The sequence below is a fragment of the Streptomyces sp. NPDC014764 genome (assembly GCF_043082785.1).
Lineage (GTDB): Bacteria > Actinomycetota > Actinomycetes > Streptomycetales > Streptomycetaceae > Streptomyces > Streptomyces althioticus.
Genome location: NZ_JBIBXY010000005.1, coordinates 110615 through 166664 on the forward strand (window position 1 = coordinate 110615; position 56050 = coordinate 166664).

Genomic DNA, 56050 nt, shown 5'->3' on the forward strand with positions numbered 1-56050 from the left:
GCGTACGACGCCGACGCGTCGACCCGGCGGGAGGCGTTCACGGCGTGGGAGGCGGAGGTGGAGAACTCGCGCCGGGTCGAGCGGGAGGCGCCCTCCCTCGACCGGGCCGGGCACCAGCCGAGGTGGGGCGAGGACGTGTCGCTGCGGATGGTGATGCTGCACGTCCTGCTGGAGTACGCCCGTCACAACGGCCACGCCGACTTCCTGCGCGAGGGCGTCGACGGGACCGTCGGCGCCTGAGGGCCGTGGTCCCGGTCAGCCGGGCCGGGACGCGTCCACGTCCGCGCGCTTCCCCTCGCCCTCGTTCGTCCTCCGCGAGCGCCGGGCCACGCTGACCGCCGCCAGCACCGCTCCGACCGCCACGACCGCCAGACCGCGCAGCCACACCGCGGCCTCGATCTGCGTGGCGAGCAGGACGCACGACGCGATGCCCAGCACCGGCAGGACGACCGGCGCACGGAAGTGGTCGGGCTCCCCCGGCTCGCGGCGCAGCACCAGGACCGCGGTGTTGACCAGGAGGAAGACGATGAGGAGCAGCAGGACCAGGGTGGACGCGAGGGTGGCGACGCTGCCGGTGAGGGCGAGAAGCATCGCCAGCCCGGTGGTGACCGCGATGGCGGCCCACGGGGTGCGGCGGCCGGGCAGCACCTTGGTCAGGGCGCCCGGCAGCAGTCCGTCCTTCGCCATGCCGTAGGCGAGGCGGGAGGACATGATGCCGGTGAGCAGGGCGCCGTTGGCGACGGCGACGAGCGCGATGGCGCTGAACAGCTTGGGCGGCACACCGCCCGCCTCCTTCACCACCTCCAGCAGCGGCCCGCTGGAGCCGGCCAGCTGAGATGTCGGCACGGCGGCGGACGCGGCCAGGCCGACCAGTACGTACACGGCGCCGGCGGTGGCGAGCGCGCCGAACAGGGCGCGCGGGTAGGAGCGGCGCGGGTTGCGGGTCTCCTCGGCGACGTTCACCGAGGTCTCGAACCCGACGAAGGAGTAGTACGCCAGGACGGAGCCGCTGAGCACGGCGGCCGCCGCGCCCTTCTCCGGCGTGCCGAGGTCGGTGAGGCGTCCGAGGTCGCCGTCGCCGCGTAGCAGCAGCCACGCGCCGAGCACGACGACGACGGCGAGGCCGCCCACCTCGACGACGGTGGCGACCACGTTGGCGCGGGTGGACTCCTTGATGCCGCGCGCGTTGACCAGGGCGAGCAGTGCGAGGAAGACGACGGCGACGAGCGCCACCGGCAGGGTCACGAAGGCCGACAGGTAGTCGCCGCCGAAGCCGCGGGCGAGGGCGGCCACGGAGACGATGCCGGCGGCCAGCATGCAGAAGCCCGCGACGAAGCCGGCGAACGGCCCGAAGGCGCGTGTCGCGTAGTGGGAGGCGCCGCCGGCCCGCGGATACTTCGTCGCCAGTTCGGCGTACGAGGCGGCGGTCAGCAGCGCCAGCAGCAGGGCGACGACGAGCGGCACCCACACCGCTCCCCCGGCGTCGGCGGCGACCTGGCCGACCAGGACGTACACACCGGCTCCGAGCACGTCGCCCAGGATGAAGAAGTACAGCAGCGGCGTCGTCAGCGCCCGCTTGAGGGCCGTCGGTTCCTGTGCCGTTCCCTGCGCCCGCGTCCCTGCCTCGTGACCCACTCGTCTTGCCATACCGCATCGTGTCCCCCGTCGCGGCGAAAACACGCTCGCCCGTGCGGCGGGGCGGGGATGGCCCCCGTCACATGAACCGCGGGACGCGGAAGGCGGTTCAGCGCCGCCGGGGAGCGGTGGCTCAGGCGGCGGCGAGTGAGGCGGGCGCCGTCCGTGCGGGGGCGGATGGCCGGGGCGTGCGGGGCTGGTCCAGGTCGGCCCAGACGACCTTTCCGCCCGGGGCGGGGCGGACGCCCCACCGATGGCAGAGTTTGGCGACGAGGTAGAGGCCCCGCCCGCCCTCGTCCGTGGTGTGCGCGCGGCGCGGGTGCGGGGTGAGGGCGCCTCCGCCGTCCCGGACCTCGACGGTGAGTGTCGTGTCGCGCAGGAGCCGCAGCCCGACGGGGCCGCCGCCATGGCGTACGGCGTTGGTGACGAGTTCACCGACGACCAGTTCCGCGGCGTCCACGAGGGCGTCGAGGCCCCACTTCTCCAGGGTGCGGGCCGTGAAGGCGCGGGCGGTGCGGACGGCCCTCGGGTCGCCGTCCAGGGACCGGGAGACTTCCCTGTCCGGCCCCAGCGCGCGGGTGCGGGCCAGGAGGAGGGTGGCGTCGTCGCTCGGCTCGCCGCTCACGAGGCTGCCGGTCGCCGCGTCGCACAGCTCCTCCAGGGAGCGGCCCGGGCCGGTGAGGGCGGTGGCGAGCCGGTGCATGCCCTCGTCGAGGTCGTGCGTGCGGGACTCGATCAGGCCGTCGGTGTAAAGGGCGAGGACGCCGTCCTCGGGCAGCTCCACCTCCACGGCCTCGAAGGGGTCGCCGAGGCCGACGCCCAGGGGCGCTCCCGTGGGGAGGTCCAGGTAGGCGACCTGGCCCTCGGGGTCGACGACGGCGGGCGGGGGGTGTCCGGCGGAGGCCATGGCGCAGCGGCGGGTGGCGGGATCGTAGACGGCGTAGAGGCAGGTGGCGCCGGCCACCGCGAGGACCTGTTCGGGTGTGTCGCAGTCCTCCTCGCCGAGGCGCTGGACGGTGTCGTCGAGGTGCGCGAGGAGTTCGTCGGGCGGGAGGTCCAGTCCGGCCAGCGTGCGGACGGCGGTACGGAGGCGGCCCATGGTCGCGGCTGCGTGCAGGCCGTGTCCGACCACGTCGCCGACGACGAGCGCCACCCGCGCGCCGGACAGCGGAATGACGTCGTACCAGTCGCCGCCGACGGAGTGGTCGACGTCGGCGGGCAGGTAGCGGAAGGCCACGTCGACGGCCGTGCCGCCGTCCGGGCAGCGGGGCAGCAGGGTGCGCTGGAGGGCGAGGGCGGCGTTGTGCTTCCGCGTGTACTGGCGGGCGTTGTCCAGGGACCGGGCGGCGCGGCCGACGAGTTGCTCGGCGAGGAGCAGGTCGGTGTCGCCGAAGGGCTCGGACTCGTGGGTGCGGACGAAGAGCGCCACGCCGAGCAGGGCGCGCCGGGCCCGGATGGGGACGGCCATGATCGAGTGCATGCCGTGGTCGCGTACCCTCCGGGCCAGCGCGGGCACCGCGCCGATCCACGGTGCGGGCGCGTCGTCGTGGAGCTGCTCGAGCCGCGCACGCCCGGCGCGGAGGACTCCGGCCAGGGGTGAGACGGGTGGCACCTGCACCAGCTCGCCGCGCATCCAGGGGGATTCGGGCACGCCCGGGTGGACGGAGGCCAGCCCCGCGCGGCGCAGGCCGGGCAGTGTCCTTCCGGTCGCGCCTACGCGGACCGGCGGTCCCTGGCCGAAGGACACCGACTGCTCCAGGTCGACGGCGACGTAGTCGGCGAGCAACGGCACGGCGGCGTCGGCCAGTTCCTGGCTGGCCTGCATCACGTCGAGGGTGCTTCCCAGCCGCGCGCCGGCCCGGTCGAGCACGGCGAGCCGCTCGCGGGCCCGGCGCTGCCGCACGACGTCCACACCGATCGCGCACACGCCGAGGGCGCGGCCGTCGGCGTCCTGAAGGCACTGGAACGCCACGGCGCAGGCGTGTTCGCCTTCCGTCCCGGCCGGCAGCCAGGTCCGGTACTCGTGGACCTCGGTGGTGGTGCTCTGCAGTGCCTGCCGCATCACGGCTTCGAGGACGTCCGCCTCGGGTCCCGGCCGGGTGTCGCTCACCAGGCGTCCGAGCCGGTCGCCGGCCGGGACGCCGTCGTGGCGTTCCGCCGTGTCGTTCACCCAGACGCAGCGCAGGTCCGGGTCGCGGACGACCACGCCGACGGGTTCACCGTCGGGCGGGGCGGCCGCGTCGACGAGGGACACCAGGCGGCGTGCGGCGCCGTGCGGGCCACGCAGTCGGGAGACGCGGAGGGTCACGTCGAGAACGCGCCCGTCGCGGTGGCGTATCCGGGCGGGGCCCGGCAGGCCGTCGCGGGCGGGGAGCCGGTCCGCGACGGCGGGCAGGAGGCGTGCGGCGGTACGTCCCACCGCCTCGCCGGGTTCACGTCCGGTGAGCCGGCGGGCCGCCAGGGTCCATCCGGTCACCGTCCCGTCGTCGTCGAGTACGGCGAGCGCCGTGTCGGAGAGGTCGGCGCTGCTCATCGGCTGGTCCAGAGTCACCATGATCGGTCCGGCTTCGGTCGTGGTCGGTGGGTTCCCGCCCCCTCAGCAGTACGTGACCGGACGGGACCCCGCCGCGTGACAGGCCCGCCGCGGCCCACGCGTCGGTACACGTGGCAGACCCGCCGCGGCGTTCGGCTCGGTGAGGTCGCGCGCAGGCCTGGCTGGGAGGGCGCCGTGCAGCTGAGGATGTCGTGCCGGACGACGTGGACGCGTACGTCGCTATGCGGTGCGAGCCGGTGATGATGGCCGATCTGGGCGGCCCCCTGCCGCGGGAGGGCATGGCGGACAAGGTGCGCCGGGACGTCCGGGACGCGGCGGCCGACGTCGCGTGGATCAAGATGATCGTGCCCGACCCGGCCGCCCCCGACGTGGTCGCCGGCACGGTGACCCTCTGGGCCCATGATTCGGAGGACGGGCCGGTCTCGGAGACCGGCTGGATGGTCCTCCCGGAGTTCCGGGGCCGCGGCCTGGCCGGGCGCGGGGCCCGCGCCCTGCTGGAACGGGCCCGTGACGAGGACCGCTGGGGCGTCGTGCACGCGTTCCCCGCCACGGGAAACGGCGCCTCCAACGGCATCTGCCGCTCCCTGGGCTTCCGCTTCGTCGCCGAGCGGGAGGTGCAGTTCGCGGGGCCGCGTCCCGCTCGGCAACCACTGGGTGGTCGACCCGCGCACGGCTTCACTCCGTCCTGACGACGGTTGCCGCCACTCCCAGTCCGGCGGCCGGGACGTCGGTGGTCGCGGCGGGCCCCTTCCGATCGTCACGCCGATGTCGAAGGGGGCGACCTCGTGGGCGCGGACCTCCATGGAGCCCGGAGGGGGAACCGTTGGAAATGGGGAGTACTCAGACCGGCGGAACGGGGCATTCGGTAGGCGCCGAGTCCGCTAAACGTAAGGAGTGCAGTCCCATGCCCGAGACTTCCGACGTCGTAGAGCTCATCCTCCAGGACCACCGCCGCATGGAGGAGCTGTTCCGCCGGATGCGCAGCGTCGAGGACGACCGGGGCGCCGCGCTGCGCGAGTTCTCGGATCTGCTGATCGCTCACGCGCTGGCCGAGGAGTCCAAGGTCTACCCCGCGCTGAAGCGGTACAAGAACATCGAGGACGACGAGGTCGAGCACGGCGAGGAGGAGCACGACGAGGGCAACGAGGCGTTGCTGGCGCTGCTCGAGGTCGATGAGATCGGCGGCGACGAGTGGGACGAGAAGCTGGAGGAGCTCGTCGAGGCCGTCACGCACCACGCCGACGAGGAGGAGCGCACGATCCTCAACGGCGCCCGGGAGAACGTCGCCATGGACCGGCGTGAGGAGCTGGGCAAGGCGTTCTGGGAGGAGCGGGAGCGGCAGCTGAAGTCCGGTTGCGGTTCGGTGGACAACGTCCGCAAGATCGTCGAGTCCTGACGCGCGTCCGTCACGCGTCCGGCCGCGGGCCACACGAAAGGCCGGCCCTCCCGCGTCCGCGGGGAGGGCCGGCCTTCGCGCGTCCCGGGTTACGTGTCAGTGGCCGGCGGCCGGGTCCTCCGGGCGGATACGGCCGTGCCAGCCGCCCCCGCTGCCGCCGTTCTCGATGTACTCCTTGAAGCGGTGCAGGTCCCCCTTGACCCGGCGGTCGATGACGCCCAGGGCGTCCGCGCCCTTCTCGGCCATGCCGGTCGGCTCGACGTCCATGGTGAGTTCCACGCGGGTGCGGGTGTCGTCGAGCGGTTCGAACCGCACCGATCCGCGCTGCTTCGTCTCACCCCCGACGGTCCGCCAGGTGACCCGGTCGTCGACGAGCTGGTCCACGATCTCGGTGTCGAACTCGCGCTTCACACCGGCGATCTTGGTGGTCCAGTGGTTGTGCCGGTCGTCGAGCTGCGTCACCTCCTCGACGCCCTCCATGAAGCGCGGGAACTCCTCGAACTGCGTCCACTGGTCGTAGGCCCGGCGGACGGGGACGTTCACGTCGACCGTTTCCTTGACCGTGCTCATGGATCCTCCTGGGTTCTGTGCGCGGAGAGCCGGCGTGCCGGGCACGTCGGCCTCCTGTACGGGTCGTCGGGGCGGCGGGTACCCGGCAGACCGCACCTGAAAGGTCCGAGTCGAAGTCGGCTCATTCCGCGGGGAGTACGTCGAGTACGTCGGCGGCCAGCCGGCCGGCGTCGTCGAGCGCGGCGGTGAGGCGGTCCGGGGCCGTGTCGAGCGTGCCGAACAGGGCGTGGGCGCGGGCCGTGAAGCCGGCGGGGGCGGCGGGGAGGGCGCCCGCCGAGCGGACCGCGTCCTTCTCGTTGAGCACCCAGGCGCCGGCGTCGGCGTGCAGGGCGTGCACGAGGAGCCCCACCGCACGGTGGACACAGCCGGCCACGTGGAAGGCGTCGCCGCGCGGAACGCCCTTACGGGCCACGGACAGCGTGAACGGCGCCTCCCAACGGGCTTGATCGACGAGGGTGTTGCGCAGCGGTCGGGGATAGCCCGAGCGGATCTCGTCCCGCAGGGCGGTCAGTTCGCCGGTGGGGTCGGCCAGGACGCGGGCGAGGGCGACCTCACCGGCGTACGTGTGGGAGGAGAAGCCGTAGGGGTGGCCGGGCTGGAGACCCGTCTCGACGTGTCCGGCCCGGCACTGCCGCCAGACGCGGCGGACGCGGTCCAGGTCGCGGTAGATCCAGTCGACGGGCGTTCCGCCGACGGTCAGCCAGGCGCCGCCGTTCACCCAGGGGCCCCAGCCTCCCGGTTCGGTCACCTCCGCCGTGGGTCCGGACAGCTCGGCGGCCAGGTGGCGCAGGGCGGCGGTGTCGAGCGGGTCTCGGTAGTACAGGCCCAGGTCGACGTCCGAGTCGGGGCGGTGCGTGCCGCGGGCGCGGCTGCCGCCGAGAGCGACCGCGACGACTCCGTCGACCTGGTGCAGGCGGTGTGCGATGCGGGTGATGGCCTCCATCGGGCCGAGTGTGCCGAACGGGGCGCCGCGCTGCGACCGCGTTTCCGTCCCGGCACGGCGGCGGGGGTCAGCGGCCCCAGGTGCCTGCCACCTCGGCGACGACCCGGAGGGCCTGCTCGTACCCCGCCCGTGCCGCGGCCGGTCCGCGTGCGGTGTCGGCCATGTTGCGGCCCATCGCGCGGCGGGCGTCCTCGTCCGGGCTCAGCAGGGTCACGCGAGTGCCGTCCTCGGTGAGCCGCGCCGCCTGGTCGGCGGCGCTCGGGTGCGGCCCGACCGCCCGTGGGATCGGCACGATGGCGAGCACCCGCCGACTGCCGTGCGCGAGCTGCAGGTTGGCGGTGGAGCGGCTGCCCCCGTCCATCCAGCGCCGGCCCGCGACGGTGACCGGGGGCCAGACGACGGGGACGGCGCAACTGGCCGCGACCGCTTCGAGCAGCTTCACCCCCGAGCGCGCGTCGAACGCCTCCACCGCCCCGGTCCGGGCGTCGACGGCCGTGACACGCAGCTCGCGGTCCGGCCAGTCGCCCGCCACGCCGAGGAGCCGGCCGACCGTGTCGAACACGTCCGACTCGGGTCCGCTGCGGGCACGCAGCGCCGTCCGGCCCAGCCGGGCGATCGAACGCTCGGGGTCACGGGAGCCGAGGGCCGCCCAGAGGAAGCGGGCCGTCTGGCGTGCGGTCACCGGCAGCCGGACGGCGTCGGCGCCGGACAGCTGGCGTTCGTACAGCTCCGCGGCCGGGGTGCCGCAGCGCAGGCGTGTGCCGAAGACGGCGCCGGCGGAGGTGCCGATCAGGACGTCGGCGGTGTCGGGATCGACACCCGCCTCGGTGAGACCGGCGAGCATTCCCGCCAGCCAGGCTCCGCCCACCGGCCCGCCGCCGCCCAGCACGAGCGTCTTGTCCGGCACGGCTCCTCCTCTCCCCTGCCCACGGCAGACACTCGATCGGGGACCACTCCCCGTTTCGCCGGGCAGGAGCTTAGCAGCGAACCGGGGAGCACTCCCCGTTAGTGCCGCACGAAGGTGCCTCACTCACAGAACGCCGTGTCGACGGCGTCCATCACCGCCAGCGCCGCCTTCTCCTCGTCGCCGCCGAACGTCCCCGGCAGCGCGGTCACGGCCAGGCCGACGGAGCGGCCGTCGTCCGTGGCTCCGCCCCGGGTCTCGTAACCGTCGATGTCGCCGCCGTGTCCCCAGTACACGCCGCCGCAGCTCAGCGGGACGCTGACGACGCCGAGTCCGTACCGCCACCCCGGCAGCACGGGGGCCGCGACCGTCCTGCGCATCTCCGCCAGTTGCTCGGGCGGCAGGAGCTCGCCGTCGAGCAGGGCTCGGGTGAAGCGGGCGAGGTCGCTCGGGGTGGAGATCAGCTGTCCGGCCGCGCCGCCCCAGGAGGGGTCCATCTCGGTCGCGTCGACCACGCGGTCGTCGTCGAGGCGCGCGAGGGCGTAGCCGTGCGGGTGCGGCCCGCGGATGTCCTGGTCGCCGGGCTGGGGCCAGTAGGTGTGCCGCAGGCGCGCCTTGACGATCACGCGTTCGGTGATCTCCTCCTGCACGGGGCGTCCCGTGGCCCGCTCGACGAGCAGTCCGGCGAGCAGGTAATTGGTGTTGCTGTACTCCCACTTGGCGCCGGGGGTGAACTTCGCCGGGTGGGCCAGGGCCGCCGCGAGCAGGTCGTGGGGGTGGAAGAAGCGGTGCTGGATCTTCTCGAAGTGCTCCAGCCCTATGTGCTCGGTGTAGTTGGGCAGCCCGCTGGTGTGCTGGAGCAGGTGCCGGACGGTGATCTTCCGGGCGTCGATGCCCTTGCCGCGCACCAGTCCGGGGAGGTAGCGCTCGACGGGCGCGTCCAGGTGGACCTTGCCCTCGGCGACCAGTTGCAGCACCACGACGGCGGTGAAGGTCTTGGTGTTGCTCCCCGCCCGGACCTGACCGTCACGCGGAACCGGCACCTTGCGACCGAGCCTCGAGGAACCCGCGACGAGCGAGGCGGTACGGCCGTCCTTGCTGGTCCAGGCGAGCGCGGCGGGGAACTTCTCCTCCGCGACGAGCCGGTCGAGGCTCCGCTGGAGGGGCGAGCGCGAGGGCGGATCCGCCTCCGCGGCACCCGTGACCGTGGTGCTCAGCAGGCCCGCAGCCGCGACGACGAGCAGGCTTCCGCGCAGGACGGACTTCTTGTTCTGTGCCACCGGCACTCCTTCTCCGTGGGTCGGCACCGGAAACGATGCCGGTGCCGACCCCGGGGAGTCAGTCACGCAAGCCCCCGGATCGCGGTACCCCCAGCGCTACCGACCCGCGTCCGGACGGTCACGACCACGGGAAGCGCAAGCGGGATCCAGCCGGCGGACGGACCCGTGAGGGTCCAGCCGGCCAGGAGGCCCAGGACTGGCTGTGACGGTGAACCCGCCTCGCAGGTGCAGCCGAAGAAGGTGGTGTCGGGGTCGCCTGGCAGGGTGCGGGTCTCGTACTCGACGGTCAGGTCGCCGACGCCCGGCACCTGGAGCTCCAGGGCAAGCAGTTCGGCGATCCGGTGAAGGGCGCCGCCGCCGTGATCGACCGTGACGTCACCGGCGAGGGCCCGCTGCGCCGGCTGCCGGCAGCGACTCGCACGCCTACGCCACCGCCACGGTGCGAACCCTGCGGGACGACCTGTTCGCCGTGGCCGCGACGGCGCCGGCGACGGACCACCCCGCCGCCGCGTGACCCCACGGGACGGGGCGGGTCCGCCGGCTGCGGCGGACCCGCCCCGTCCGTACGCCGTCGACCGGGTCTCGGCGGTCAGATCTGGTTGAGGCCGCCGTCGACGTACAGGCTTGAGCCGGTGACGAAGCCGCTCTGGTCGGAGGCGAGGAAGGCCACCGCGGCGGCGATCTCCTCCGGGCGGGCGATCCTGCCCAGCGGCACCTGGGCGGCGAGGTTCCGCCGGAACTCGGCGGCCGCCTCCTCGTCGGCGGCCAGCCCCGACAGCCCTGGCGTGTCGGTGGGGCCCGGCGTGACCGTGTTGACGCGGATGCCGCGGCCCTTCAGCTCGTTGGCCCAGGTGCGGGCGAAGGAGCGGACGGCCGCCTTGGAGGCCGCGTAGACGCCGAACGCCTCGGCGCCGACGTCGGCGTTGGTGGAGCCGTTGAGGATCACGGAGGCGCCGTCGTTGAGCAGGGGCAGCGCCTTCTGGACGGTGAACAGCGTGCCGCGCACGTTGATGCCGAAGAGCCGGTCGAAGTGTTCCTCGGTGATCTGGGCGAGCGACGCGAACTCGGCGACGGCGGCGTTGGCGAACAGGACGTCCAGGCCCCGCCCCCGGCCTGCGATCGCTTCGTACAGCCGGTCGAGGTCCGCCGGGTCGGCGACGTCCCCCACGACGCCGGTGGCGGCCGGGCCGATCGCCTCGACCGCCGCGTCGAGTTCGGGCTTGCGGCGGCCGGTGACGAAGACGTGTGCGCCCTCGGCCGCCAGGCGGGTGGCGGCGGCCAGTCCGATGCCGCCCGCGCCGCCGGTGACGAGCGCGGTCTTGTCCTGGAGCAGTCCCATGCGAAGGTTCCCTTCCCCATTTCCGCATCGATCGATGCGGAAGTCGAACCGTAGCGCTTCTGAAGTGATCGATGCGGAAGAGGTAGGCTGCGGGGGTGCGAACCGAACAGAGCAGGAATCCCACCGGCCGGCCACGGGCATTCGACGCCGAGGAGGCGCTGGAGAAGGCCATGCTCGTCTTCTGGGAGCACGGCTACGAGGGCGCGAGCCTCGCCACGCTGACGCAGGCGATGGGGATCTCCACCACCAGCATGTACGCGGCCTTCGGCAACAAGGAGGAGCTGTTCCGCAAGGCGCTGGAGCGCTACTCGGAGGGCCCCGGCGGCTACCTCACCCGCGCCCTGGAGAAGCCGACCGCCCATGAGGTCGCGACCGCGATCCTCGCCGGGACCGTGCGGACCACCACCCGTCCGACGCCTCCCCGGGGATGTCTGGGCGTGCAGGGCGCTTTGAGCACCAGCGACGCCGGGCAGGGTGTGCGCGACCTCCTCACCGCCTGGCGCAACGACGGCTGCGGCAGCGTGCGCGCGCGCTTCGAACGGGCCGTCGCCGAAGGGGATCTGCCGCCCGGCGCCGACCCGGCACTGCTCGCGCGCTACGTCACGACCCTGGCCTTCGGCATCGCCGTCCAGGCCGCGAGCGGGATCGGCCGCGAGGAGCTCCAGGCCATGGCGGACGCGGCGCTGCGCACCTGGCCGCTCACCTGACGGGCCCGCGACGCCAGGTCAGTCGGACGCGGGCTCCTGGGCTTCCGCGGTGCGGACCGCCCGCTCGCCGCGCCGGGCGGCCGTGACCGCGCCCGTCTCCAGGCGGTAGTGGACCGTGACGTCGTGGTAGTCGACGTCCGGTTCGACCGTGTCGGGGAGGTTCGTGCGGTCGCTCCGGCTGACCGACGTGCGCTCGCCCGTGCCCGGGAAGCGGACGGCGGTGCGGGGTGGGGCGGTGAAGCGGACGTGGTCGGCGCGGACCGTGGAGCGGAAGGTGATGTCCCGCGGTTCGCCGGCCCGGACGTCACGCATTCACGGCGGCTCTTCGGGTTCTTCCTCGGGCGCGCGCCGCCGGGCCGGCCTCGGCGGCAGTTTGCCGTCCTCGCCGCGCACCCGGCGTTTGCGTGGGGCGCCCTCGGCGGCCGTGCGCTTCTTCGCGGCCGACCGGGTCGCCTTGCGGGCGGGCGCCGCCGCCCGGCCCGCCGTGTCCGCGCCCTGTCCGGCCGCCCCGGTGGCGGTCTGCCCCGCCCCCTCGACGACCTGACCCGCCTCCCCGCCGGCCCCCTCGACGGCACGTCCCACTCCCCCGCCGGCCCCTTCCACCGCCGCCCCGGCACCGCGACCGACACCCTCCGCGACACCGCCGACGCCCTGCGCGGCCTCCCCGGCGCCCGCTCCGACGCCTCGTACCGCCTCCCCGGCGCCCTGCACGGCTTCACCCGCGCCCGCGCCGACGCCTTGAACGGCTTCACCTGCCCCCGCACCGACCTCCTGCACGGCGCCGCCGGCACCGGAGCCCACGTCCCGTACGGCGCCTCCGGCTCCCGCGCCCACGTCCCGCACCGCGCCTCCCGCGCCCCGGCCGACCTCCTCGACGGCTCCGCCCGCACCCCGGCCGACGTCGCGGACCGCACCGCCCGCGCCGGCTCCGACGTCCTGCACGGCCTGTCCGGCGCCCTGGCCCACCGCTCCGACGGCCTCGCGGGCTCCACCGCCGACGTCCTGCACGGCGGCGCTCACGCCCCGGGCCAGTTCGGTGAGGATCTCCGGATTGCGGTCCACGGTGGTGAGGACCCGGTTGACGATCACGGCCACGTTGTCGAGGCGCACCCTGAGCTGTGCCTGCGCCTCAACCCCTGAGATGCCCAGGTGCACCCGGCCGAGGGAGACATCCGCGCCGACGCTGAGTTTCAGCAGGTCGAGGACCTCGGCCTGGAGCGACACGTGGGCGCGGAGATCCTCGACGTCCAGGTCGATCTCGTCGACCTTGAGCAGGGGGACGTCGAGGAACACGTCCGTGTCCGTGGGGGTGGCCGGAGGCCGGGGGACGGTCTCCTCGTCACCCGCCTCGTAGGCCGTCTCGACCTCCGCCGAGCCGTGGTCGGCGCCGTCGTCCTGGACGTCGCCGTACTCGGAGGACTCGTACTCCGAGTCGTCGTACTCGGAGTCTTCGTAGCCGGTGTCGTCGCGCTCGGTGTCGTCGCGCTCGGTGTCGTCCGCGTTGTCGCCCATCACCGCACCTCCCGGGTCGCCGACCCCCTCGTTCCCATCCTGCGGCGGGCCGCGCGCCGCCGCACGGTCAGCCGGGGGCGGAAACCGGAGCCGGCCGGGGCGCGGGCTCGAGGCGGACGATCACGCTCTTGGACGCGGGCTGGTTGCTGCCGTCGGCGACGCTGTCCAGGGGCACCAGGACGTTGGTCTCCGGGTAGTAGGCGGCCGCCGTCCCGGTCTTCGTCGGGTACGCGACGATCGTGAAGCCGTCGGCGCGTCGCTCCGCGCCGTCCTTCCACACCCCGACCAGGTCCACGCGGTCCCCGTCGGCGAGGCCCAGCGCGGTGAGATCGTCGGGGTTGACGAGGACGACGCGCCTGCTGCCGTGGATGCCCCGGTAGCGGTCGTTGTCCGTGTAGGGCACGGTGTTCCACTGGTCGTGGGAACGCAGCGTCTGCAGCAGCAGATGGCCGTCGGGGACGCTGGGCGCCTCGTGCTCGTTGCGGGTGAACCGCGCCTTGCCGACCTCGGTGTGGAACACGCCCTCGTTGACGGCGTTCGGCAGCCGGATGCCACCTGGGCGCATCACGCGCCGGTTGAAGTCGTGCAGCCCCGGCACGACGTTGGCGATGCGGTCGCGGATCTCGCCGTAGTCCGACTCGAACACGGACCAGGGGATGTCGGGGCCGCGCCCGGCGAGGGTGCGGTGGGCGAGGCGGCAGATGATGGCCACCTCGCTGAGCAGCAGCGGGGAGGCCGGCTGGAGGCGTCCGCGCGAGGTGTGGACCTCGCTCATCGAGTTCTCCACGGTGACGAACTGCTCGCCGCCGGACTGCACGTCCCGTTCGGTGCGGCCGAGGGTCGGCAGGATCAGCGCGGTGCGGCCGCAGACGGTGTGCGTCCGGTTGAGTTTGGTGGAGATGTGTGCGGTGAGCCGGCACGCCCGCAGCGCCTCCTCCGTGACCATGCTGTCGGGTGCGGCGCGGACGAAGTTCCCGGCGAGGGAGAGGAAGAACTTGACGCGGCCCTCGAGCATCGCACGAATGGCCTTCACGGAGTCGAAGCCGTGATGGCGGGGCGGGTCGAAGCCGAACTCCTCCCGCAGGGAGTCCAGGAAGGAGTCCGGCATCTGCTCCCAGATGCCCATGGTCCGGTCGCCCTGCACGTTGCTGTGGCCGCGCACGGGGCACGCTCCGGCACCCGCCCGGCCCAGATTGCCGCGCAGCATGAGGAAGTTGACGAACTCGCGGATGGTGGGCACCGCGTGCTTGTGCTGGGTGATGCCCATCGCCCAGCAGACGATGACGCGTTCGGAGCGCAGCACCTCGTCGCGGACCTGCTCGATCTCCCGGCGGGTGAGGCCGGTCGCCGCGACGACGTCGTCCCAGTCGACGGAGCGGATGTGCCGGGCGAACGCCTCGAACCCCTCCGTGTTGTTGCGGATGTAGTCGTGGTCGAGCACGGTGCCGGGGCGGGCGTCCTCGGCCTCCAGGAGCAGCCGGTTGAGGCCCTGGAACAGGGCGAGGTCGCCGCCGACGCGGATCTGCAGGAAGCGGTCGGCGATGGGGGTGCCGCGGCCGATGATGCCGCGCGGCTTCTGGGGGTTCTTGAAGCGCAGCAGCCCGGCCTCGGGCAGCGGATTGACGGCGATGATGCGGGCGCCGTTGCGCTTGGCCTCCTCCAGGGCGGAGAGCTGACGGGGATGGTTGGAGCCGGGGTTCTGCCCCACGACGAAAATCAGGTCGGCGTGGTGCATGTCCTCAAGGCTGACCGTGCCCTTGCCGGTGCCGAGGGTCTCGTGCAGGGCGTAGCCGCTGGACTCGTGGCACAGGTTGCTGCAGTCGGGCAGGTTGTTGGTGCCGAAGGCGCGGGCGAACAGCTGGAGCACGAAGGCCGCTTCGTTGCTGGCGCGGCCGGAGGTGTAGAAGACGGCCTCGTCGGGCGAGTCCAGAGAGGTGAGTTCCTGCGCGAGCAGGCCGAACGCGTCGTGCCAGCTGATCGGTTCGTAGTGGTCCGAGTCGGGCCGCTTGACCATGGGTTCGGTGAGCCGGCCCTGGTCGTTGAGCCACTTGTCGGAGCGGCGGGCGAGCTCGGACACCGGGTGCTCGCGGAAGAAGTCACGGCTGATCCGGCGGGTGGTCGCCTCGTCGTTGATGTGCTTGGCGCCGTTCTCGCAGTACTCGTTGCGGTGCCGTTGCCCCGGGGCCGGGTCGGCCCAGGCACAGCCGGGGCAGTCGATGCCGTCGACCTGGTTCATGGTCAGCAGCGTCTGCCCGGTGCGGACGGGGGTGGTCTGCTCGAGGGAGTACTCCAGCGCGTGCATCACCGCGGGCGCTCCCGTGGCCCACTTCTTGGGCGGTGTCACGGTGAGCCGCTCCTGGGAACCGTCGTCGGGCCGCTCGGGCATGGACTCTCCTTCACCGGACACATGGACGCCCTCCAGTCTCACGCTCCCGCCGGAGGGCGGCCACATGATCTTCCGCCGATGGGGTGGCCCCGGCCGCCGGGGCGGCCAGGAGGAAGCGCGGGCCCCGGGTTCCCCCTCGGCGGCCGGGGGAACATCACGATCTACGCCCACGTTGTCGGGGGTATGACAACAACCGCGTCGCGGCCCGAAGTGCTGCGTTACACCGCCTTCTCCAGCGACCCCGCGGGCGGCAATCCCGCCGGGGTGGTGCTGGACGCCAGTGCGCTGGACGACGGGGAGATGCTGGCCGTCGCCGCCGAACTCGGGTACTCGGAGTCCGCCTTCCTCACCGGCCCGCCGGAAGGGCTGGACGGCCCGGAGGGACGGACGTACCGGATCCGCTACTTCAGTCCCAAGGCCGAGGTGCCCTTCTGCGGGCACGCGACCGTGGCGGCCGCCGTCGCGCTCGCCGAGCGACAGGGGCCGGGGCCGCTGCTGTTCGCGACGCAGGCCGGACCGGTGCCCGTCGAGGTGACGGCGGAGGAGGACGGCACGCTGCGCGCCACGCTCACCAGCGTCGAGCCGCACGTCGAGGAGGTCGCCGACGCCGACCTGGCGGAGGCGCTGGCCGCGCTGGACTGGCCCGCCGCCGACCTCGACCCGGCCTTCCCGCCGCGGGTCGCGTACGCCGGCGCCCGCCACCTGGTGCTGGCGGCGGCCACCCGCGCCCGTCTGGCCGACCTCGACTACGACTTCGCGCGTCTCGAAGCGCTGATGCACCGCCTGGACCTGACCACCGTGCAGCTGGTGTGGCGGGAGTCGCCGACGCTGTTCCACGTGCGGGACCCGTTCCCCGTGGGCGGAGTCGTCGAGGACCCGGCGACGGGGGCGGCGGCCGCCGCGTTCGGCGGATACGCCCGTGAGCTGGGCCTGGTGCCCGAGGACGCCGTCCTCACGCTGCGTCAGGGCGAGGACCTGGGGCGTCCCGGCGAACTCACGGTGACCCTCCGGGCCGGCGACCCCCGGACACGGGTGAGCGGGGCGGGCGTACGCATCGGCTGACGGCGGACGCATCGGCGGACGCGGCGGGCGGCCGCGTGGCCCACGCGTGGTAGGGGTGCGGCAGGCGGGGCACACTGAGGAAGAAACCCGAACGACAGGTGGGGCCATGCCTGCAGCAGCCGCGCAGTCCGTCGAAGAGGCGATCGAGGTCGCCGTTCCCGTGCACACCGCCTACAACCAGTGGACCCAGTTCAAGACCTTCCCCCGCTTCATGCGCTGGGTGAGGGGCGTCGAGCAGCTCCGCCCGAATCTCACCCGGTGGGAGATCGGCACCGGCTGGGTGACCCGGACGTACACGGCGGAGGTCGTCGAACAGCATCCCGACGAGCTGATCGCGTGGCAGGGCCTCGGCCGCTGGACCGGGCACCGGGGCGAGGTCGCCTTCCGCGCCCTCGCCCCGAACCGTACCGAGATCGTGGTGCGCCTGCGGTCCGTGTCCCGGCCGACGCGGCGGCATCTGCTGCACCGGACGCCGGTGACGCCGCGGCTGATCCGGTCCGAACTGGCCCGCTTCAAGCAGTTCATCGAAGGGGTGGGCCAGGAGTCCGGCGCCTGGCGCGGCGTCATCCGCAAGGGGCAGGTGTGGCCCCAGGAGGAGAAGCCTCCGAGGAGCCGGGTGGCGGGCTGGCCGGTCGGCTGAAGCGCGGGGCGTGCAGCCGCGAAGAAGTATGTCCCGGAGTGCGCGGTCCGGCCCGTCGGGGGAACCCGGCGCCCGGAGCCGACATGAGGAGCGACCATGAGCACCGCTGACGACAAGGACCTCACCCACCCGCTGGAGCAGGAGACGGGCGAGAGGGACGTCCCGCCGGAGGAGGACGAGAGCAGGGGCCGGGAGACGCCTGAAGGCGCCGACGGCCAGGAATCCGGGGGCACGAACAGGGGACGGCCGTGACCGCGCCCGCCGTGTCGATCGCCGGACAGGACGCCGACGCGCTCGGCGGGGACGACAGCATCCTGATGCGCCAGCGCCGGGACCACGCACGGCTCGACGCGATGATGAACCGCTGCCTCTCCGAGGACCTCCCGCCCGGCGAGCTCGACGCGCTGTGGCTGGACATCGTCCGGCTGGTGTTCAGCCACGCCTTCGCCGAGGAGACCGTGCTGTGGCCGCTGCTGCGGCGCGTCTCGCCCGACGGGGAGGAGCTGACCCGCCAGGTCGAGGAGGAGCACCAGGCGGTCAACGACCTCGTCGCGCGGATCGAGCGCTCCCCCGACGACCCCCGGCGCGCGGAGTGGATGCGGCAGGCGTTCACGCTGATCCGTCAGGACATCCGCGACGAGGAGGACGAGCTGCTGCCGCGGCTGCGGACCGCGTTCGACGACCGCAGGCTGCGGCGCATCGGCGCGGCGTGGGAGGCGGTACGGGCGACCGCCCCGACCCGGCCGCACCCCGGCGTCGCCCGGCAACGCGCTGCGGGGTGTCCCGCTGAGCGCCTTCGACCGGCTGCGGGACCTGGCGCCGGGCAGCGGCCCGACCGCCCGCCGCGCCTCACTGGCGGCAGCGGGTGCGGTCGCCGCGGGAGGCGCGGTCGTCCTGGCGGTGCGTGCCGCCCGCCGGCACGGCTGAGACAACCGCCGGCACGGCTGAGACAACCGCCGGCGCTGCTGAGACGACCGCCGGCAGGGTTGAGACAACGGATCATGCGGCGCCGCGTCCCCGGCGGGAGCCCGCGTACGCGGCGTCGCGCAGCCGGTTGAGGCGTCCGGCGGGGCGCAGGCCGGGCAGGCTGTGGGCGACGGAGTCGTAGGACACCGTGGTCTCCGCCGGTGCGGGATGCACCGCTTCGAGGGTGAGCGACGCGAACGGCCGCCAGGGCTCGTCGCTCGCGGCAGCGCACAGCCGGAACAGGACGGGACGACAGGCGAGTTCCTGCCACAGGGTCGGTCGGGGCGTGTGCGGCCGGTCGAGCATCGGGAAGGCGGCGAGCACCCGCTCGCACTCCCCCGTCCGGTAGGCCAGCAGGGTGGAGTACGCCCCGGTGAGCGCGTCGGGGCGGAGCAGGGGCACGTGGCGGCCGAGGCGGCCGGTGCCGCTGGACGTGAACAGCAGGTCGAGCGGCCGGCCCGGCCCGCCCGCGTCCTCGACGCGGACGGCCAGGCCCAGGGCGTCCGGGACCCGCCGGGGCGTGCCCAGGGCGTGGGACCAGCGCACGATCGCCGGATAGGAGGCGTGCCGGTCCAGCCAGGGCTCGCCCCACGGCCGTTCGCCGCGTCCTGCGACGTGCAGGGTGCCCGAACACAGCACCCCGGTGGGATGGACGGCGGGCGCGTCCCGCCACCGGGCCACCTGTTCGGCGGCCCGGCGGGCGGTGTCGGGCACACGCGACACGGAACGTCCCTCAGAGTCCAGGGCGGATGACCGCGCGGACGCAACCGTCGGTCTTGTGCTTGAACATGTCGTACGCGGTGGGGGCGTCGTCCAGGGACACCGAGTGGGTGGCCAGGTGGGCGGTGGAGATCTCGCCGGCGGCGAGCCGGTCGAGGAGCATCGGGATGTAGCGCTGACCGTGCATCTGCGAACCGCGCACGGTGAGCCCCTTGTTGATCACCGCGCCGAGCGGGAACTTGTCGACGGCGCCCGCGAACACCCCGAGGATGAACACGGTGCCGCCCTTGCGGCAGGCGTGGATGGCGTGTCGTACGGCGGTGGGGCGGTCCGTCTGGAGGCGGAGCTGCTGCTTGGCCTGGTCGTAGAGGTGCATGGGGCCGTCGCTGTGTGCCTCCATGCCGACCGCCTCGATGCACACGTCGGGGCCGCGTCCGCCGGTGCGTTCGCGCAGTTCCGCCGCGACGTCGGTGGTGGTGTAGTCGATGGTCTCGGCGCCGATGTACCGCTCGGTCATCGCCAGGCGTTCGGGGATGCGGTCGATGGCGACGACCCGTTCCGCACCGAGCAGGATCGCCGCACGCGCCGCCATCTGGCCGACGGCGCCGCAGCCCCAGACGGCCACCACGTCACCGGGCTTGACGCCGCCGAGGTCCGCCCCCGTCCATCCGGTGGGCACGGAGTCGGACACGAACAAGGCGCTGGTGTCGTCGATGCCCTCGGGGACGGTGAAGGCGCCTTGGTCGGCGAACGGGACGCGCACGTACTCGGCGTGGCTGCCGCGCAGGCCGCCCATGGCGTGGGAGTAGCCGAAGATGCCGGCGGTCTCGTAGCCGAACAGCGCCTGCCCGACCCCGGGGTTGGTGTTCGTGTTGTCGCACAGAGACCACAGGTCGTTGGCGCAGTACCAGCAGCGGCCGCAGCCGACGAAAGAGGAGACGACGACCCGGTCGCCCACTTTGTGGCGCCGCACCGCGGACCCGGTCTCGACGACCTCGCCGACGAACTCGTGGCCGATGACGTCGCCGGCCCGCATGGCCGGGATGTACCCGCCGATGAGGTGCAGGTCGGAGCCGCAGGTGGTGCCCGCGACGAGCCGCACGACGATGTCCTGGTCGTTGCGCAGTTCCGGGTCGGGGACCTGCTCGACGGACAGCTTGTCGACGCCTTCCCAGCACAGGGCCTTCACAGCACTCCCTCCCCGCCGGAGCGGCGGCTGAACAGTCCGACGATCCGGCCGCCCGGCGTGGACCGGGTCGTCGGCGGTGTGTCGGGGAGCATGATCTCCCCGGCTTCCAGCAGGGCCTTCGCCTCGCGCAGCGCCCGCCGTACGTCCTGACGCGGGTCCTGCCCGGCGAGGCGTGCGGGCACGGAGGCCGCGGCCGGCGGTGTCGGCTCCTTGAGCCGTGCGGCCAGTTCCGTGCCGCGGTCCCCCGGAGCGGGCCGCGTGCGTACGTCGATGCGGTCGCCGAGCCGCTCCAGCGGCTCGGGCAGCTTGCCGTCCCGGCGGACGTCCTCCTCGGGGCGGTTGACGGTCACGGTGAGCCACCGGTCGCCCGCCCGGTCGTCGCCGCCGTGTGCCGCCGCCCCGGCCTTCCGGGCCGCCGCGACGCCGACGGCGGCGACGGGAACCATCCACAACGCCCTCTTCATCCACTGCCTCCTGCTCCAACGGGCCTTCGCGCGCGCCGGGTTTCCGCGGCGGGTGAGGCGAAACGGCGACGAGTCGGCGGCGGCGCCGGTCGCGGGCCGGGCCGGGCCGGAGACCCTGGGCCGCACGGACGGGATCAGTCACCGGTCGTCCTGGGACGGGATCAGTCACCGGTCGTCCTGTCCACCAGGGCGCCGTACGTCAGTTGCAGCGCGTCCGCGCCTGCCAGTGCGGTCAGGGCCCCGAGGGCGGTGCGGGTGGCGCGCGGCCACAGGAGCTGTCCCGCCGTGAGGCTGGAGGCGACCCAGACGCTCACGCAGAACGGACAGGTCACCAGCTCGCCGACCGTGGCCTTGCGGTCGTCGGTCCGCGCCTCCTCGTGCAGTTCCGCGGGCCCCTGCGGACCGACGAAGGTGGTGAAGGGGGCTCGCAGGGGGCTGGTCACCGACGCTTTGCTCAGCAGCCGGCTCAGCCGGAACGTGGCGACGGCGGTCAGTGCCACGTCCCACGGCGCCGGCCGGTCCGGCAGCGGGCGGCCACGCCGCCGTACCAGCAGCGCCCAGCTCGTGGTGTAGGCGGCGAACGCCGACATGGCGACGAGATAACCGCGGATCGGACGCTCGCCGTCCGCCGCGTACGTGTCCTCGACGCGGCGCAGCATCCTCTTCGCGCGGGACACGGCGCCCCCCTCGGCCGTCCCGGTCACGACGTACGCCCTCCGTCCGTCCCCGGCGTCGCCCCGGCCGTCGCCGGGCCGTCCACGGTGTCCGGTACGCCGTCGCCGGGCAGCCGCACCTCGACGTGCCCGTCGACCACCCGGGTGTCGAAGGCCGGCTGGGGCGCGGTGGCGGGGCCTTCGACGTTCCAGCCGTCGGAGAGACGGAAGACGCTGCCGTGCCAGGGGCACCGGACGCAGCCGTCGGCGACGGTGCCCTCGGACAGCGGTCCCGCCAGGTGGCTGCACCGTTCGGCGAGCGCGTGGACCTCCCCGCCGCTCTCCCGCACCACCAGCACCGGCACGTCGTCCACGACGCACCGCACGGCCTCACCGGCCGGGAAGGCGTCGACGCCGCCGACGCGGTGCCAGCCGTCGCGGACGACGTGCGGCACCTCCTCGGCGTGGTTGACGCCCGCCGCCTGCCGGTACGCCAGATGGCCTCCGAGCAGGCCTCCGGCGCCGACCGCGGTCAGACCGAGGTACCCGAGGACGCGTCCCTTGGCACCCCTGCCGCTGAGGCGCATCACGAGGGAGGCGCCGTAGAGGCCCACGGCGGCCGTGTTGGCCCAGGCGTGGACCAGGCCCACGCGCTGCTGCTCGCGGCGGAGTTCCGCCCAGTCGACGAGGCCCGACAGGGCGGCGGGGGCAGCCCCGGCGAGCCCCAGGGCCACCAGGAGGTCCGCCTGCCGGGACCGGCCGGGCTTGAGGTCCAGCACGGCGGCCGACATCCAGCTGCCGATGGGCAGGTGGATGGCCATGGGGTGCACGGGGTGGCCGAGCCACGTGCCGTGGAGCACGTCCCGGACGCGGCCGAGCGGGAGGGCGCGTACGCGCGCGCCGAGCATGTCGATCAGCTGGTCACGGCCGGGATCGCGCTCCAGCGCGTCCAGCAGCCACAGCATCCGGTTCTGTCCGAGGAGGCGACGCCCAGGCTTCTTGCTCATGGGCGCTGAGTTTCCCCACGCGCGGCGGGCAAACAGCGGTCAGCGTACGCGCAGCCGCACGCGGGGCCAGGCGTTGTTGACGTACCCCTTCGGGTTCCACACCTGGGCCGGGGACTCCGGCATCCCCGCACCGGAGGAGTCCCACGCGCGGGCCATGACGCGCACGTCACCGGGCGGCAGGTCGAGGGTGGTGCGCCACCGCTGCCACGCGCCCGGCCCGGCGGGCGCCTCGAGTGCGGCACGGGACCAGACGCGGCCGCCGTCCGTGGACACCTCGACGCGGGCGACCGTACGGCCCTCGCCGGCGAGGGCGTAGCCGGTGACCTCGACCGGGCCGCGCGGCAGGACATCGCCGTCGGCCGGTGTGAGCACGGCGCAGTTGAGCGGGAGCGGGCCGAGGGTGACGCCTTCGGGGTGTTCGCCGGTCGGCGGGAGTCGGTACGCGGTGGCCTGGAAGTAGCCGTCGGAGGGGGTGGTACGCGCGGTGACGTGGGTGACCCATTTGACGCTGCGGGCGCCGATCCAGCCCGGTACGACCACCCGCAGCGGCGCGCCGTGGACGGCCGGCAGCGGGGCGCCGTTCATCGCCCAGGCCAGGAGCACGTCCGGCACCAGCGCACGGTCGCGCGGAACCGACACCTCGTACGGCTGGGGCGGGTCGGCGGACGGGGAGACGTCGGGTGCCTGGAAGGCGACATGGGCGGCTTCCCGGTCGATGCCCGCGTGGGCGAGGACGTCGGCGAGGCGCACCCCCCGGAACCGCGCGGTCGAGAGGGCGCCCGGTCCCCACGGCGTCTCGCCGGGAACGGGGCGGACCGAGGTCAGGCCGGTGCGCCTGTTGCCCGCGCACTGCAGGGTGACGGTCGCCTCTGCGGCGTCGAAGCGGGACCGCAGGTCGTCGAGGGAGAGCGTCAGCGGGCGCGCCACCAGGCCGTCCACGGTGAGCCGCCAGTCCGCCGGGTCGAGGCGGGGTACGGGGCCGTGGTTCCGGCTGTAGAACGTGTCGGTGGGAGTGACCGCGGAGCGGGCGAGCACGGCTCCGGGCGGCTCCGCGTTGAACGGCTCCCGGCCGTGGACCACCATGTCGTCGCGCTTGCCCCACATGCCCATGGTCGTGATTGTCCGCCTGTGGCCGGTGACGCGCCCGGTCAAGCGCGTCCCGGCCCGGAACTCACGCGTCCCCCATGACCAGCCCCTCGATCGTGTGCTTCTGCGTGATCGGCCGCAGCACGTCCACGACCTCGCAGTCCAGGTGGCGCCGTACCCGCTCGGGAAGGCTCTCCCAGTAGCCGCGGGTGACCGCCGCGTCGTGACGCTCGCCGTTGGTCGCCTCGGGTCCGTCGACTCCCAGCACCAGCACGGGGCGGGACGTCGCGGAGTGGTTGCGGGTGCCTCGGTGGATGGTCAGGGCCGAGCGCGCCGAGATGTCGCCGCGCCGGGGGTATTTGCGCACCGCCCGCTCCTCGTAGCGCTTGTAGTGCGAGCGGGGCGGGAACATGCCGTGCCCGAACTCCGGGCTGTCGTCCCACTGGGTGCCGGGCGCGATCTCGAAGGGGCCCATGTCCTCCTCGGTGTCGACCGCGGTGACGTTGAACGCCAGCGAGGTCAGCCGCCGCTCGGTGCGGGTCTCCTCGGGCATCGGGAAGTCGCGGTGCCACGGCTGGTTGACGGCGCCCTCGAGCGGCACGTCGAAGCCGACCTCGACGATGCGGTGGTCGGGGCCGAGGACCGCCGTGCAGAGGGAGCGCACCCATGGATGGTCGGCGAGGTCGACGAAGCCACGCAACTGCTCGGGGTGTATCTCCACGTAGTAGCGGTTGGGTCCCCGGCCGACGGCGCCCCCCGGACGGCTGCGGGCCTCCTCGAAGGCGGCCTCGATGTCCTCGCGGAGCCGGTCGGCCCACTCGGGGGTGAAGGCGCCCTTGCGGGCGGTGACGCCGTCCTCGTAGAGGGCCGCGACGTCGGCCGTGACGTCGACGTCCAGCGCGTCGGGGGTGACGGCGGGGTGGATGTGCGGGCTCATGCGTGCCTCCTTGCGACCGAGCCGGCCGGTACTTGCGCGGTACCGGCCCGGCGCCATCGTTGCATCGTTGATTTCAACGTGGCAATACCCGGGAGCCGGAAGCTGGCGGGTGCCTGGTCCGCGGGCGGGCGACGCGTGCCACGATGTGCGGGTGAGCAGCAGCCTGAAGGACGTGGCGGCGCGCGCGGGGGTGTCGGCGCGCACGGTGTCGAACGTGGTGAACGGGTCGGCGCGGGTGGCGCCGGAGACCCGTCGGCGGGTGCAGGAGGCGATCGAGGAGCTGGGTTACCGCCCCAACCTGGCGGCGCGCAGCCTCAGGGCGGGCCGTACCGGCATCGTCGGCCTGGCGATCCCGGAGCTGCACTCGCCCTACTTCGCCGAGCTGGCCGGGCTGCTGGTGGACGAGGCACGCCGCCGGTCGTGGACGGTGGTCATCGACCAGACGCGGGGCGACGCCGAGGCGGAGCGGCGGCTGCTGACCGGTGACGGCGGCCGGGTGATGGACGGTCTGATCATCAGCCCCTGGGCGCTGCCCGCCGAGGACATCACGGCGGCCGCACGCCCGTTGCCGGTCGTGCTGCTCGGGGAACGCAGCCCGCAGGGGCTGGCTGACCGGGTCGCCGTGGACAACGTGGCCGCCGCCGAGGAGGCCACCGCGCATCTGCTGTCGCTGGGCCGCCGCCGTGTCGCGGCGATCGGTCTCCAGCCCCATCTGCGCAACGGCACGGCGGAACTGCGCGCCGAGGGCTACCGTACGGCGCTCCGGCGTGCCGGGATCACGCCCCGTCCGGAGTGGGAGCGCACGGTGCCGGCGCTGCACCGCGCGGACGGCGCCCGGGCGATGGCCGAGCTTCTCGACGCCGGCGCCGGGCCCGACGCGGTGTTCGCGTTCAGCGACGAACTCGCGCTGGGCGCCCTGCACACGGCGCACGTCCGGGGGCTGCGGGTGCCGGAGGACGTCGCCGTCGTCGGGTTCGATGACATCGAGGACGGCCGGTTCGGCCGGCCGACGCTCACCACCGTGTCCCCCGACAAGGCGCAGATAGCGGCGCGGGCCCTGCAGTGCCTGGCCGACCGCATCTACAGCCCGCGCAACGACGTACCCGCCGCCGACCTGACGGTCCCGCACCGGCTGGTGGTGCGCGGAAGCACCGGAGGCTGACCGCGGGCCCGGAGCCGGCGGACCCTCCGACGGCTCCTGGCGGACATCCCTGTACCCCCTTTACGGAATACCGGGTGTGCGCCGGGCCCGGCCGGGGAACATGTTCGCCCTGTTCGGGCCGTGCGCCTTGAGGGCCGTGTGCCCTGTCGGGCCGTGCGAGAGGACTGCATGTGACAGCGTCGGCGTCAGGGTCGGGTGACCGGCAGCCCGGTGCCCAGGAGGACGCGTACGAGCCGGATCCGCGTCGCTGGCGGGCGCTGTGGGTGACCCTGGTCGCCGGTTTCATGAGCCTGCTGGACGTCACGATCGTGGCGGTCGCGCTGCCCACCGTGCAGCGCGACCTGGGGGCCTCCCCCGCCGAGGTCCAGTGGGTGGTGTCCGGCTACGCGCTCACCTTCGCCCTCGCCCTCGTCACGGCGGGCCGGCTCGGCGACGCGCTCGACCGGCGGAAGATCTTCCTGCTCGCCCTGTGCTGCTTCGTGCTGTTCAGCGCGGCCTGCGGCGCCGCTCCCAGCATCACCCTGCTGGTCGTGGCCCGTCTCGCCCAGGGCCTCGCGGCCGGTTTCATGGCGCCGCAGAACTCGGCGCTGATCCAGCAGATGTTCCGCGGCGCCGAACGCGGCCGGGCGTTCGGCTACTTCGGCGCGACCGTCGGCATCTCCTCCGCCTCCGGGCCGATCGCCGGCGGCGCGATCCTCGCCCTGGCCGACGGGATGCAGGGCTGGCGCTGGGTCTTCTACGTCAACGTGCCCATCGGCGTCCTCGCCGTGCTGCTGGGCCGCCGACTGCTGCCGCGGACCCGGAAGTCGGGGCGGGGGCATGTGGACGGCCCGGGTGTGCTGCTGCTCGGCCTGGGCGTCCTCGCGTTCATGTATCCGCTGGTGCAGGCGGAGTCGGGCGGGCTGAGCCGTCTGTGGTGGCTGTTCCTCGTCGGCGCGGCGGTGCTCGCCGTGTTCGTCCGGCGGCAGCGGCGGCTGCTGGCCCGGGGGGCGACGCCTCTGCTCGACCCCCGGCTGTTCACCACCGTGCGGGGGTACGCCATCGGCGCGGGCGTCGGCACCCTGTACTTCATCGGCTTCAGCGGCGTCTGGCTGGTCTTCGCGCTGTTCTACCAGAACGGGCTGGACTACTCGCCACTGGAGTCGGGGCTCGCCGTGACGCCGTTCGCCATCGGCTCGGCGGGGGCGGCCGTGGTGTCCGGGCGGCTGGTCGACCGGTTCGGGCGGCTGCTCACCGTGTGGGGTCTCATCGGTGTGATCGTGGGCCTCGGCACGGCGGCCCTGCTGCTGCGGTTCGCGCCGCTGGACCACGCGCCCTGGTTCGCCGCGCCCGCCCTCTTCGTCGGCGGCATCGGTGGCGGGTTCGTCGTCTCCCCCAACATCACCATGACGCTGCGGGACGTGCCGGTGCGGATGGCGGGCGCGGCGGGAGGCGCCCTTCAGACGGGGCAGCGGCTCGGCGCGGCGGTGGGGACGGCGGCCCTTCCGGGCCTCTTCTACATGGCGCTCAGCCACAGTGACGACTTCCAGGCGGCCCTGTTCCTGGCGCTGGGCGTGGCCCTGGCGACGATGTCGACGTCGCTGGCCCTGGCGGGGTACGACTGGCTGCGCGACCGGCGCAGGCGCGCGGCGCACGGGGAGTGCCCGGAGGAGGTGGCGAACAGCCCGGTGCACTCCCGGTCGCTCTGACCCCCGGCAGGTCAGCGCGCCGCCGGTGCTCACGGATGCAGGACGATCTTGCCGACGTGCTCCCTGCGGGCGAGTTCCTCCTGGGCCCGTGCCGCCTGTTCGAGCGGGTGGACGGCGGCGACGACCGGTTCGACGGCGGCCCGCCGGGCCATGTCCATGAGCAGGCCGAAGTGGGCCGGTGTGTGCATCGCGGAGCCGATCACCTGGGCGTTGTGCAGGTAGAGGCGGCGTACGTCCAGGGTCACCCGGTAGCCGCCGAGCGCCCCGGCGATCACCCAGCGTCCGCCCTCGCGAAGCAACGGCACCGCCTCGCTCACCAGGTCTCCGGCGACGACGTCGAGCGCGACGTCGACGCCCTCGGGCGCGGCGGCGCGGATCCCCGCGACGACGTCCCCCGCCCGGTCGACGACGGCGTCCGCACCCGCCTCGCGTACGGCGTCGGCCTTGGGGCCGCTGCTGACGGCGACCACGCGGGCGCCCCGGGCGCGGGCGATCTGCACCGCCGCGAGCCCTACGCCGCCGGACGCGCCGGTCACCAGAACGGTCTCGCCCTCGCGCACCCGGGCGCGTTCGATCATGCCGAGCGCCGTGCCGTAGGCGGTGGGCAGCGAGGCGAGCTGGTCGTCGGTGAGCGGGGACCCGGTGACGTCGTGCAGGCGCTCCAGCGGGGCGAGGACGAACTCGGCGTAGCCGCCGTCGCGTTCGCTGCCCATCAGGCCCACGGGATGGGCGTCGGGGCCGTCGCCGTCGTAGAGCGCCGGATCGACCACCACGCGGCGGCCGACGAGACCCGCGTCGCCGCCGGGGCCCACGGCCTCGATCCGGCCGGCCACGTCGGCGCCCTGGATGCGGGGGAAGGCTACGGGGCCGCGCCAGCCCGAGCGTGCCTCCGGGTCGCCGGGGCGGCCGTAGGCGCCCTCGCGGGTCCACAGGTCGGTGTTGTTCAGGGCCACCGCCGCGACCCGCACCAGCGCCTCGCCGGCTCCCGGGACGGGCACCGGCACCTCGGTCACCTCCAGGACCTCCGGTCCACCGTGCCGTGTGATGCGCACCGCGCGCATGTTCTCGGACAAGGCCCTCACCTCCTCACGGGTATACTGATCTGTATACCTCTCGTCCCACCGTACACCGATCAGTGAAGGTTCGTGCCCATGGACAGCGGCAGTGACGCTCCTCCCCTGACGCCGGCCGGGCGTCGCATCGTCGACGCGGCCGAGGAACTGTTCTACGAGCGCGGCATCACGGCGGTCGGCGTGGATCTGATCGCCGAACACTCCGGCGTGACCAAGCGGACGCTGTACAACCGCTTCGGGTCGAAGGACAACCTCGTGGCGGCCTACCTCGCGGAACGCGACCGGCGCTGGCGGTCGGAGGTCCGCGCGGCCGTCGCCGCGAGCGGAGGTGCCGAGGAGGCGGTGACCGCGCCGTTCGAGGCGCTGCGGAACTGGACGTCGGCGTACACCCGGGGCTGCGCGTTCCTCAACGCCCTGGCCGAGCTGCCCGATCCGCGGCACCCGGGACACCAGGTCGCCGTGGATCAGAAGCGGTGGCTGCGGAGCCTGTTCGAGGAGCTGGCGACAGCGGCCGACTGCGACGGCCCGTCCGCGCTCGCCACCCGGCTGTTCGTGCTGCACGAGGGCGCGGTGGCCACCGAGCCGCTGGCACTCGGGACGGTCGCGGCGGCCGCGGACCTGGCGCGGGAGCTGGTGCGGGCGGCCGTGCGCGGGTGACACGGGACGCTCAGGTCTCCTCGCCGACGCCGGTGACGGTGTCCTCTCGGACCACGACGACCGGGCAGGCCGCGTGCTGCACGCAGTGCTGGGCGACCGAGCCGAGGAGCAGACCGGCGAAGCCGCCGAGACCACGGCTGCCGACCACCAGCAAGGACGCGTCACGGGCCGCGCGCAGCAGCACACTGGCCGGCGTGCCGTACTGCACCTCCTCCCGGACGCCCACGGACGGGTGGGCGCCCAGCGTCTCCTCGACGCACCGGGTCAGGTCCTCCCGCGCCCGGGCCTCCAGGGCCTCCTCGTCACCGCTCGACGGCGGCAGCCAGCCGAGGGCGCCGTGGTACTGCGGGTAGTCCCAGGAGGTCAGTGCCAGCACCCTCCCTCCGGTGAACGCGGCCTGGCGGGCCGCCCAGCGCAGCGCCTCCCGCGACGACGGCGAGCCGTCCACCCCGACCACGATGCGGTCCTGATCGTCCACGCTCTCTCCTCACGCCCGACGGCCACGGGGGCGGCCGACGCGCGCGCCCGCCCGGTCCCAGCCTCCGGCGGGGAGCGCCGGATGCCGAGCCGAGCGGGTCCGGACGGGGCAGCGGGGGCCTCGCGGCGGACGGATCCGCCGCGAGGCCCCGAGGGTCAGAGCTCCTGCACGAAGTACGGCTCCAGGGTCATCCAGCCGTTGCCGCGCGCCCCGTACCGGGTGCCGTTTTCGGTGCGGGCGAGGGTGTACCAGGAGTCGACGTAGTCCGGGTCGTCCGTCCACCAGTCGTCCGGGATCGCGTCGAGCACCGCGTTCACCAGCGGGACGTACGCGCCCTGGTCGGTCACGGTGAGCAGGACGGCGGCGATGGCCTTGGCCAGGTCGCGGTAGTTGGTGGAGCCGTCCTCCTCCATCATCACGGCGTCGGCCAGATTGTACTTGTAGGACGACCAGTTGACCAGGATCTGCTGGGGCCGGTAGACGGTGCCGTCGTCGTCCAGGTACGGCATGTCGACCGGGTCGACCCGCACCTTGCCGTCGTGCCCGAAGCCGGTGACCAGGGTGTAGATCTCGGCGTCGCCCTTGATCCAGGGCTCCTGGTCGTCGGAGAGGGAGACCGCGGTGATGCGCGTGGTCCAGAAGCCCGCGGCGACCGCCGGGGCGCGTGCCTGCTGCACCTCGGGCGCAGGGTCGGCGGACCGCACGCCGCGCCGGGCGAGCTCCTCGTGCAGGACGTCCAGACCCGCGGCCAGTGCGCGGGAGCCGTCGATGTCGACGACGTACACCGGGCGCGCGGGGGCCTTGCGTGCGTCGAGCGGGTGGGTCCTGCCCTTGCTGTCGTACGCGGTGAAGGGGCCGTCGTCCGATGTCGCGGCCGCCACCCAGGGTTCCGTCCCGGCGGTGAGCGCGCCGCGCATCGACGGGTCGCCGAGCCGCAGCCGCAGCAGCGGACCGACGTCGGGGGCGAGGCCCTTGGCGGCGGCGATCCGGCGATCGGCCGTGGCGAGGGCGGTCCGGAGGGCACCGTCGGCGAGAGCCGTGACGGCGACCTCGTCGGAGGTCAGGGCCGCCTGGCGGACGCGGGCGCGCCAGGCGGGGTCGGTGAGCGCGGCGGCGATCGCCCGCGCGGCGGTGTCCTGGGCCGTGTGGACCTCGGACGCCGTCGATGCGCGGACTTCCTGAGTGGCCACCGGGACGGGTGCGGCGGCGGCCTGCGGGGCTGCGAGGGTCTGGCCTGCACACAGGACGGCCAGGGTCGTCGCCGTGGCGGCTAGGGCGCCGCGGCGGCGGAGGTGACGGGGTCTCACGTGGATCGAGCCTCCTGGGACGAGTGGTCGACAGGGCACTGCGTGTGGAGCTCGTGGGTGTGACCGTGCGGGGGATCTATGCGGGTAGATACCCGCGAGTAGCGATAATGACGGTGTCATGACAGACGCGCAAGAGGGCCCGCGCGCCGGAGTCGGGCGCGGTCCGCCGAGGTCGGCCGGTCGGGCGGTCCCGCCGCGGACGGCGGTGCGGCCCGCGAGCAGCGGCGTCCGGACCCCGGCAGGATGGTGCGCCATGTGGCACCGGGAACGCCCCGAGGGGCACGCGCGTTCCTGGCGGACTGCGCTGCCGACGCCGTCGACACGGGCCGAGTCCGTGGGCGCGGCGCGGCGCGCGGTCCGCGTCACGGTCGCCGCCGTCGTCGGGTTCTACCCGGCGGTCCACCTGCTGGACCGGCCGGTGTTCGCGCTGTACACGCTGTTCGTCCCCGTCGCCTTCGGGCTTCTCTCGCCGCTCCCCGGCGCGGGCCGCCGCCGGGCCGGGACTGTGCTCCGCGCCGTGCCGGCCGCCGCCGCGCTGATCACGCTCGGCACGTATCTGGCGGCAGCGACCTGGGCGGCGACGCTCGGCATGCTGCTCGTGGGGTTCGTACTGGTCACGGGCGCCTCGATCGGGCCCCGGGTGACAGGTGTCGTCCCCGCGCTCCAGCTCTGCTACATCCTGGCCTGCTTCCCGCCGTACGCGCCCGGGACGCTGTGGGACCGGCTGGCCGGGCTGGCCGTCGGCGCGACGCTGACGATCCTCTGCGAGCGGCTGCTGCTCCCGGAGCCCGAACAGACGTCGTACCGCGGCCGGGTCGCCGACGGGCTCGACCTCGCGGCGCGCTCGCTGCACGACCTGCTGCGGGGCGGCGCCGGCGGCCGGGAGACGGCCGGACGGCTGCGGGCGGCGGGCCGGGAGCTGCGCTTCTCCCGGACGGCCGCCGGCTGCCGGCCCACCGGGGCCGGGGCCAAGGACCGCGCGCTGGCCCAGGCCGGTTACGCGACCCGCAGGTTCCTCGACCTGCTCGCCGCCCTCGCCCCTCTGCTGCGCGCGCCGGTCGACCTGCCGTCGGCCATGCTGATGCGCGGTCTCGCCACGGCCTGCGCCGACGAGGCCGCCGCGCTGCGCGGCACCCGCCCCGCCCCCGGCCCCGAGAGGGTCGAGGAGATGATCGAGCAGTACGCGGCCGTACGGGGCGTGCCCCCGGGCCTGCGTGAGGACCCGCATGCGCTGCTGCGACGCCAGTCGACCCTGCTGGCCGCCGCGGTGTCCGCCGTGACGGCGAGCGCGGCGGCCGCCCTGGCGACGGGACCGCGCCGGTCGATGCCCGGGCTGCCGCCGGAGCAGTTCTGGTACGCGGGCGCGTCCACGCCCCGGCTGTGGTGGGGGCGGATCGCCGACCACCTCACTCCGCGCTCCGTCGTGTTCCAGAACGCGGTCCGTACGGCCTCCGGACTGGCGCTCGCGCGGCTCGTGGCGGGGTCGCTGGACCTGTCGCACGGCTTCTGGGTGCTGTTGGGCATGCTCACGCTGGGCCGCACCACGGCGGGGGCCACCTGGTCCGCGGTGCGGTCGGCGGCGGTGGGGACGCTGATCGGGTCGCTGGCGGCGGGGGCGCTGCTGACCTCGGCCGGGGACATGACCGAGATCTACGCGGCGCTGCTGGTGCCGATGGCGCTGGTGGCCTTCTGGGCCGGGCCCGTCGGCGGGCCCGCCTGGGGGCAGGGGCTGTTCACGCTGGTGGTGTCCACGGCGTTCGCGCAGCTCTCCCCGGTGACGTGGGAACTGGCGGAGGCGCGGATCGTCGACGTGCTGACGGGCAGCGCGATCGGGCTGCTGTGCGGGGTGCTGGCCTGGCCCGCCGGCGCCCGGGGCGAGATGCGGCGCAGCGCCGCCGCCCTGTTCCGCGCCACCGCGCCGCTGATCCGGGTCACCGTCGAGCGGGCGGCCACCGGGCACTCCGCGCCCGACACGCGCGCGGACGCGGCCACGGCGCTGCGGCGGACCATGCGGTACTGGCGCACCGCCCACGCCTCGTACGCGCAGCTGCGCGCCGAGCCGCCGCCCCGGCACGCGGCGGACAACGGCGCCGACTGGCTGGCCGCGCTCAACCACGGCTCCCGCGTGCTGGTCGGCACCTACTGGCTGCCCTGGTCGCAGGGGACGGCGTGGCCGTCGGACGCGGTGTCCTGGGCGCGGGAGGCGACGGACGAGGTGGTGTCGGCGACGCTGCGGGCGGCACACTTCCCGGCCGACGGCGTGACGGTACGGCTGGCGCCGCTGCCGCCGGGCGTCCTGACGCGGCTTCCGGCGCCCTCCGTGTCGCATCTGGTCGACGTGGAGGTGTGGCTGCACGCCCTCGCCTCCGACCTGACGGCGGCCGTCGGACCGGGCAGCACGGTGGAGGGCGGCTTCTGGTGACGGCGGCCCGCCCGGTCACCCGGACGGCCCCCCGCCATGACGCCTCCTGCCTGCCGACTTCGACTCTCCCGGCGCCCGACAGCGCGCGGCGGCGGGCGTGTGCGGTGAGGATCGAGGCAGGTGTGGCGTCGAGGCGTGCGGAGGGATGACCGTGGACGGGCAGGCGCAAGGGAGCGGGCGGGGACTGCACTGCCTGGTCACCGGGGCGTCGGGCTACATCGGCGGACGCCTGGTCCCCGACCTGCTGGAGGCCGGTCACCGGGTCCGCTGCCTGGCCCGCTCCCCCGACAAGCTGCGCGACCATCCCTGGGCGCCGGACGTCGAGACGGTTCGCGGCGACGTCACCGACGCCGCGTCCGTCGCCGGGGCGATGAAGGACGTCGACGTCGCGTACTACCTGGTGCACGCCCTCGGCAGCGGCGCGGACTTCGAGGACACCGACCGCCGCGCCGCCCGCACGTTCGCCGAGCAGGCGCACGCGGCCGGGGTGCGCCGGATCGTCTACCTGGGCGGTCTCACCCCGTACGGGGTGCCGGAGGAGACCCTCTCGCCGCATCTGCGGTCCCGCGCCGAGGTGGGACGGATCTTCCTGGGTTCGCCGGTGCCCGCGACCGTTCTGCGGGCCGCCGTCGTCATCGGCTCGGGATCGGCGTCGTTCGAGATGCTGCGCTATCTGACCGAGCGGCTGCCCGTGATGGTGACCCCCAGCTGGGTGCACACCCGCACCCAGCCGATCGCGGTGCGCGACGTGCTGCGCTACCTGGTCGCCTCGGCCACCATGCCGGACGACGTCGACCGCGTCTTCGACATCGGCGGCCCGGACGTGCTGACGTACCGCGACATGATGCAGCGCTACGCCGAGGTCGCGGGGCTGCGGCGGCGGGTCGTCGTGCCGGTGCCGGTGCTCACACCCGGGCTGTCGAGCCACTGGGTCGGGCTGGTCACGCCGGTGCCCGCCGGCATCGCCCGGCCGCTCACCGAGTCGCTGCGCCACGAGGTGGTGTGCCGCGAGCACGACATCGCACGGTACGTGCCCGACGCCCCCGGCCGGCCGCTGCCCTTCGACGAGGCGGTGCGGCTGGCGCTGGCGCGGGTGCGGGAGGCGCAGGTCGCCACCCGCTGGTCGTCGGCCTCCGTGCCGGGCGCGCCGAGCGACCCGCTGCCCACCGACCCCCGGTGGGCGGGCGGCAGCCTCTACCGGGACGAACGGGACCAGGTGGTGCCCGCGTCGCCGGAGGCGCTGTGGAAGGTGATCGAGGGCATCGGCGGCGAGCACGGCTGGTACTCCTTCCCGCTCGCGTGGGCGGTGCGCGGGCGGCTCGACCGGATCGTCGGCGGGGTGGGGCTGCGGCGTGGACGGCGTGACCCTCACCGGCTGCGGGCGGGCGACTCGCTGGACTTCTGGCGGGTGGAGGAGATCGAGCCGGGGCGGCTGCTGCGACTGCGCGCCGAGATGCGGCTGCCGGGCCTGGCCTGGCTGGAGCTGCGCGTGGACACGGACGAGGCGGGCCGCACCCGGTACCGGCAGCGTGCCCTGTTCCATCCGCGGGGTCTGCTCGGTCACGCGTACTGGTGGTCGGTGTCACCCTTCCACGCCCTCGTGTTCGGGGGGATGGCCCGGAACATCGCCCTGGCGGCGGCCGAGGGCGCGGACGGGCCGGGCAGTCGGCGGACCCGCCGGCGGCACGAGGGCGTCCGCCGCTGATGTCCAGGCCCGCGCCGGAAACGCCCCGCGCACACGTCGGCGCGGCGGGACGGGCCGACGCGAGGACCGGGGAAGGTCATCCGGCCCCGTCGCGGGTACCCGGTGGCGAACGCGAGCGTGCGGGCGACGGACGACGTAAGGGGCTGTGCATGCGTGAACTGCGGTCGGCGACGGACGAATCGGCGGGACGGGCCGGTGGTCCGCTCACCGCCGACGCCGCCACCAAGGCCGTGGGGCGGGCCCTGGGCGAGGTGCTGGACGAGCGGATGTCGCAGGCGTACGACCTCGACGCCGTCTTCGCCAGGGACGTGGCGGGCCGTGTCTCCGCGTTCGCCCGGCGCGGCGGGAAACGGCTGCGCACGGCGTTCGCCTGGTGCGGCTGGCGTGCCGGGGGCGGCGCGGGCGACCCCGCTCCGCTGCTGCGGACGGGCGTGGCCCTCGAACTGGTGCAGACGTGCGCGCTCGTGCACGACGACGTGATGGACGGGTCCCTTCTACGGCGCGGGGCGCCCTCGATGCACGTCGACCTGGCACGGATGCACCGGGCGGAGGGCATGACGGGCGGCGCCGAGTCGTTCGGGCACTCGGCGGCGGTGCTCGCCGGCGACCTGGCCCTGGCCTGGGCGGACGACCTGATGACGGAGGTCGTGCTCGCCTCCCCCGACGGGTCCCGGCTGTACCGGGAGTGGCGGGCGATGCGCGAGGAGATGGTGGCCGGGCAGTACCGCGACCTCCAGGCGCAGGCGGCCGGCGCGTCCGGCGTCGAGGAGGCGCTGACCATCGCGACGCTGAAGAGCGCGCTCTACACGGTGGAACGGCCGATGGCCCTGGGCGCGTCGCTGGCCGGGGCGGACGAGGCGGTGACGGCGTCGCTGCGGGCGGCCGGCCGGTGCGCGGGGCTCGCCTTCCAGCTGCGGGACGACCTGCTGGGCGCCTTCGGCGATCCGGCGCTGACCGGGAAGCCGGTGGGCGACGACCTGCGGTCCCGCAAACTCACGTATCTGCTGGCCGTGGCCCTGGAGATGGGCCGGGCGACCGGCGACGAGGAGGCCGTGGCGCTCCTCTCCCCCGCCGGGCCCGCGCTGCCGGAGCGCGCCGTGGAGGGTGTGCGGGCAGCGCTGGAGCGGACGGGCGCCCGGGACATGGTGGAGGCGAAGATCGCCGAGCTGGCGGACACGGCTCTGCGGCACTTCGGCGCGACGGACGCCGACGCCGTGGTGCGGCGGGAGTTCGCCGCGCTGGTCGCCCGCGCGGCGGGCATCACGGCACCGCAGGTGCGGGAAGCGGTGTGAGGCGGACGGCCCGCCACGCCCCGGACGGGAGCGTGGCCGGCCGCCTGACCGGGTGGGCGGCTCAGGGCTGGCGGCGGGCCTGTTCGGCGGCCTGGTCCGCGGCGCCGGTCTCGGTGGTGGCGCCGCGCGTGCTCAGCTTGCCGCCGCTGGACTCCAGGTGGGCGCGGACGAACCACTGGAACAGCTCCAGGCCGCGCAACTGCTCGATGAGGATGTCCTGGGTGACCGGGTCGGCCTCCTCGGTCTCCCGCATCGCCTCCCGGTGGTCCTCGATGACGTTCGTGTACACGAGGTCGAGCGCGCCCAGGTGTTCGATCGCCTCGGCCCGGCCGATGGAGTAGTCGTTCCAGGAGCGGGCGGCGACCAGCGCGCCGGGGGTGCCGTCCGGCTCACCGCCGAGGGTGGAGATCCGCTCGGCGATGTCGTCGGTCATGTCCCGCACCTTGTCGACCTGTGGGTCGATCATCTCGTGCACGGCGATGAAGTGCGGTCCGACGACGTTCCAGTGCACGTGTTTGAGGGTCAGATGGAGGTCGTTGAGGGCGTGGAGTCGCATCTGCAACAGCTCGATGATCCGTCCGCTGTCCTGGGTGCTCAGGCCCGGCACGGTGTACGAGGGGTCGTCAGGCTGTGACGGCACGAGAGGCTCCTTGCGATCGTCCGATGCTCGAACGTCCAGATAAGCGGTCGACCCGCCGTGTGCGGGGTTCACGCTCGTCCACCGCCGCGCGTCTCACCGGTCTGGAGCAGCGGACCGCGGTGCGCGGGGCCCGCGCGCATATTGCTTTGCCGTGCGAGGACGGCGCGTGGTTGGCTCCCGCCCATGAGCTGGCTGCCGCGTGACTTCGTCCACCCCCTGCACGTCGACGTCCCCGGCGGTGCGGGACACCGCCTGCGCCCGATCGCCGCCGCCGACGCGCCGCTGGACTACCCGGCCGTGATGGGGTCGCGCGAGCGGCTGTGGTCCGTCTTCGGCCCGGCCTGGGGCTGGCCCTCGGCCACCATGACGTACGAGGCGAACCTCGCCGATCTGGAGCGGCACGCGGCCGAGATCGAGGCGCACGAGTCGTTCAACTACACGCTCGAGAACGCGGAGCGCACCGCGCTGCGCGGCTGCGTCTACATCGACCCGCCGGAGAAGGAGGGTGCGGACGCCGAGATCTCCTGGTGGGTGGTGGACGACGAGGCGGGCGGCCCCCTGGAGCGGGCGCTGGACGCGTTCGTCCCCCGCTGGATCGCCGAGGACTGGCCCTTCGAGCGGCCCCGCTTCATCGGCCGCGACCTCACCTGGGAGGAGTGGCTGAAGCTGCCGGACCTCGCCTGAGGTCACGGCGTCGAGGTCCCGGGGGCCCTCCGGTCTCCCGGAGCCGGGCCACGTCACGGCGTGGGCCGCACCGAACAGGCACCCGTACTCCCCGCTGCATCATGGGGGTTGTCGTGGCCGGCGCACCGTCCGGCGGCGGTGACGTCACCCGGGCGCCTGGCCGGCAGCAGCCGGGCCGTCTGGGGCCGGATCTGCTTCCGGCGCTGCGGGGACCCGCGGCCGACGAGGCGGCGGGTGGCCTCGGCGGCCGGCGGACCGGCCGGGCTCAGCGGGTGCACAGCCAGAGTGCTCCGTTGATCCCGGTGGCGCAGACCAGCAGGCCGGACGCCCAGACCACGTGACGCCTCAGGAGCGCGCCACGCAGTTCGGCGTACCGCGCCTCGTACTCGCGGCGCAGTTCGTCGGCGCGGCGCACCGTGGCCCGGAGCATCTGCCGGGTGAGGTCGATGCGCCGGTCCACGTAGTGCCGTGTGAGGTCCTCGGCCTGACCGGTGGTCAGCCACGGCAGGTCGGCGCAGAGCGTCTCCGCCTCCCGGCGCGCCTCGGCGATGTGGGAGCGCGCCATCACGATGCCCTCCGCCTCGGCCATGACGGCCGAGGCGTCGTGCGCGAGGCCGCGACGGGACCGCGACCGCGGCATCAGCGGTCGCCCTTGTGGCCGCCGGGGTCGATGACGTCGCGCTGCCCGGTGTTCTCCGCCTGGTCGACTCCGGCCAGCGCCGGGTGGCGCAGGTCGAAGGCGGGCGACTCGGAGCGGATGCGGGGCAGGGTGACGAAGTTGTGCCGGGGCGGCGGGCAGGAGGTGGCCCACTCCAGCGAACGCCCGTAACCCCAGGGGTCGTCGACCTCGATCTTCTCGCCCTTCTGCGCCGTCTTCCAGACGTTGTAGAGGAAGGGCAGCGTCGACAGGCCGAGCAGGAAGGCGCCGATGGAGGAGACGGTGTTGAGGGTGGTGAACCCGTCGGCGGCGAGGTAGTCGGCGTAGCGGCGGGGCATGCCCTCGGCGCCCAGCCAGTGCTGGATCAGGAAGGTGGTGTGGAAGCCGACGAACAGCGTCCAGAAGTGCACCTTCTCCAGACGGTGGTCGAGCATGGTGCCGGTCATCTTCGGCCACCAGAAGCTGAAGCCGCCGAACATCGCGAACACGATCGTGCCGAACAGCACGTAGTGGAAGTGGGCGACGACGAAGTAGCTGTCGTGGACGTGGAAGTCCATCGGCGGGGACGCCAGCAGCACGCCGGTCAGACCGCCGAAGAGGAAGGTGACGAGGAAGCCGGCCGCCCACAGCATCGGTGGTTCGAAGGACAGACTGCCCTTCCACATGGTGCCGATCCAGTTGAAGAACTTCACGCCCGTCGGCACGGCGATGAGGAAGCTCATGAAGGAGAAGAACGGCAGCAGCACCGCGCCGGTGGCGAACATGTGGTGCGCCCACACCGTGACGGAGAGACCGGTGATGGTGATGGTCGCTCCGACGAGTCCCATGTAGCCGAAGATCGGCTTGCGGGCGAACACCGGGATGATCTCGGAGACCACGCCGAAGAACGGCAGCGCCAGGATGTAGACCTCGGGGTGGCCGAAGAACCAGAAGAGGTGCTGCCACAGCAGCGCCCCGCCGTTCGCCGGGTCGAAGATCCGTGCGCCGAAGCGGCGGTCCGCCTCCAGGGCGAGCAGCGCCGCCGCCAGGACCGGGAACGCCAGCAGCACCAGCACGGAGGTGAGCAGCACGTTCCAGGTGAAGATGGGCATCCGGAACATCGTCATGCCGGGCGCGCGCATGCAGATGATCGTGGTGATGAAGTTGACCGCGCCCAGGATCGTGCCGAAACCGGACAGCGCCAGCCCCATGATCCACAGGTCGCCGCCCTCCTGCGGGGTGCGCTCGCCACCGCTGAGCGGCGTGTACGCCGTCCATCCGAAGTCCGCCGCGCCCTGGGGCGTGAGGAAGCTGGTCATCACGATGAGCCCGCCCAGGGCGAACAGCCAGTAGGACAGCATGTTCAGGCGGGGGAACGCCACGTCCGGGGAGCCGATCTGCAACGGCATGATCGCGTTGGCGAACCCGGCGAACGTGGGCGTCGCGAACAGCAGCAGCATGATCGTGCCGTGCATCGTGAACGACTGGTTGTACTGCTCGGGCGACACGATCTGAAGCCCGGGCCGGGCCAGTTCCGCGCGGATCACCATGGCGAGCAGACCGCCCACCAGGAAGAAGACGAACGACGTGATCAGGTAGAGGTGCCCGATCTTCTTGTGGTCGGTGGTGGTCAGCCAGGAGATGACCACACGCCCTCTCGCTCGTCGTCCCTCCGCCGCCGGAACCGGGGAAAGAGGTTCAGTCGTGTGTGTCGCCATCGAGATCCTTCGGGTTCACTGCGCGGAGATCGGCGGGAGGGAACGCCGCCCGCCCTTGCGGGCGCGAACGGCACGCATGCCGGATCGACGCTATGTCAGGTGACCTGGCACCGGGTTCTGACACCCGCCGAGCGGAGGGTTAGTTCACCCGTCCGAGTGGCGTCGCATTGTGAACGGGTTGTGAACGGTTCCGGAGGAGCCCAGTCCTTCTTGCCCGGCCCCGGCAACGTCGGCCCGGCGTCCTCGTCCGGAGGCGAGCAGTGTGGAGCGGGCGGGGGTCGGGTGAGGATGCGGGGCATGACCGGACGCACGAACGCGCGGCGGAAGGGGCCCTCCCCTTCTTCCGGCGCACCCTCGCAGAACGATTCCCCGCCCCCTGATGCCGTGGCCGAGGTGGTCACCCGGTTCGAGGCGTACGCGCGGGCCCGCGCGGCCCGGGACAGCCTGCTGCCGGGGGCGCGCACCGGCCCCTGGCACGAGCAGCACGCCTTCGACGACCTCCAGGCGGCCGTGGCCCGCCTCCGTGACAGCGTGCGCCGCACGGCCGGAGGGGCGTAGCGCGCCGGAGGGTCAGGCGCGTCCCGGCCGGGGGCCGACCCGGACTGCGAGCAGGGCGACGTCGTCGTCGTTGTCGGCGGGGCGCGCCCGGTGGAGCAGTTCGTCGGTGAAGTCCCCGACCGGGCGGTGGGCGAGCGCGGCGGCATGCCTGCGCAGCCGCTCAAGCCCTTCGTCGATGGGGTGGCTGGGAGACTCGATCAGCCCGTCCGTGTAGAGGACGAGCGTGGAGCCCGCCGGCAGGACCGTCGATCCGTCGGCGCGGGGGCGGTCGGTGGCGGTGCCCAGCAGCATGCCGCCGCCGTCCGTGAGGTAGCCGGCCACGCCCTCGCGGGTGACCAGCAGCGGGGGCGGGTGGCCGGCGTTGGTCCAGCGCAGGGTCCACCGGCCCTCCTCGTCCGTGCCGAGGAAGGCGAGCACCAGGGTGGCCATGGTGACGTCGGTGATGCGCAGCACGGCGCGGTCCACCCGCTCGACGACGCCGCCGGGCGGCTCGTCCTGGGAGGACCAGGCGTAGGAGCGCAGCACGTTGCGGAGCTGGGCCATGCCCGCGGCGGCGTCCAGGTCGTGCCCGGAGACGTCGCCGATGACCAGGGCGGTGTCGCCGTCGCCGAGGGAGAAGGCGTCGTACCAGTCACCGCCGACGTGGGAGGCGTCCGGCGCGGGCAGGTAGCGGGACGTCATCTCCAGGCCGGGGACACGCGGCAGCTGGGGCAGCAGATAGCGCTGCATGGTCTCGGCGACCTTGCGCTGCCGCTGGTAGAGGCGGGCATTGTCCAGGGCCAGTCCGGCGCGTCGGGTGATGTCCTCCAGCAGGGTGAGGTCGGCGGGGCTGAACGCGTCGGCCCGCTCGGAACGGCCGAGGGTCAGGGCGCCGAGGACCTCGCGCAGCCCGCGGATGGGCGCGATGGCCGCCGAGTGCATGCCGGTGGCCTCGAACAGCTTGCGCTGCTCGACGGCGATGCCCGAGTCGGGGGCCCGCTCGTACGTCTCGGGTCCCGCGATCGTCGAGGAGACGCCCCGCAGGGCCCGGGACAACGGCATCGAGGACTCGGCGGGGACGGGTGCCATCGGCCCCTCGAGGTCGCGGCGGGAGACGGGGACGCCCTCCTCGAAGTGCACCACCTTGGTGCGCCACACCTCGTCGCGTTCGCTGATCAGATCGATCACCGCCCAGTCCGCGAGGCGCGGCAGCACCAGGGACACCAGCCGGCGCAGCGCCTCGTCGACGGAGAGGGTGGACGTCAGCTGGGTGGTCATCTCCGCCAGGAGGGCGAGCCGCTCCAGCTCGTCGAGCGTCCCCTCGCGGTCCGAGGCGGGCTCGGGCTCCTCGGCGGGGGCCTCTCGTGGGTGGAAGAGGACGAGGACGCACGTGTCGTCGGATCCGGCGTCGTAAGGGGTGATGCTCCAGGCGACGGGCAGGAGTGTGCCGTCGCCCTTCTCGAACCACTCGCCGCCGTCCTGGGCCGGGCGGCCCGCGAGGAAGGCGGGCCGCATCCGGCACCGCGAGGTCGGCAGGGTCTCGCCGTGGGCGGTGCGGTGCAGCAGGTCGTGCGCGTCGGCGCCGACGAGCCCGGCGGCAGGGCGTCCCAGCAGTCGCTCGGCGACAGCGTTGACCGCGACGATCGCCCCGCGTTCGTTCACGACATAGGCGCCGGTGCCGAGCGCGGTGAGCGTGTCGCCGATCGCCCCGGCGGTCCCACCGCCGGATTCCGGTCCCGTCGTCGCCATGTCTTCTCACCCCTTCGGATCATCGCACGTCCCGCACGTGCGGGGCGTGCCGCCCCTTGTGCGAGGGGCTCCGCATGGAGCGGACCGGGGCGGGTAGGCGAAGCGACGGCCCGGGGCGTGCACGAGTCACCTGCCCGGACTTCGTAGGATGAACCGGCCGGCCGGGCACCGTGGGGACGGGCGGAGGTCGGGTTCAGCCGCATGCGCCGAGACACCCCCGCCGAGGAGACTTCGTGTCCGTACCGGACGAGACGTTCACCGTCACCCCCCGCCCGCACGCCGAGGGGCCCTACGTCCTGGAGGTGGCCGGCGAGCTCGACCATCACACGGCGCCGCTGCTGACGGAAGCCGTCAACGTGGCGCCGTTCGGTCCGTACGGTGTGGTGCTCGACCTGTCCGGGCTGACCTTCTGCGACTCGTCGGGGATCACGGTGTTCGTGACGGCGCACCGCCGGTCGCGGGAGAAGGGCTCGCAGCTCAGTCTGGCGGGGGTGGCACCGGCCCAGATGCGGGTGCTGCGCATGGTGGGACTCGACGAGGTGTTCACCTTCCACGCCGGCGTCGAGGACGCGCTCCGCGCGACCCGGCCGCTGCACTGACCGCAGGACGCCTCCTCACCCGCACAGACGTACGGTCTTGCCTCTGCCCCGGCCCGCGGGCAGGCTCCTCTCGGCGGACCTCGCCCTCATGGAAGGAGCGCGGACGATGACAACGCGCGTACGGCAGGAGGACGCACGATGAGCGCGCGGGCAGGCAGGGTGGTCTGCGACCTCACCGTCTCCCTCGACGGTTACGCCGCCGGGCCCGGGCAGAGCGAGGAGCGGCCGTTCGGCGACGACGGCGGCGACGGCTGGGGCGCGACGCTGCACGGCTGGATGTTCGAGGACGCCGAGGAGAACCGGGCGGAGATCGACCTGCTCGGCTCCGCGCGGGCCTTCGTCATGGGGCGCAACATGTTCGGCCCCGTGCGCGGCCCGTGGGACCGCCCGTGGAACGGCTGGTGGGGCGACGAACCGCCTTTCCACGCCCCGGTGTTCGTGCTGACGCACCACCCGCGGGAGCCGCAGCCGATGGCCGGCGGGACCACGTTCCACTTCGTCACCGACGGGATCGGGGCGGCGCTGGAGCGGGCGCGCGCGGCGGCCGGTGGCGGCGACGTCGCGGTCGCGGGCGGAGCGACCACGGTGAACCAGTACCTCGCCGCCGGGCTGGTCGACGAGCTGCGGCTGCACGTCGTGCCGCTGACGCTGGGGGCGGGACCCCGTCTGTTCGACGGGGTCCCGCGCCTCCGGCTGGCGCAGGTGGCCTCACGGCCGGCCCGGAGGGTCACCCACCTGACCTACGAGGTGCTCACCTGAGGGGATCCCTCTCAGGGAAGCGTCCACTTCTGGTTGGGGCCGGTGTGGCAGGTCCACAGGTGGACCGGGGTGCGGTCGTCCCAGGTGCCGCCCGAGGCGTCCAGGCACTTGCCCGACTGCGGGTTCCGCACGGTCCCGTCCGGCTGCGCCGTCCAGGCCTGCGCACCGGTCCCGTTGCAGGTCCACAACTGGATCCGCGTGCCGTCCAGGCTCCCGCCCCCGGACACGTCGAGGCACTTGCCGAGCGCCCGCAGCGTCCCGTCGGCCGGGACGGTCCACCGCTGGGCGGCGGAGAAGTTGCAGGCGTGGATCTGCACCCGCGTCCCGTCCGCCGTCCCCGCGTCGTCCACGTCCAGGCACTTGCCGCCCACGCCCCGGATCTCCCCCGTGCGCGGTACGGGCGTGGCGCCGTTCTGCTGGAGGCGGACGTTGCGGAAGGACACCTCGTCGCCGTCGCCGTGGTTCTGCAGGCCGATGTGGCCGTCGCTCAGGCTGCGGGCGGGGTCGGTGTCGGTGAAGTCGTTGATCTTCCTGCCGTTGAGGAAGATCTCCAGCCGCTCGCCGGTGACGCGGAGTTCGTACGTGTTCCACTCCCCCGGCGGGTTGAGGGCCGCGTCCCGGGCGGCGATGTCCGCCGACTGGAAGCCGTAGACGGCGCCGGTGGTGCGGTCGGCCGTGTCGGTGGCGTCGATCTGGATCTCGTAGCCGTGGTCGACGGCGGACCACGGGTCGTCGGAGGCGGGGAAGCCCAGGAAGACGCCGGAGTTGTCGTCGCCGTGCAGCTTCCAGTCGAGCTTCAGGGAGTAGTCGCCGGTGATCTCCCGGTCGTATCGGAACAGGCCCATGCCTCCCTGTGAGGTGAGGGTGCCGTCGTTCACGGTGAAGCCGCCGGGCCCCGCCTGTTTCCAGCCGGTGGTGCCGGTGCCGTCGAAGAGCGGGGTGTAGCCGGTCTCGGGGCGGCAGTCGGCCTGGCTCAGGCCGGCGGCCCAGCGGATGCCGCCGAGGAGGTGCCGGCGGAAGTCCGGCTCGGCGAAGGACTCGGCGGTGTGGCCGCCCCCGGTGTAGAAGGCCCGGCCGCCCGCGTAGTCCTTGCACCAGGCGATGGGGTGGTCGCCGGACATGGTGCCGCCGGAGTAGCTGGACTCGTCCAGTGAGGCGAGGACATGGGCGGTGGTACGGGGGTCGGTGCGGTAGTTGTACCACTCGTCGGTGCGCTGCCAAACGCTGCCGAGGTGGGCGGTGGCGCCGTGCGCCCGGTCCTCCACCCGCACGGTGGCGGGCTGGATCGCCGGGTGGGACTGGAACAGCGCGCCGGCCAGTCCCGCGTAGAAGGGCCAGTCGTACTCGGTGTCGGCGGCGGCGTGGATGCCGACGTAGCCGCCGCCCGCGCGCATGTACTGCTCGAGGGCTGTCTCCTGGGCGGGACCCAGGACGTCGCCGGTGGTGGAGAGGAAGACGACGGCCCGGTACTGGGCGAGGTTGTCGGTGGTGAACGCGGCCGGGTCCTCGGTGGCGGTCACGGTGAAGTCGTGGGCCGCGCCGAGTTCACGCAGGGCGGTGACGCCCTCGTCGATGGAGTCGTGGCGGAAGCCCGCCGTACGGGAGAAGACGAGGATGCGGTACGCGGGGTCGGCCGCCGGTGCCGCCGTGTGGGGCGCGGCGGCGGGCGCGGTGCCGGGGGTCGCGGCGGCCTGAGGGGACAGGCAGAGCGCGGCGCCGGCGATCAGAGCGAGTGCTGCTTTCCAGGGGGTGCGCATGGTGGGTCGCCTCCTTCCTACGGCAGGGTCCACTTCTGGTTGGGGCCGGTGTGGCAGGTCCACAGGTGGACCGGGGTGCGGTCGTCCCAGGTGCCGCCCGAGGCGTCCAGGCACTTGCCCGACTGCGGGTTCCGCACGGTCCCGTCCGGCTGCGCCGTCCAGGCCTGCGCACCGGTCCCGTTGCAGGTCCACAACTGGATCCGCGTGCCGTCCAGGCTCCCGCCCCCGGACACGTCGAGGCACTTGCCGAGCGCCCGCAGCGTCCCGTCGGCCGGGACGGTCCACCGCTGGGCGGCGGAGGAGTTGCAGGCGTGGATCTGCACCCGCGTCCCGTCCGCCGTCCCCGCATCGTCCACGTCCAGGCACTTGCCGCCCACGCCCCGGATCTCCCCGGTGCGGGCGGGTGCCGCCGTGGTGTCGAAGGAGAACTCGTCCACGTCGAACAGCGGCCCGGCGCCGCCCCTGAAGACGAGGTGCAGGGTGGTCGAGGCGGCAGGCCGGTTGCTCAGGGGCGCCGTGACGTCCCGGAAGATGTCCCAGCCCCCTGTGACCGGGACGGTGGCCGTGCCGAGGAGGGTGCCGGCCGGGGAGCCCGCGCGGACCTCGATCGTGCCGCCGCTGCCCGCCGAGGAGACGCGGGCGGTGAAGAGGGAGGCGTTCTCGAGGTTGTACGGGGCGAAGGAGATCCGGTCGCCGTCGTGGATCTCGCCGACGGTCCTGCCGCCGTGCGCGGACGCCTTGTCGATGATCTGTACGCCCACGGAGTCGCCGTGGTGCTCGGCCTGCCGGTGGCTGGGCTGGGTGATGTGCTGGTCGTGGGTGGTGAGGGCCGGCTGGCCGCCCGCGCCCCGGTCGGTGTACTCGGCGTCGATGACGCCGAAGATGTTGGCGTTGGGGTCGTGCTCGCCGTCGGCCAGGGTGTGCAGGGTGCCGGTGCAGCCGGTGGCGGAGGTCTGCGGATGGCCGTGGCTGTCGTGACCGATGACGAAGGTGACCTTCACCCTCGAGCAGTCGACGGTGCCGTCCTCCGGGTCGGTCACGGTCACCGTGTAGGGGATGGCCGCCCCGAAGTCGTAGATGCGGCCGTCGGCGGGGGTGTCGATGCGCACGGTCGGGGCCGTGTTGCCGACGGTGACCTGCACGGACGCGGTGGCCGACTTCCCGGAGGGGTCGGTGACCTTCAGGGTCGCCGTGTACTGGCCGTTGGCCGTGTAGGTGTGCGACGGGTCGGCGGCGGTGGAGGTGGCGCCGTCGCCGAAGGTCCAGGCGTAGCCGAGCGTGTCGCCGTCGGGGTCGGAGGTGCCGGACGAGGAGAAGGCGACCGTGAGGGGTGCGATGCCGGAGGTCCTGTTCGCGGCGGCCTGGGCGACGGGGGCGCGTCCGCCTGTGACGTGCTCGATGCGGTACAGGGCGGAGTTGTGGTCGCCGTTGAAGTAGCCGGTGCCGTAGTCGAGGACGTAGAGGGCGCCGTCCGGGCCGAAGGCCATGTCCATCACCTGGGTGCCGTTCCAGGGGAACGCGTTGATGGTCCGGACGGTCCCGTCGCCGCCGGTCTCGATGCGTTTGATCCAGCGGCGGCCGAACTCCCCGGCGAAGAAGTCGCCGTCGTACTCCTCGGGGAACTTCACTTCGGAGGCGGACTCCGCGTCGTAGCGGTAGACGGGGCCGCCCATGGGGGATTCGGAGCCGGTGCCGAACTCCGGTACCGAGCCGCCGTCGTAGGGGAGCCAGGCGGGCTGGGCCGGGGGCAGGTCCGTCAGTCCGGTGTTGTGCGGCGAGGTGTTCTTCGGCGCGGAGCAGTCGAAGCGTGCGCCGGAGGATCCGGAGGCGAAGTCGTGGTCGACGTAGGCGTCGTTGCGGCCGGTGCAGTAGGGCCAGCCGTAGTTGCCTGCCCGGGTGATGCGGTTGAACTCGACCTGACCGGCGGGCCCCCGGGAGGAACTGGCCGTCCCCGCGTCCGGGCCGTAGTCGCCGACGTGAACCGTGCCGGTGGCCTGGTCGACGCTCATGCGGAACGGGTTGCGGAAGCCCATCGCGTAGATCTCGGGGCGGGTCCTGTCGGTGCCCGGCGGGAAGAGGTTGCCGGGCGGGATGCTGTAGCTGCCGTCGGCCTGGACCTTGATACGGAGGATCTTGCCGCGCAGGTCGTTGGTGTTGCCGGCCGAACGCTGGGCGTCGTAGGCGGGGTTGCGGGAGGCACGCTCGTCGATGGGGGTGTAGCCGTCGGAGGCGAAGGGGTTGGTGTCGTCGCCGGTCGACAGGTACAGGTTGCCGTCCGCGTCGAAGTCGATGTCGCCGCCCACGTGGCAGCACAGGCCCCGGGAGGCGGGCACGTCGAGGATCTTCTTCTCGCTCGCCGCGTCCAGGGTGCCGTCGGCCCGCAGGACGAAGCGGGAGAGCCGGTTGACGCCGTCGAAGGGGGTGAAGTCGCCGGCGCTGCCGTCGGACGGGGCGTCCCCCGAGGGAGTGTTCAGCTTGGGCGCGTAGTAGAGGTAGACGAAGCGGTTGGCGGCGAAGCCGGGATCGGCGGCGACGCCTTGCAGGCCCTCCTCGTCGTGGCTGTAGACGTCGAGCCGGCCCGCGACGGTGGTGGTGCCGGCCGCGTCCGTGCGGCGGAGGGTGCCGTCGCGGGAGGTGTGCAGCACCGAACGGTCGGGCAGCACGGCCAGGGTCATGGGCTCGCCCGTCTCGGCCACGCCTTTGGCGAGGGTCACCTGCTGGAAGTCCTCGGCGGCGGCGTTCGCCCGGTCGACGGGATCGGGAGCCGGGGCGGCGGTCGCCGCGGGGCCCATGGGGAGGGCCAGGGCGGCGGCGCAGGTCAGCGCGGTCAGAAGGGTGCGGACACGTCTGTGTCCGGGCGGTCTCGTGCGCACAGAGCTCTCCAGGGCGGTGGGGGGTGGCGGCAGGCCCCGGGCAGAGGGCTGCCGTGAAGGAGCACAGGCGCGCGCCGTCGCGCCGTGGAGCGTCGGCCGGTCGACCCGTGGGCCTCAAGACCGGTCCGTTTCAAGGAAGTTAGCGGGAGGGGCGCGAACGCGTAACCCCTTTCGCACGGCATCCCGCGCCTTCTTCCATCGCTGGGACAAAGTGCCTCTGCCGGGGCGGCGGGGGCCGCGTTGCGGCCGTTCGGGGGCTGCCGGACACTGGCCGGGGACGGCGGCCGTCCCGGAGAGGGCTGGAACGTATGGGTGACTACGCGGACCTTCCCGGGGTCAGGACCTGGTACGAGACCGAGGGCTCAGGCGACCCGCTGGTGCTGCTGCACGGCGGGTTCTGCACCAATGACACCTGGGGCGCCCAGCGGCCCGAGCTCGCCGCCTCCTACCGTCTCCACCTCCCCGAGCGGCGGGCGCACGGCCACACCCCGGACGTCGAGGGCCCGCTGGCGTACACCGACATGGCCGGTGACACGGTGGCGTTCCTGGAATCCGTGGTGGGCGGGCCGGCCCATCTGGTCGGGTGGAGCGACGGCGGCATCGTGGCGCTGCTGACCGCCCTGGCCCGGCCCGACCTGGTCCGCCGGATGGTGCTGATCGGGGCGACCTTCCGGCCCGCGTCGGAGGCGTTCGTCGCACCGGAGATGCTCGACGCGCTGACCCCGGACAGCGCCGAGATGGCGTTCTTCCGCGAACTGTACGTGGCCGCGAGCCCGGACGGGCCGGACCACTGGCCGTCGGTGGCGACCCGGATGATCGACATGTGGCGCACCCAGCCGACGCTCGACGCCGGGGACCTGGCCGCGGTGCGGGCACCCACCCTCGTCATGGCGGGCGACGACGACCTGATGACCCTGGAGCACACCGCGGCCCTCTACCGCGCGCTCCACGACGCCCGGCTCGCCGTCGTTCCGGGGGCGTCCCATCTGCTGCCCCTGGAGAAGCCTGCCGAGGTCGACCGGATGATCCTCGGCCACCTCGCGGGCGACGAGGCCGGGACGATGATGCCGGTGCTGCGCGCCCCGGCCCCGGCACCCGGCGGGGACGTCACCGCCTGACCTGTGCCGTCCGGGTGCTGGATGCCTCGGTCACGGATTCGGCGTACTGTCCCGATATGGGAGCAGTTCGGGCGGCGCCGGGCGGGTCGGCGGACTCGTCCCCGCCGGGACGGGCGGGTGACTGATGGACACCGCCCTGGCCGACATCGTGCGGGCGACCCGCGCCTCGGCCGCCCTGCTGTACGTCCTCACCCCCGACCGCACGGCCCTCTGGCTGTCCCATGTGGCGGGCGCCCCGCGCGAGGTGGTCGCGCCGTGGAGCCGGGTCGCGGTGGGAGATCCGATCCCGGTGGCCGACGCGGTGCGCGACGAGCGCCTGGTGTGGGTGAGCAGCCAGGTGGAGATGGCACGCCGTTACCCCCGCCCGGCGGTGGTGCTCCCCTACGACTTCGCCCTCGCCGCCGTGCCGGTCGCGTCGGACTCCGGGGTACGGGGCGGGCTGGTGCTGCTGTGGCCCAGCGGACACCCGCCGCAGCTCAGCCGTGCCGAGCACGAGGCCGTCCGGGCGGGTTCCCGGCGCCTGGGCCATCTCTTCGAGCAGGCCGCGGGGCGTGGCGAGCCCCTCGTCTCCCCCGGCCGGCCGCGCATCCTGCCCCCGACACCGGGGCGCACCCCCACGGCCGAGGAGGCGTGGGCCGGTACGGCGCTCCTGGACCGGCTGCCCGGCGGGTACGTCGGCCTGGACCTGAACGGCAGGATCACCCTCGTCACCCCGGCAGCCGCCGACCTCGTGGGCGCCGACCCGGACCGGCTGCTGGGCGCCCTGCCGTGGGAGGCGCTGCCCTGGATGGACGTCCCCCATGTCGAGGACCGCTACCGCGCGGCGCTGATCAGCCGCACCCCGCAGACCTTCCGGGTGCTGCGGCCGCCCGGCACCTGGCTGTCGTTCGAGCTTTACCCGGACCCCTCGGGCATCAGCGTGCGCATCGACCGGACCGGTGACGGGCAGGAGCCCGACCCGGTCGCGGAGACTGCGCACGGCCCCGGCCGGGCCACGGTGCTGTACCACCTGATGCACCTGGCGACCACTCTGACCGAGGCCGTCGGGGTGCAGGACGTGGTCGACCAGACCGCCGAACAGCTGCTGCCCGCCCTCGGCGCCCAGGCCATGGTGCTGATGACGGCGCAGAACGGCCGGCTGAGGATTCTGGGCCACCGCGGTTACAGCCCCGAGCTGCTCGCCCGGTTCGACGGGGCGCCGCTGAGCCGGGACATCCCGGGGGCGGCGGTCCTGGCCACCGGGGAGCCGGGCTTCTTCCCGTCGTTCACCCAGATGGTGTCCGTGTACCCGAAGATGACGCACGAGGACGGAATGGCGGCGTGGGCGGTCCTGCCGCTGATCGCCTCCGGCCGCCCCATCGGCTCCGTGCTGCTCTCCTACGACCGGCCGCACGCCTTCCCGCCCAGCGAGCGAGCCATCCTCACCTCCCTGGCCGGTCTCGTCGGCCAGGCCCTCGACCGGGCCCGCCTCTACGACAACAAGGACCGCCTCGCCCACCGGCTCCAGTCGGCGCTGCTCCCCCACAGCCTGCCGGGCATCCCCGGGCTGCGGGTCGTCGCCCGCTATCTGCCGGCCGCGCGGGGCCTGGGCATCGGCGGTGACTTCTACGACCTGATCCGGCTGGACGAGAACACTGCGGCGGCCGCCATCGGGGACGTGCAGGGCCACAACGTGGACGCGGCGGCGCTGATGGGGCAGGTGCGCACCGCCGTCCACGCCCACGCCACCGTCGGCGCTCCCCCGGACCACGTTCTCGGCGGCACCAACCGGCTCCTCACCGACCTGGATCCCGGTCTGTTCACCAGTTGCCTGTACGCGCACCTGGACCTCGGGAACGGACGGGCGTGCCTGGCCACCGCGGGGCATCCGCCGCCCCTGATGCGCCACTGCGACGGGCGAACCGAACTGCTGTCCGTCCCGCCGGGGCTGCTCCTCGGCATCGATCCGACGGCCCGCTATCCGTCGCTGGAGTGCGCCCTGCCTCCCGGCTGTGTGCTGGTGCTCTACACCGACGGGCTCGTCGAGGCGCCGGGCGTCGACCCGGACGACGCGACGGCCGCCCTCGCCGGTCTGGTGGAGCAGTCCGACCCGCAGGACCTGGAGGCCATGGCCGACACCCTGGTCCGGCACGCTCCCGCGCCCGGCGACGACATCGCCCTGCTGCTCCTGAGCCCCACCCCGGGCTGCGGGTGACCGCCTGCCCGCTCATCCGAGGGCGTTGACGGCGGCCGCGAACAGCCGGGGCAGACGCACGGCCACGGGCACGATGTGCGGCGCGAGTGCGGGGCGCTGCCGCGCTCCGACCAGCAGTTCCGTCAGGACGCGGTAGCGGCGGGTGGCGCGGGCCCAGTCGGCGCCGTAGCGGCCGGGTGTGCCCCGGTGGAGGTTGGCGACGACGGCGCGGGCGCCGACGAGGGCGAGGCAGACGCCCTCACCGGTCAGCGCGTCGACGTACCCGGCGGCGTCGCCGACGAGCAGGACCCTGCCGTGTACGCGGGAGCGGGACCGCCGGCGCAGGGGTCCGGCGCCGCGGACCGGGGTGACCGCCGTGTGCGGCGGGAGGCGGGCTGCCAGCTCCGGGAAGCCGGCGAGCTGCGTGTCGTAGGGCGCGCGGCGGGAGGTCAGCAGGGCCACGCCCACCAGCCGGGGGCCGAGCGGGGTGACGTACGCCTCCGCGTCCGGACCCCAGTGCACCTCGACGTGCGACGTCCAGGGCGGTACGGCGTAGTGGCGGCGCAGTCCGTAGCGGGGCGGTGTCCGGGCCGGGCGGTCCAGGCCGAGGGAGCGGCGCACCGGCGAGTGCAGTCCGTCGGCGGCGACGAGCCACCGGGCGCGCAGTCCCGCGCCGGGGACGGTCACGCCGTCCGCGTCCTGCCGCACGGCGTCCACGCGCAGCGGGAGGACGGGGACGCCCGCGTCGAGTACCGCCCGGTGGAGAACGGTGTGCAGGTCGGTGCGGCGGACGCCGAGGCCTTCCCCGCGGCGGAACGCCGCCTCGACGCGGCGGGGCCCCTGCACGTAGCGGATGCCGGTGAGGGGGTGGCCGGGGGCGTGCAGGCCGAGGGCGGTGAGGGCGCGGACGGCGCCGGGCATCAGGCCTTCGCCGCACGCCTTGTCGACCGGGGCCGGGCGGGGTTCCGCGACGACGGTGTCCAGACCGGCGCGCGCGGCGTGCAGGGCGGTGGCAAGCCCTGCGGGTCCGCCGCCGACGACGAGGAGGTCGGCGCGTCTCACGCGGGCACCGCGTGGGTGGTGAGGGCGGCGTTCTCGCAGCGGATCCGCACGGTCAGCAGCACCGCGTTGGCCAGGGTGAACACGGTCGCCGTGAGCCACGCCGAGTGCACCAGCGGCAGGGCGATGCCCTCGACGACGACGGCGACGTAGTTGGGGTGGCGGAGGAAGCGGTAGGGGCCGGCGCCGACGAGGCGGGCGCCGGGGACGACGATGACACGGGTGTTCCAGTAGCGGCCCAGGGTGGTGATGCACCACCATCGCAGGGCCTGGGCGAGCAGGGTGAGCGCCAGGGCGGGCCAGCCGAGGGCGGGGAGGAACGGGCGGTCCGCGAGGAGGGGTTCGAGGAGGCAGCCCGCGAGCAGGCCGGTGTGCAGGACGACCATGACGGGGTAGTGGCCGCGGCCGTGCTCCACCCCGGCCCGGGCGCGGGTCCAGACGGCGTTGCGGCGGGCCACGACGAGTTCGGCGAGGCGTTCGACGGCCACGGCGAGGACGAGCAGCGTGTACCAGGACATGGCGTTCACCTCACCACCGCAGCAGGACGAGTTCGGTGCAGAATCCCGGGCCCATCGCCAGTACGAGCCCCCAGGTGCCCGACTCGGGCCGGTGGGCCTCGGTGAGGCCCTGGAGGATGTGGAGGACGGAGGCGGAGGACAGGTTGCCGACGGCGGCGAGCGAGCGCCGGGACGGGGTGAGGGCGTCGTCGGGCAGGGCGAGCGCTTCGGCCACGGCGTCCAGCACCTTGGGGCCGCCCGGGTGGCACACCCAGGCGCCGATGTCGCCGGTGTCCAGGCCGTGTTCGGCGAGGAAGCCACGCACCTGGGCGCCCAGCTCACTGCGGACCAGGGCGGGGACGGCGGGGTCGATCACCACACGGAAGCCGCCGGCGCCGACGTCCCAGCCGAGGAGGTGCTCGGTGCCCGGGTGGAGGTGGCTGCGGGTGGCGACCACGGCGGGCCCGGCGGCCGGTTCCGCTCCCGCGCCGTTCGCGGCGGCGCGGGCGACGAGCGCCGCCGCCCCGTCGCCGAAGAGGGCGCCTGCGACCAGGTTGGCGCGGGAGTCGTCGCCCTTCTGCAGGGTCAGCGAGCACAGTTCGACGGTGAGCAGCACGGCGGTCCCGCCGGGGTGTCCGCGCAGGTAGTCGTGGACGCGGGCGATTCCGGCGGCGCCCGCGACGCAGCCCAGGCCGAACACCGGCAGCCGCTTGACGTCCGGCCGCAGGCCGATCCGTCCGGCCAGACGGGCGTCCAGGGACGGGGCGGCGACGCCGGTGATGGACGCGCACACCAGCAGGTCGACGTCGGCCGGGGCGAGCCCGGCCTGCGCCAGCGCGTTGGTGAGCGCCCGTTCGGCCAGGTCCAGGCCCGCCGTCAGCCACGCCTCGTTGCTCTCCCGGAAGTCGCGCAACGCGGCGTACCGCTCGATGGGCAGGGCGAGATGGCGAGTGCGGACACCGGCGGACGTGTGCAGGCGGCGGAACACGGCGCGGTCGGCGCCCGGGGCGAGGCACAGATCGCCGAGCGGCTCGGTGAGGTCTTCCTGGCGGTAGCGGTGGGGCGGCAGCGCGGTGTGCACGGCGGCGAGGGCCGTCACCGGCGCCGTGCCCGGGGACGGAGGGGCGGCGGGCGCCGGTTCGGCGATGAGAGGGACACGCATGTCGGTAATGACTTCCTCGCCGTCGCCGCCCGGCTACCTTTCACCCGTGTCCCACCACCCGTCCGGGGTCGTTCCGCGTACGCCGCCGCGCCGTCTTCCGGCGTTGCTGCGCTGCTGCCATCCCGAGCCGGCGCTGGCCGTCACGGTGTTCGTGACCGCGCTCGCGGTGGCGGCGGGGCACGACGTCGCGGGCGCGGCGGCGGTGGGCGTGGCGGTGCTGGCCGGTCAGCTGTCGGTGGGCTGGTGCAACGACGCGGCCGACGCGCGCCGCGACACGGTCTGCGGGCGCACGGACAAACCGGTGGCCGAGGGGCACCTGCCGGCGCGCGCCGTGGCGGTCGCCGCCTGGACGGCCCTGGTCCTGTGCGTGCCGCTGTCGCTGCTGTCCGGGCCGGGCGCGGCGGCGGCGCATCTGACGGGCGTGGCGGCGGGCTGGATCTACAACCTGCGGCTGAAGCACTCGGTGCTGTCGCCGCTGCCCTACGCGGTGGGCTTCGCGTCCCTGCCGGTGTTCGTCACCCTCGGTCTGCCGTCGCCCGCCTGGCCCGCCTGGTGGGTTGTGGCGGCGGGGGCGCTGCTGGGGGTGGGGGCGCATCTGGTGAACGTGCTGCCGGACATCGAGGACGACCTGGCGACGGGCGTGCGAGGGCTGCCGCAGCGACTGGGCCGAACGGCCTGCCGGTGGCTGGCGCCGCTGGTGATGCTGGCGGCCGTCTGGGTGGTCGTCGCGGGGCCGCCCGGGGCGGCGGGCCGCGGGGGGCTGTTCCTGGCCGTCGTGGCCGGGGCCGTGGCCGTGGCGGGTACGGCGCTGGCGGCGGGGCGGCGCAGCCGGTGGCCGTTCCGGGCGGCGATGGTGGTGGCCGGCATGGCGGTGTCCCGCCTGCTGCTGCACGGCACGGACCTGGTGTGACCCGGCCCCCACGGCCCGCGGTTGTCTCCCGGCGCCCCTGGCTCGCGGGTGCGCCCCGCACGCGACGAGCCCTGGACCGTGTCCTGTGCGCGGGTTGGTTCGCCCATTGCGGCGGACTTCCCATTCACGCTGCCCATGGTCGCGGCCCGCGTGACATGCCTGCTCTCCGTGCACCCGGGAACGTTCGGCCCGAGTGAGGCAGCCGCCATCGCCGGAATGCCCGGATATGCCGCCTCTGCAACCGACCTGGGGGCGGCGGCGAACGCCGCCCCCAGGTTCCGCGTCACGTGACGATGTTGCAGTAAGCGCCGCTTCCTGCGTTCGCCGTCGTGCCACCGCAGAGGAACTTCAGCCCTACGGACATGTGCGTCGGGTACAGGAGGTTCGTGATGTGGAACTCATTGTTGCTGGTGTTGTAACGACCGTAAGTCGATATCACGGTGCCGCCGGGAAAGTCAGGGACGTAGTAGGTCTCGCAATTCCCGGGAGACACCAGGTGTCCCCTCAAGCCTGTGGCGCCACCGTCCTTGGCCTCGAAGTCCATGTGCGCAGAGTAGTTACCCTGGACACAGAGCTGCACTCTTCCGGCAGCGATGGACGCGGAAGCAGGGGTGGCCGTAGCAACCAGTCCCGCCACTGCGGCTATCGAGGAAATCGCAGCAACCACTGCACGCTTGTTCACCTTGCGCGTCATTACAATCCTTTTCGCATTTGCAGTTGTGGTGCTCATTCAGGCATGTGGCCGTTTTCGTGCATGGCCACAGTATTGGCCGAGTGCCCTCCACGGGCCTCCGGTTACGACTGGACAAGCACGCCGAATTCCGCGGCACCGGCTGATCCGGCGTCGCGTTTTGTCCGTCCGACGCCGCAATGAGTCACGCGGCGCGACTTGATCCAGAAAAAACATACCCACCCCTCATAGATGTGGCGTAGAAGTCCCGTAGACGTCACGTCAACGAGCCGAATAATTCGCGGACCGACTGAACCCACCGGTATCTCACTGCTGCAGGACCGGTCCGGGCGGCCTTTTAACGGCGCATCGACGACTTCGCCCACGGGCGAGTCAGGGGCGCCGTCCCGTCGCGCCCGGCGGCGGTGAACCGGGCGGGAGTCCGGTCAGGCTCGACGCCTCCTACGACGAGAGGGCGCCCGGAGGGCGTCGCACCGGGCTCCGTCGACGTCGAGACGCGGAAGCCCCGCCCGTGACGCAGCCGGCGGTATCCGGCGCCGGTGGGACGAGAGCAGTGGAGACGCAGCCGGGCCTCCCGGCGTGGGACCCGACCGTCGTACGCGGCGGGCGCGGGACCGGAGGGCGAAGTAATGGAACCGGCGTTCGACGTCCGCGATCCCGCGTCCGGCACGTACCCGCGTCCACCGGGTGTAGGACGGGCCCGCGGGGCCACCCGGGTCCTGCCGGGCCGCGTCGGACGGCCCAGGGAGGTCT

General features: G+C 73.8%; 50 protein-coding genes and 1 pseudogene (1 of these 51 only partly in view). 21 read left to right on the forward strand and 30 right to left on the reverse strand.

What is annotated here, in order from left to right; translation table 11 throughout:
• Positions 1–240, forward strand: partial view of a DinB family protein gene (locus ACF1AG_RS14780; protein ID WP_359606367.1) — the 3' end only. 270 nt of this gene lie to the left of the window's left edge; only the last 240 of its 510 coding nucleotides appear in the window; the start codon falls outside the window, past its left edge; its stop codon occupies positions 238–240.
• Between the two features lie 15 nt (positions 241–255).
• Here the strand turns inward: ACF1AG_RS14780 and ACF1AG_RS14785 are convergent, their stop codons facing one another.
• Together ACF1AG_RS14785 and ACF1AG_RS14790 are read right to left on the reverse strand one after the other, a co-directional pair.
• Entirely contained in the window at positions 256–1647 is a 1392-nt protein-coding gene (locus ACF1AG_RS14785) for an APC family permease (protein ID WP_359751921.1), read from the reverse strand.
• A 121-nt stretch (positions 1648–1768) separates the two neighbouring features.
• Positions 1769–4189: a SpoIIE family protein phosphatase gene (locus tag ACF1AG_RS14790; RefSeq protein ID WP_387796234.1), complete on the reverse strand. Its 2421-nt coding sequence runs from the start codon at positions 4187–4189 to the stop codon at positions 1769–1771.
• Between the two features lie 221 nt (positions 4190–4410).
• On the opposite strand from ACF1AG_RS14790, the pseudogene ACF1AG_RS14795 reads away from it, so the two are divergent.
• Positions 4411–4861 (forward strand): annotated as a pseudogene (locus ACF1AG_RS14795) (GNAT family N-acetyltransferase); the annotation flags it as partial.
• A gap of 232 nt (positions 4862–5093) precedes the next feature.
• A complete protein-coding gene (locus ACF1AG_RS14800) occupies positions 5094–5585 on the forward strand; it encodes a hemerythrin domain-containing protein (protein ID WP_359606373.1) in 492 nt (163 codons plus the stop codon).
• A 96-nt stretch (positions 5586–5681) separates the two neighbouring features.
• Here the strand turns inward: ACF1AG_RS14800 and ACF1AG_RS14805 are convergent, their stop codons facing one another.
• The 5 genes from ACF1AG_RS14805 to ACF1AG_RS14825 form a co-directional block, all read right to left on the reverse strand.
• Positions 5682–6155: an SRPBCC family protein gene (locus ACF1AG_RS14805; protein WP_359606375.1), complete on the reverse strand. Its 474-nt coding sequence runs from the start codon at positions 6153–6155 to the stop codon at positions 5682–5684.
• A 121-nt stretch (positions 6156–6276) separates the two neighbouring features.
• A complete protein-coding gene (locus ACF1AG_RS14810; RefSeq protein ID WP_359606377.1) occupies positions 6277–7098 on the reverse strand; it encodes a nucleotidyltransferase domain-containing protein in 822 nt (273 codons plus the stop codon).
• A gap of 67 nt (positions 7099–7165) precedes the next feature.
• Positions 7166–8005, reverse strand: coding sequence for a patatin-like phospholipase family protein (locus ACF1AG_RS14815; protein WP_359606379.1), 840 nt, complete (start codon positions 8003–8005; stop codon positions 7166–7168).
• A 119-nt stretch (positions 8006–8124) separates the two neighbouring features.
• The gene (locus ACF1AG_RS14820) at positions 8125–9282 is read right to left on the reverse strand and encodes a serine hydrolase domain-containing protein (protein ID WP_359606381.1); all 1158 of its coding nucleotides are present in this window, start codon (positions 9280–9282) and stop codon (positions 8125–8127) included.
• A gap of 589 nt (positions 9283–9871) precedes the next feature.
• Positions 9872–10621, reverse strand: a complete 750-nt coding sequence (locus ACF1AG_RS14825; RefSeq protein WP_359751934.1) for an SDR family oxidoreductase — start codon at positions 10619–10621, stop codon at positions 9872–9874.
• A 95-nt stretch (positions 10622–10716) separates the two neighbouring features.
• Here ACF1AG_RS14825 and ACF1AG_RS14830 point away from each other — a divergent pair, with 95 nt between their 5' ends.
• Complete coding sequence (locus ACF1AG_RS14830) at positions 10717–11328, forward strand: TetR/AcrR family transcriptional regulator (protein WP_359751936.1); 612 nt, start codon at positions 10717–10719, stop codon at positions 11326–11328.
• An 18-nt stretch (positions 11329–11346) separates the two neighbouring features.
• Here the strand turns inward: ACF1AG_RS14830 and ACF1AG_RS14835 are convergent, their stop codons facing one another.
• From ACF1AG_RS14835 to ACF1AG_RS14845, 3 genes are all read right to left on the reverse strand, one after another.
• On the reverse strand, positions 11347–11640 hold the full coding sequence (locus ACF1AG_RS14835; protein ID WP_359606025.1) for a hypothetical protein: 294 nt from the start codon (positions 11638–11640) through the stop codon (positions 11347–11349).
• Positions 11641–12840, reverse strand: coding sequence for a hypothetical protein (locus ACF1AG_RS14840; RefSeq protein ID WP_387796239.1), 1200 nt, complete (start codon positions 12838–12840; stop codon positions 11641–11643).
• A gap of 67 nt (positions 12841–12907) precedes the next feature.
• The gene (locus tag ACF1AG_RS14845) at positions 12908–15226 is read right to left on the reverse strand and encodes an FdhF/YdeP family oxidoreductase (protein WP_359606022.1); all 2319 of its coding nucleotides are present in this window, start codon (positions 15224–15226) and stop codon (positions 12908–12910) included.
• Between the two features lie 183 nt (positions 15227–15409).
• Between ACF1AG_RS14845 and ACF1AG_RS14850 the strand changes: the two genes are divergently transcribed.
• The 4 genes from ACF1AG_RS14850 (at position 15410) to ACF1AG_RS14865 (ending at position 17986) form a co-directional block, all read left to right on the forward strand.
• Complete coding sequence (locus ACF1AG_RS14850) at positions 15410–16288, forward strand: PhzF family phenazine biosynthesis isomerase (protein WP_387796242.1); 879 nt, start codon at positions 15410–15412, stop codon at positions 16286–16288.
• 106 nt (positions 16289–16394) lie between these two features.
• Positions 16395–16928, forward strand: coding sequence for an SRPBCC family protein (locus ACF1AG_RS14855; protein ID WP_359606018.1), 534 nt, complete (start codon positions 16395–16397; stop codon positions 16926–16928).
• A gap of 96 nt (positions 16929–17024) precedes the next feature.
• Positions 17025–17180 (forward strand): hypothetical protein, encoded by a 156-nt coding sequence (locus ACF1AG_RS14860; RefSeq protein WP_387796246.1) that lies wholly within the window; start codon positions 17025–17027, stop codon positions 17178–17180.
• Positions 17177–17986 (forward strand): hemerythrin domain-containing protein, encoded by an 810-nt coding sequence (locus tag ACF1AG_RS14865; protein WP_391809831.1) that lies wholly within the window; start codon positions 17177–17179, stop codon positions 17984–17986. The genes ACF1AG_RS14860 and ACF1AG_RS14865 overlap by 4 nt, the downstream gene beginning before the upstream one ends.
• Here the strand turns inward: ACF1AG_RS14865 and ACF1AG_RS14870 are convergent.
• The 7 genes from ACF1AG_RS14870 to ACF1AG_RS14900 all read right to left on the reverse strand — a co-directional run bounded on the left by ACF1AG_RS14870 (position 17928) and on the right by ACF1AG_RS14900 (position 23950).
• Positions 17928–18608 (reverse strand): phosphodiesterase, encoded by a 681-nt coding sequence (locus ACF1AG_RS14870; RefSeq protein WP_391809832.1) that lies wholly within the window; start codon positions 18606–18608, stop codon positions 17928–17930. The two genes, ACF1AG_RS14865 and ACF1AG_RS14870, sit on opposite strands and share 59 nt — an antisense overlap.
• A 19-nt stretch (positions 18609–18627) precedes the next feature.
• On the reverse strand, positions 18628–19803 hold the full coding sequence (locus ACF1AG_RS14875) for a zinc-dependent alcohol dehydrogenase (RefSeq protein WP_391809833.1): 1176 nt from the start codon (positions 19801–19803) through the stop codon (positions 18628–18630).
• Positions 19800–20267: a hypothetical protein gene (locus ACF1AG_RS14880; protein ID WP_359606009.1), complete on the reverse strand. Its 468-nt coding sequence runs from the start codon at positions 20265–20267 to the stop codon at positions 19800–19802. Before ACF1AG_RS14880 ends, ACF1AG_RS14875 begins: the two co-directional genes overlap by 4 nt.
• 161 nt (positions 20268–20428) lie before the next feature.
• The gene (locus ACF1AG_RS14885) at positions 20429–20926 is read right to left on the reverse strand and encodes a DUF1360 domain-containing protein (RefSeq protein ID WP_387796530.1); all 498 of its coding nucleotides are present in this window, start codon (positions 20924–20926) and stop codon (positions 20429–20431) included.
• Between the two features lie 41 nt (positions 20927–20967).
• The gene (locus tag ACF1AG_RS14890; RefSeq protein ID WP_359746954.1) at positions 20968–21927 is read right to left on the reverse strand and encodes a Rieske (2Fe-2S) protein; all 960 of its coding nucleotides are present in this window, start codon (positions 21925–21927) and stop codon (positions 20968–20970) included.
• Between the two features lie 39 nt (positions 21928–21966).
• Positions 21967–23037, reverse strand: coding sequence for a sulfite oxidase (locus tag ACF1AG_RS14895; RefSeq protein WP_359606003.1), 1071 nt, complete (start codon positions 23035–23037; stop codon positions 21967–21969).
• A 61-nt stretch (positions 23038–23098) separates the two neighbouring features.
• Positions 23099–23950 carry a phytanoyl-CoA dioxygenase family protein gene (locus tag ACF1AG_RS14900; RefSeq protein ID WP_359606001.1) on the reverse strand — a complete coding sequence of 284 codons (852 nt, stop codon included), beginning with the start codon at positions 23948–23950 and terminating at the stop codon, positions 23099–23101.
• Positions 23951–24101: 151 nt separating this feature from the next.
• On the opposite strand from ACF1AG_RS14900, the gene ACF1AG_RS14905 reads away from it, so the two are divergent.
• Positions 24102–25112 carry a LacI family DNA-binding transcriptional regulator gene (locus ACF1AG_RS14905; protein WP_387796261.1) on the forward strand — a complete coding sequence of 337 codons (1011 nt, stop codon included), beginning with the start codon at positions 24102–24104 and terminating at the stop codon, positions 25110–25112.
• A gap of 170 nt (positions 25113–25282) precedes the next feature.
• Entirely contained in the window at positions 25283–26800 is a 1518-nt protein-coding gene (locus ACF1AG_RS14910; protein ID WP_387796264.1) for an MFS transporter, read from the forward strand.
• A gap of 29 nt (positions 26801–26829) precedes the next feature.
• On the opposite strand, the gene ACF1AG_RS14915 is transcribed toward ACF1AG_RS14910, so the two are convergent.
• The gene (locus ACF1AG_RS14915) at positions 26830–27861 is read right to left on the reverse strand and encodes a zinc-binding dehydrogenase (protein WP_359746986.1); all 1032 of its coding nucleotides are present in this window, start codon (positions 27859–27861) and stop codon (positions 26830–26832) included.
• A gap of 90 nt (positions 27862–27951) precedes the next feature.
• On the opposite strand from ACF1AG_RS14915, the gene ACF1AG_RS14920 reads away from it, so the two are divergent.
• Entirely contained in the window at positions 27952–28530 is a 579-nt protein-coding gene (locus ACF1AG_RS14920) for a TetR family transcriptional regulator (RefSeq protein WP_359607989.1), read from the forward strand.
• A gap of 10 nt (positions 28531–28540) precedes the next feature.
• Here ACF1AG_RS14920 and ACF1AG_RS14925 read toward each other — a convergent pair whose 3' ends face one another.
• Both ACF1AG_RS14925 and ACF1AG_RS14930 read right to left on the reverse strand, forming a co-directional pair.
• The gene (locus ACF1AG_RS14925; protein WP_359607991.1) at positions 28541–29008 is read right to left on the reverse strand and encodes a universal stress protein; all 468 of its coding nucleotides are present in this window, start codon (positions 29006–29008) and stop codon (positions 28541–28543) included.
• Between the two features lie 155 nt (positions 29009–29163).
• Entirely contained in the window at positions 29164–30315 is a 1152-nt protein-coding gene (locus ACF1AG_RS14930) for a DUF3103 family protein (RefSeq protein ID WP_387796267.1), read from the reverse strand.
• Between the two features lie 253 nt (positions 30316–30568).
• On the opposite strand from ACF1AG_RS14930, the gene ACF1AG_RS14935 reads away from it, so the two are divergent.
• The 3 genes from ACF1AG_RS14935 to ACF1AG_RS14945 all read left to right on the forward strand — a co-directional run bounded on the left by ACF1AG_RS14935 (position 30569) and on the right by ACF1AG_RS14945 (position 35734).
• The gene (locus ACF1AG_RS14935) at positions 30569–32737 is read left to right on the forward strand and encodes an FUSC family protein (RefSeq protein WP_359606355.1); all 2169 of its coding nucleotides are present in this window, start codon (positions 30569–30571) and stop codon (positions 32735–32737) included.
• A gap of 145 nt (positions 32738–32882) precedes the next feature.
• Positions 32883–34442 carry an SDR family oxidoreductase gene (locus tag ACF1AG_RS14940; RefSeq protein WP_359606353.1) on the forward strand — a complete coding sequence of 520 codons (1560 nt, stop codon included), beginning with the start codon at positions 32883–32885 and terminating at the stop codon, positions 34440–34442.
• A 149-nt stretch (positions 34443–34591) separates the two neighbouring features.
• Positions 34592–35734, forward strand: coding sequence for a polyprenyl synthetase family protein (locus ACF1AG_RS14945; RefSeq protein ID WP_391809834.1), 1143 nt, complete (start codon positions 34592–34594; stop codon positions 35732–35734).
• Between the two features lie 61 nt (positions 35735–35795).
• Here the strand turns inward: ACF1AG_RS14945 and ACF1AG_RS14950 are convergent, their stop codons facing one another.
• On the reverse strand, positions 35796–36374 hold the full coding sequence (locus ACF1AG_RS14950; protein ID WP_359606351.1) for a DNA starvation/stationary phase protection protein: 579 nt from the start codon (positions 36372–36374) through the stop codon (positions 35796–35798).
• Between the two features lie 183 nt (positions 36375–36557).
• Between ACF1AG_RS14950 and ACF1AG_RS14955 the strand changes: the two genes are divergently transcribed.
• Entirely contained in the window at positions 36558–37058 is a 501-nt protein-coding gene (locus ACF1AG_RS14955) for an N-acetyltransferase (protein ID WP_359606349.1), read from the forward strand.
• Between the two features lie 265 nt (positions 37059–37323).
• On the opposite strand, the gene ACF1AG_RS14960 is transcribed toward ACF1AG_RS14955, so the two are convergent.
• A complete protein-coding gene (locus tag ACF1AG_RS14960) occupies positions 37324–37698 on the reverse strand; it encodes a hypothetical protein (protein WP_359606347.1) in 375 nt (124 codons plus the stop codon).
• On the reverse strand, positions 37698–39413 hold the full coding sequence (gene ctaD, locus ACF1AG_RS14965) for a cytochrome c oxidase subunit I (protein ID WP_359606345.1): 1716 nt from the start codon (positions 39411–39413) through the stop codon (positions 37698–37700). Before ctaD ends, ACF1AG_RS14960 begins: the two co-directional genes overlap by 1 nt.
• Before the next feature lie 297 nt (positions 39414–39710).
• Between ctaD and ACF1AG_RS14970 the strand changes: the two genes are divergently transcribed.
• Positions 39711–39971: a hypothetical protein gene (locus tag ACF1AG_RS14970; protein ID WP_387796283.1), complete on the forward strand. Its 261-nt coding sequence runs from the start codon at positions 39711–39713 to the stop codon at positions 39969–39971.
• A 12-nt stretch (positions 39972–39983) separates the two neighbouring features.
• Here ACF1AG_RS14970 and ACF1AG_RS14975 read toward each other — a convergent pair whose 3' ends face one another.
• Positions 39984–41699, reverse strand: coding sequence for a SpoIIE family protein phosphatase (locus tag ACF1AG_RS14975; RefSeq protein WP_387796286.1), 1716 nt, complete (start codon positions 41697–41699; stop codon positions 39984–39986).
• 233 nt (positions 41700–41932) lie between these two features.
• Here ACF1AG_RS14975 and ACF1AG_RS14980 point away from each other — a divergent pair, with 233 nt between their 5' ends.
• Together ACF1AG_RS14980 and ACF1AG_RS14985 are read left to right on the forward strand one after the other, a co-directional pair.
• Positions 41933–42298: an STAS domain-containing protein gene (locus ACF1AG_RS14980; protein WP_359606339.1), complete on the forward strand. Its 366-nt coding sequence runs from the start codon at positions 41933–41935 to the stop codon at positions 42296–42298.
• Between the two features lie 138 nt (positions 42299–42436).
• A complete protein-coding gene (locus ACF1AG_RS14985; RefSeq protein ID WP_387796289.1) occupies positions 42437–43057 on the forward strand; it encodes a dihydrofolate reductase family protein in 621 nt (206 codons plus the stop codon).
• 11 nt (positions 43058–43068) lie between these two features.
• Here the strand turns inward: ACF1AG_RS14985 and ACF1AG_RS14990 are convergent, their stop codons facing one another.
• Both ACF1AG_RS14990 and ACF1AG_RS14995 read right to left on the reverse strand, forming a co-directional pair.
• Positions 43069–44814: a ThuA domain-containing protein gene (locus ACF1AG_RS14990; protein WP_391809835.1), complete on the reverse strand. Its 1746-nt coding sequence runs from the start codon at positions 44812–44814 to the stop codon at positions 43069–43071.
• A gap of 17 nt (positions 44815–44831) precedes the next feature.
• Positions 44832–47606, reverse strand: coding sequence for a PQQ-dependent sugar dehydrogenase (locus ACF1AG_RS14995; RefSeq protein WP_387796532.1), 2775 nt, complete (start codon positions 47604–47606; stop codon positions 44832–44834).
• A 389-nt stretch (positions 47607–47995) separates the two neighbouring features.
• Here ACF1AG_RS14995 and ACF1AG_RS15000 point away from each other — a divergent pair, with 389 nt between their 5' ends.
• Both ACF1AG_RS15000 and ACF1AG_RS15005 read left to right on the forward strand, forming a co-directional pair.
• Positions 47996–48805 carry an alpha/beta fold hydrolase gene (locus tag ACF1AG_RS15000; RefSeq protein WP_387796293.1) on the forward strand — a complete coding sequence of 270 codons (810 nt, stop codon included), beginning with the start codon at positions 47996–47998 and terminating at the stop codon, positions 48803–48805.
• A gap of 124 nt (positions 48806–48929) precedes the next feature.
• Positions 48930–50999 carry a SpoIIE family protein phosphatase gene (locus tag ACF1AG_RS15005; protein ID WP_387796295.1) on the forward strand — a complete coding sequence of 690 codons (2070 nt, stop codon included), beginning with the start codon at positions 48930–48932 and terminating at the stop codon, positions 50997–50999.
• Between the two features lie 12 nt (positions 51000–51011).
• On the opposite strand, the gene ACF1AG_RS15010 is transcribed toward ACF1AG_RS15005, so the two are convergent.
• The 3 genes from ACF1AG_RS15010 to ACF1AG_RS15020 are packed head-to-tail and all read right to left on the reverse strand — an operon-like array spanning position 51012 to position 53633.
• Positions 51012–52040, reverse strand: a complete 1029-nt coding sequence (locus tag ACF1AG_RS15010) for an NAD(P)/FAD-dependent oxidoreductase (protein WP_387796298.1) — start codon at positions 52038–52040, stop codon at positions 51012–51014.
• Positions 52037–52555 carry an isoprenylcysteine carboxylmethyltransferase family protein gene (locus ACF1AG_RS15015; RefSeq protein WP_359602247.1) on the reverse strand — a complete coding sequence of 173 codons (519 nt, stop codon included), beginning with the start codon at positions 52553–52555 and terminating at the stop codon, positions 52037–52039. Before ACF1AG_RS15015 ends, ACF1AG_RS15010 begins: the two co-directional genes overlap by 4 nt.
• A 10-nt stretch (positions 52556–52565) precedes the next feature.
• Positions 52566–53633 (reverse strand): 3-oxoacyl-[acyl-carrier-protein] synthase III C-terminal domain-containing protein, encoded by a 1068-nt coding sequence (locus ACF1AG_RS15020; protein WP_359602262.1) that lies wholly within the window; start codon positions 53631–53633, stop codon positions 52566–52568.
• A gap of 70 nt (positions 53634–53703) precedes the next feature.
• Here ACF1AG_RS15020 and ACF1AG_RS15025 point away from each other — a divergent pair, with 70 nt between their 5' ends.
• On the forward strand, positions 53704–54606 hold the full coding sequence (locus tag ACF1AG_RS15025; protein WP_359602260.1) for a UbiA family prenyltransferase: 903 nt from the start codon (positions 53704–53706) through the stop codon (positions 54604–54606).
• Between the two features lie 283 nt (positions 54607–54889).
• Here ACF1AG_RS15025 and ACF1AG_RS15030 read toward each other — a convergent pair whose 3' ends face one another.
• Positions 54890–55150 carry a hypothetical protein gene (locus tag ACF1AG_RS15030; protein ID WP_359602245.1) on the reverse strand — a complete coding sequence of 87 codons (261 nt, stop codon included), beginning with the start codon at positions 55148–55150 and terminating at the stop codon, positions 54890–54892.
• Positions 55151–56050: the final 900 nt, after the last annotated feature.

Coding starts and splice junctions, on each gene's coding strand:
- ACF1AG_RS14785 (WP_359751921.1), bottom strand. CDS start 1,647: ATGGCAAGACGAGTGGGTCACGAGGCAGGGACGCGGGCGCAGGGAACG.
- ACF1AG_RS14790 (WP_387796234.1), bottom strand. CDS start 4,189: ATGGTGACTCTGGACCAGCCGATGAGCAGCGCCGACCTCTCCGACACG.
- ACF1AG_RS14800 (WP_359606373.1), top strand. CDS start 5,094: ATGCCCGAGACTTCCGACGTCGTAGAGCTCATCCTCCAGGACCACCGC.
- ACF1AG_RS14805 (WP_359606375.1), bottom strand. CDS start 6,155: ATGAGCACGGTCAAGGAAACGGTCGACGTGAACGTCCCCGTCCGCCGG.
- ACF1AG_RS14810 (WP_359606377.1), bottom strand. CDS start 7,098: ATGGAGGCCATCACCCGCATCGCACACCGCCTGCACCAGGTCGACGGA.
- ACF1AG_RS14825 (WP_359751934.1), bottom strand. CDS start 10,621: ATGGGACTGCTCCAGGACAAGACCGCGCTCGTCACCGGCGGCGCGGGC.
- ACF1AG_RS14835 (WP_359606025.1), bottom strand. CDS start 11,640: ATGCGTGACGTCCGGGCCGGCGAACCGCGGGACATCACCTTCCGCTCC.
- ACF1AG_RS14840 (WP_387796239.1), bottom strand. CDS start 12,840: ATGGGCGACAACGCGGACGACACCGAGCGCGACGACACCGAGCGCGAC.
- ACF1AG_RS14845 (WP_359606022.1), bottom strand. CDS start 15,226: ATGCCCGAGCGGCCCGACGACGGTTCCCAGGAGCGGCTCACCGTGACA.
- ACF1AG_RS14850 (WP_387796242.1), top strand. CDS start 15,410: ATGACAACAACCGCGTCGCGGCCCGAAGTGCTGCGTTACACCGCCTTC.
- ACF1AG_RS14855 (WP_359606018.1), top strand. CDS start 16,395: ATGCCTGCAGCAGCCGCGCAGTCCGTCGAAGAGGCGATCGAGGTCGCC.
- ACF1AG_RS14860 (WP_387796246.1), top strand. CDS start 17,025: ATGAGCACCGCTGACGACAAGGACCTCACCCACCCGCTGGAGCAGGAG.
- ACF1AG_RS14880 (WP_359606009.1), bottom strand. CDS start 20,267: ATGAAGAGGGCGTTGTGGATGGTTCCCGTCGCCGCCGTCGGCGTCGCG.
- ACF1AG_RS14885 (WP_387796530.1), bottom strand. CDS start 20,926: ATGCTGCGCCGCGTCGAGGACACGTACGCGGCGGACGGCGAGCGTCCG.
- ACF1AG_RS14890 (WP_359746954.1), bottom strand. CDS start 21,927: ATGAGCAAGAAGCCTGGGCGTCGCCTCCTCGGACAGAACCGGATGCTG.
- ACF1AG_RS14895 (WP_359606003.1), bottom strand. CDS start 23,037: ATGGGCATGTGGGGCAAGCGCGACGACATGGTGGTCCACGGCCGGGAG.
- ACF1AG_RS14900 (WP_359606001.1), bottom strand. CDS start 23,950: ATGAGCCCGCACATCCACCCCGCCGTCACCCCCGACGCGCTGGACGTC.
- ACF1AG_RS14915 (WP_359746986.1), bottom strand. CDS start 27,861: ATGCGCGCGGTGCGCATCACACGGCACGGTGGACCGGAGGTCCTGGAG.
- ACF1AG_RS14920 (WP_359607989.1), top strand. CDS start 27,952: ATGGACAGCGGCAGTGACGCTCCTCCCCTGACGCCGGCCGGGCGTCGC.
- ACF1AG_RS14935 (WP_359606355.1), top strand. CDS start 30,569: ATGTGGCACCGGGAACGCCCCGAGGGGCACGCGCGTTCCTGGCGGACT.
- ACF1AG_RS14940 (WP_359606353.1), top strand. CDS start 32,883: ATGACCGTGGACGGGCAGGCGCAAGGGAGCGGGCGGGGACTGCACTGC.
- ACF1AG_RS14945 (WP_391809834.1), top strand. CDS start 34,592: ATGCGTGAACTGCGGTCGGCGACGGACGAATCGGCGGGACGGGCCGGT.
- ACF1AG_RS14955 (WP_359606349.1), top strand. CDS start 36,558: ATGAGCTGGCTGCCGCGTGACTTCGTCCACCCCCTGCACGTCGACGTC.
- ACF1AG_RS14960 (WP_359606347.1), bottom strand. CDS start 37,698: ATGCCGCGGTCGCGGTCCCGTCGCGGCCTCGCGCACGACGCCTCGGCC.
- ctaD (WP_359606345.1), bottom strand. CDS start 39,413: ATGGCGACACACACGACTGAACCTCTTTCCCCGGTTCCGGCGGCGGAG.
- ACF1AG_RS14970 (WP_387796283.1), top strand. CDS start 39,711: ATGACCGGACGCACGAACGCGCGGCGGAAGGGGCCCTCCCCTTCTTCC.
- ACF1AG_RS14975 (WP_387796286.1), bottom strand. CDS start 41,699: ATGGCGACGACGGGACCGGAATCCGGCGGTGGGACCGCCGGGGCGATC.
- ACF1AG_RS14985 (WP_387796289.1), top strand. CDS start 42,437: ATGAGCGCGCGGGCAGGCAGGGTGGTCTGCGACCTCACCGTCTCCCTC.
- ACF1AG_RS14990 (WP_391809835.1), bottom strand. CDS start 44,814: ATGCGCACCCCCTGGAAAGCAGCACTCGCTCTGATCGCCGGCGCCGCG.
- ACF1AG_RS14995 (WP_387796532.1), bottom strand. CDS start 47,606: ATGGGCCCCGCGGCGACCGCCGCCCCGGCTCCCGATCCCGTCGACCGG.
- ACF1AG_RS15000 (WP_387796293.1), top strand. CDS start 47,996: ATGGGTGACTACGCGGACCTTCCCGGGGTCAGGACCTGGTACGAGACC.
- ACF1AG_RS15005 (WP_387796295.1), top strand. CDS start 48,930: ATGGACACCGCCCTGGCCGACATCGTGCGGGCGACCCGCGCCTCGGCC.
- ACF1AG_RS15015 (WP_359602247.1), bottom strand. CDS start 52,555: ATGTCCTGGTACACGCTGCTCGTCCTCGCCGTGGCCGTCGAACGCCTC.
- ACF1AG_RS15025 (WP_359602260.1), top strand. CDS start 53,704: ATGACTTCCTCGCCGTCGCCGCCCGGCTACCTTTCACCCGTGTCCCAC.
- ACF1AG_RS15030 (WP_359602245.1), bottom strand. CDS start 55,150: ATGGACTTCGAGGCCAAGGACGGTGGCGCCACAGGCTTGAGGGGACAC.